Origin of the sequence: Paracraurococcus lichenis (genome assembly GCF_030657435.1) — a bacterium.
GTDB classification, from domain to species: domain Bacteria; phylum Pseudomonadota; class Alphaproteobacteria; order Acetobacterales; family Acetobacteraceae; genus Paracraurococcus; species Paracraurococcus lichenis.
The window spans coordinates 163240-219548 of record NZ_JAUTWS010000004.1; the positions used below are offsets into that span (position 1 = coordinate 163240).

The 56309-nt window shown below is 71.9% G+C and carries 49 protein-coding genes and 1 pseudogene (2 of these 50 only partly in view); 32 read left to right on the plus strand and 18 right to left on the minus strand.

From position 1 onward, the window contains the following. The 13 genes from Q7A36_RS05920 to Q7A36_RS05980 form a co-directional block, all read left to right on the plus strand. Window positions 1–525, plus strand: partial view of an NADH-quinone oxidoreductase subunit J gene (locus Q7A36_RS05920; protein ID WP_305102734.1) — the 3' portion only. 168 nt of this gene lie to the left of the window's left edge; only the last 525 of its 693 coding nucleotides appear in the window; the start codon falls outside the window, past its left edge; the stop codon is at window positions 523–525. After that, on the plus strand, window positions 509–835 hold the full coding sequence (nuoK, locus tag Q7A36_RS05925) for an NADH-quinone oxidoreductase subunit NuoK (protein ID WP_456306779.1): 327 nt from the start codon (window positions 509–511) through the stop codon (window positions 833–835). The genes Q7A36_RS05920 and nuoK overlap by 17 nt, the downstream gene beginning before the upstream one ends. 4 nt (window positions 836–839) lie before the next feature. After that, entirely contained in the window at window positions 840–2828 is a 1989-nt protein-coding gene (gene nuoL / locus Q7A36_RS05930) for an NADH-quinone oxidoreductase subunit L (protein WP_305102735.1), read from the plus strand. 2 nt (window positions 2829–2830) lie between these two features. Next, a complete protein-coding gene (locus Q7A36_RS05935) occupies window positions 2831–4345 on the plus strand; it encodes an NADH-quinone oxidoreductase subunit M (protein ID WP_305102736.1) in 1515 nt (504 codons plus the stop codon). Between the two features lie 2 nt (window positions 4346–4347). Continuing rightward, a complete protein-coding gene (gene nuoN, locus Q7A36_RS05940; protein WP_305102737.1) occupies window positions 4348–5769 on the plus strand; it encodes an NADH-quinone oxidoreductase subunit NuoN in 1422 nt (473 codons plus the stop codon). Continuing rightward, window positions 5766–6542, plus strand: coding sequence for a biotin--[acetyl-CoA-carboxylase] ligase (locus Q7A36_RS05945; protein ID WP_305102738.1), 777 nt, complete (start codon window positions 5766–5768; stop codon window positions 6540–6542). The genes nuoN and Q7A36_RS05945 overlap by 4 nt, the downstream gene beginning before the upstream one ends. Window positions 6543–6546: 4 nt before the next feature. Beyond that, window positions 6547–7347, plus strand: coding sequence for a type III pantothenate kinase (locus Q7A36_RS05950; RefSeq protein WP_305102739.1), 801 nt, complete (start codon window positions 6547–6549; stop codon window positions 7345–7347). 108 nt (window positions 7348–7455) lie between these two features. Further along, window positions 7456–9126 (plus strand): ribonuclease J, encoded by a 1671-nt coding sequence (locus Q7A36_RS05955; RefSeq protein ID WP_305102740.1) that lies wholly within the window; start codon window positions 7456–7458, stop codon window positions 9124–9126. 81 nt (window positions 9127–9207) lie between these two features. Beyond that, complete coding sequence (locus Q7A36_RS05960) at window positions 9208–9468, plus strand: DUF1467 family protein (protein ID WP_305102741.1); 261 nt, start codon at window positions 9208–9210, stop codon at window positions 9466–9468. A 416-nt stretch (window positions 9469–9884) separates the two neighbouring features. Next, window positions 9885–11195, plus strand: coding sequence for a proline--tRNA ligase (proS, locus tag Q7A36_RS05965; protein ID WP_305102742.1), 1311 nt, complete (start codon window positions 9885–9887; stop codon window positions 11193–11195). Between the two features lie 63 nt (window positions 11196–11258). After that, window positions 11259–12512, plus strand: a complete 1254-nt coding sequence (locus tag Q7A36_RS05970) for a lipoprotein-releasing ABC transporter permease subunit (RefSeq protein ID WP_305102743.1) — start codon at window positions 11259–11261, stop codon at window positions 12510–12512. Next, window positions 12505–13770 (plus strand): lipoprotein-releasing ABC transporter permease subunit, encoded by a 1266-nt coding sequence (locus Q7A36_RS05975; RefSeq protein WP_305102744.1) that lies wholly within the window; start codon window positions 12505–12507, stop codon window positions 13768–13770. Before Q7A36_RS05970 ends, Q7A36_RS05975 begins: the two co-directional genes overlap by 8 nt. After that, window positions 13763–14443 (plus strand): ABC transporter ATP-binding protein, encoded by a 681-nt coding sequence (locus Q7A36_RS05980; protein WP_305102745.1) that lies wholly within the window; start codon window positions 13763–13765, stop codon window positions 14441–14443. The genes Q7A36_RS05975 and Q7A36_RS05980 overlap by 8 nt, the downstream gene beginning before the upstream one ends. Window positions 14444–14446: 3 nt before the next feature. Here Q7A36_RS05980 and Q7A36_RS05985 read toward each other — a convergent pair whose 3' ends face one another. After that, window positions 14447–14863 (minus strand): hypothetical protein, encoded by a 417-nt coding sequence (locus Q7A36_RS05985; protein ID WP_305102746.1) that lies wholly within the window; start codon window positions 14861–14863, stop codon window positions 14447–14449. A 262-nt stretch (window positions 14864–15125) separates the two neighbouring features. On the opposite strand from Q7A36_RS05985, the gene dnaE reads away from it, so the two are divergent. Continuing rightward, entirely contained in the window at window positions 15126–18566 is a 3441-nt protein-coding gene (gene dnaE, locus Q7A36_RS05990; RefSeq protein ID WP_305102747.1) for a DNA polymerase III subunit alpha, read from the plus strand. Window positions 18567–18663: 97 nt separating this feature from the next. Here dnaE and Q7A36_RS05995 read toward each other — a convergent pair whose 3' ends face one another. Both Q7A36_RS05995 and Q7A36_RS06000 read right to left on the minus strand, forming a co-directional pair. After that, window positions 18664–18918 carry an Lrp/AsnC family transcriptional regulator gene (locus Q7A36_RS05995; RefSeq protein ID WP_305102748.1) on the minus strand — a complete coding sequence of 85 codons (255 nt, stop codon included), beginning with the start codon at window positions 18916–18918 and terminating at the stop codon, window positions 18664–18666. A gap of 907 nt (window positions 18919–19825) precedes the next feature. Then, the gene (locus Q7A36_RS06000) at window positions 19826–20743 is read right to left on the minus strand and encodes a LysR family transcriptional regulator (RefSeq protein WP_305102749.1); all 918 of its coding nucleotides are present in this window, start codon (window positions 20741–20743) and stop codon (window positions 19826–19828) included. Window positions 20744–20893: 150 nt separating this feature from the next. Here Q7A36_RS06000 and Q7A36_RS06005 point away from each other — a divergent pair, with 150 nt between their 5' ends. Together Q7A36_RS06005 and arsC are read left to right on the plus strand one after the other, a co-directional pair. Then, a complete protein-coding gene (locus tag Q7A36_RS06005) occupies window positions 20894–21916 on the plus strand; it encodes a zinc-binding alcohol dehydrogenase family protein (RefSeq protein ID WP_305102750.1) in 1023 nt (340 codons plus the stop codon). A gap of 558 nt (window positions 21917–22474) precedes the next feature. After that, complete coding sequence (gene arsC, locus Q7A36_RS06010; RefSeq protein WP_305102751.1) at window positions 22475–22873, plus strand: arsenate reductase (glutaredoxin); 399 nt, start codon at window positions 22475–22477, stop codon at window positions 22871–22873. Window positions 22874–23001: 128 nt separating this feature from the next. Here the strand turns inward: arsC and Q7A36_RS06015 are convergent, their stop codons facing one another. From Q7A36_RS06015 to Q7A36_RS06025, 3 genes are all read right to left on the minus strand, one after another. Beyond that, window positions 23002–23367: a Lin0512 family protein gene (locus Q7A36_RS06015; protein ID WP_305102752.1), complete on the minus strand. Its 366-nt coding sequence runs from the start codon at window positions 23365–23367 to the stop codon at window positions 23002–23004. Continuing rightward, window positions 23364–23720: a Lin0512 family protein gene (locus Q7A36_RS06020; RefSeq protein ID WP_305102753.1), complete on the minus strand. Its 357-nt coding sequence runs from the start codon at window positions 23718–23720 to the stop codon at window positions 23364–23366. The genes Q7A36_RS06015 and Q7A36_RS06020 overlap by 4 nt, the downstream gene beginning before the upstream one ends. 88 nt (window positions 23721–23808) lie before the next feature. Then, window positions 23809–25989, minus strand: a complete 2181-nt coding sequence (locus Q7A36_RS06025) for an HWE histidine kinase domain-containing protein (RefSeq protein ID WP_305102754.1) — start codon at window positions 25987–25989, stop codon at window positions 23809–23811. A 215-nt stretch (window positions 25990–26204) separates the two neighbouring features. Between Q7A36_RS06025 and msrA the strand changes: the two genes are divergently transcribed. The 7 genes from msrA (at window position 26205) to Q7A36_RS06060 (ending at window position 31754) form a co-directional block, all read left to right on the plus strand. Then, on the plus strand, window positions 26205–26777 hold the full coding sequence (msrA, locus tag Q7A36_RS06030) for a peptide-methionine (S)-S-oxide reductase MsrA (RefSeq protein WP_305102755.1): 573 nt from the start codon (window positions 26205–26207) through the stop codon (window positions 26775–26777). Window positions 26778–26793: 16 nt separating this feature from the next. Further along, window positions 26794–27222, plus strand: coding sequence for a peptide-methionine (R)-S-oxide reductase MsrB (gene msrB / locus Q7A36_RS06035; RefSeq protein ID WP_305102756.1), 429 nt, complete (start codon window positions 26794–26796; stop codon window positions 27220–27222). An 87-nt stretch (window positions 27223–27309) separates the two neighbouring features. Next, window positions 27310–28374 (plus strand): YVTN family beta-propeller repeat protein, encoded by a 1065-nt coding sequence (locus Q7A36_RS06040; RefSeq protein WP_305102757.1) that lies wholly within the window; start codon window positions 27310–27312, stop codon window positions 28372–28374. Continuing rightward, window positions 28371–29114: a polysaccharide deacetylase family protein gene (locus Q7A36_RS06045; protein WP_305102758.1), complete on the plus strand. Its 744-nt coding sequence runs from the start codon at window positions 28371–28373 to the stop codon at window positions 29112–29114. The genes Q7A36_RS06040 and Q7A36_RS06045 overlap by 4 nt, the downstream gene beginning before the upstream one ends. Then, window positions 29111–30052, plus strand: coding sequence for a sterol desaturase family protein (locus Q7A36_RS06050; RefSeq protein ID WP_305102759.1), 942 nt, complete (start codon window positions 29111–29113; stop codon window positions 30050–30052). The genes Q7A36_RS06045 and Q7A36_RS06050 overlap by 4 nt, the downstream gene beginning before the upstream one ends. Window positions 30053–30099: 47 nt before the next feature. Next, window positions 30100–30450, plus strand: a complete 351-nt coding sequence (locus Q7A36_RS06055) for a hypothetical protein (protein ID WP_305102760.1) — start codon at window positions 30100–30102, stop codon at window positions 30448–30450. 143 nt (window positions 30451–30593) lie between these two features. Further along, window positions 30594–31754: a BaiN/RdsA family NAD(P)/FAD-dependent oxidoreductase gene (locus tag Q7A36_RS06060; RefSeq protein WP_370655635.1), complete on the plus strand. Its 1161-nt coding sequence runs from the start codon at window positions 30594–30596 to the stop codon at window positions 31752–31754. A 140-nt stretch (window positions 31755–31894) separates the two neighbouring features. On the opposite strand, the gene mepA is transcribed toward Q7A36_RS06060, so the two are convergent. Both mepA and Q7A36_RS06070 read right to left on the minus strand, forming a co-directional pair. After that, window positions 31895–32716, minus strand: a complete 822-nt coding sequence (gene mepA / locus Q7A36_RS06065) for a penicillin-insensitive murein endopeptidase (RefSeq protein WP_305102761.1) — start codon at window positions 32714–32716, stop codon at window positions 31895–31897. A 35-nt stretch (window positions 32717–32751) separates the two neighbouring features. Continuing rightward, window positions 32752–33315, minus strand: a complete 564-nt coding sequence (locus Q7A36_RS06070) for a polysaccharide biosynthesis/export family protein (protein ID WP_305102762.1) — start codon at window positions 33313–33315, stop codon at window positions 32752–32754. A gap of 260 nt (window positions 33316–33575) precedes the next feature. Here Q7A36_RS06070 and Q7A36_RS06075 point away from each other — a divergent pair, with 260 nt between their 5' ends. Both Q7A36_RS06075 and galE read left to right on the plus strand, forming a co-directional pair. After that, complete coding sequence (locus Q7A36_RS06075) at window positions 33576–35840, plus strand: GumC family protein (protein WP_305102763.1); 2265 nt, start codon at window positions 33576–33578, stop codon at window positions 35838–35840. Between the two features lie 9 nt (window positions 35841–35849). Continuing rightward, window positions 35850–36848 carry a UDP-glucose 4-epimerase GalE gene (galE, locus tag Q7A36_RS06080; RefSeq protein WP_305102764.1) on the plus strand — a complete coding sequence of 333 codons (999 nt, stop codon included), beginning with the start codon at window positions 35850–35852 and terminating at the stop codon, window positions 36846–36848. Window positions 36849–37130: 282 nt separating this feature from the next. Here the strand turns inward: galE and Q7A36_RS06085 are convergent, their stop codons facing one another. Continuing rightward, the gene (locus tag Q7A36_RS06085; protein ID WP_305102765.1) at window positions 37131–38516 is read right to left on the minus strand and encodes an O-antigen ligase family protein; all 1386 of its coding nucleotides are present in this window, start codon (window positions 38514–38516) and stop codon (window positions 37131–37133) included. Window positions 38517–38587: 71 nt separating this feature from the next. Here Q7A36_RS06085 and Q7A36_RS06090 point away from each other — a divergent pair, with 71 nt between their 5' ends. After that, window positions 38588–39694 (plus strand): acyltransferase family protein, encoded by a 1107-nt coding sequence (locus Q7A36_RS06090; protein WP_305102766.1) that lies wholly within the window; start codon window positions 38588–38590, stop codon window positions 39692–39694. A 132-nt stretch (window positions 39695–39826) separates the two neighbouring features. Here Q7A36_RS06090 and Q7A36_RS06095 read toward each other — a convergent pair whose 3' ends face one another. After that, window positions 39827–41302 carry a helicase HerA domain-containing protein gene (locus Q7A36_RS06095; protein ID WP_305102767.1) on the minus strand — a complete coding sequence of 492 codons (1476 nt, stop codon included), beginning with the start codon at window positions 41300–41302 and terminating at the stop codon, window positions 39827–39829. A 135-nt stretch (window positions 41303–41437) separates the two neighbouring features. Between Q7A36_RS06095 and Q7A36_RS06100 the strand changes: the two genes are divergently transcribed. Then, entirely contained in the window at window positions 41438–42040 is a 603-nt protein-coding gene (locus tag Q7A36_RS06100) for a hypothetical protein (RefSeq protein ID WP_305102768.1), read from the plus strand. A 68-nt stretch (window positions 42041–42108) separates the two neighbouring features. Here the strand turns inward: Q7A36_RS06100 and Q7A36_RS06105 are convergent, their stop codons facing one another. The 3 genes and pseudogenes from Q7A36_RS06105 to otnI form a co-directional block, all read right to left on the minus strand. After that, window positions 42109–42999 carry a helix-turn-helix domain-containing protein gene (locus tag Q7A36_RS06105; protein ID WP_305102769.1) on the minus strand — a complete coding sequence of 297 codons (891 nt, stop codon included), beginning with the start codon at window positions 42997–42999 and terminating at the stop codon, window positions 42109–42111. Window positions 43000–43166: 167 nt separating this feature from the next. Next, a pseudogene (locus Q7A36_RS06110) lies at window positions 43167–44060 on the minus strand (2-hydroxy-3-oxopropionate reductase); the annotation flags it as partial. Between the two features lie 21 nt (window positions 44061–44081). Next, on the minus strand, window positions 44082–44861 hold the full coding sequence (otnI, locus tag Q7A36_RS06115) for a 2-oxo-tetronate isomerase (protein WP_305102770.1): 780 nt from the start codon (window positions 44859–44861) through the stop codon (window positions 44082–44084). Window positions 44862–45045: 184 nt separating this feature from the next. On the opposite strand from otnI, the gene Q7A36_RS06120 reads away from it, so the two are divergent. From Q7A36_RS06120 to Q7A36_RS06140, 5 genes are all read left to right on the plus strand, one after another. Next, window positions 45046–46113 carry an AI-2E family transporter gene (locus Q7A36_RS06120; protein WP_305102771.1) on the plus strand — a complete coding sequence of 356 codons (1068 nt, stop codon included), beginning with the start codon at window positions 45046–45048 and terminating at the stop codon, window positions 46111–46113. Window positions 46114–46313: 200 nt separating this feature from the next. After that, a complete protein-coding gene (locus tag Q7A36_RS06125) occupies window positions 46314–47303 on the plus strand; it encodes an ABC transporter permease (protein ID WP_305102772.1) in 990 nt (329 codons plus the stop codon). A gap of 4 nt (window positions 47304–47307) precedes the next feature. Further along, window positions 47308–48222: an ABC transporter permease gene (locus Q7A36_RS06130; RefSeq protein WP_305102773.1), complete on the plus strand. Its 915-nt coding sequence runs from the start codon at window positions 47308–47310 to the stop codon at window positions 48220–48222. Then, the gene (locus Q7A36_RS06135) at window positions 48222–49226 is read left to right on the plus strand and encodes an ABC transporter ATP-binding protein (protein ID WP_305102774.1); all 1005 of its coding nucleotides are present in this window, start codon (window positions 48222–48224) and stop codon (window positions 49224–49226) included. The genes Q7A36_RS06130 and Q7A36_RS06135 overlap by 1 nt, the downstream gene beginning before the upstream one ends. Then, a complete protein-coding gene (locus tag Q7A36_RS06140) occupies window positions 49219–50274 on the plus strand; it encodes an ABC transporter ATP-binding protein (RefSeq protein ID WP_305102775.1) in 1056 nt (351 codons plus the stop codon). Before Q7A36_RS06135 ends, Q7A36_RS06140 begins: the two co-directional genes overlap by 8 nt. Here the strand turns inward: Q7A36_RS06140 and Q7A36_RS06145 are convergent. The 5 genes from Q7A36_RS06145 to Q7A36_RS06165 form a co-directional block, all read right to left on the minus strand. Then, window positions 50241–50708, minus strand: a complete 468-nt coding sequence (locus tag Q7A36_RS06145) for a CreA family protein (RefSeq protein WP_305102776.1) — start codon at window positions 50706–50708, stop codon at window positions 50241–50243. The two genes, Q7A36_RS06140 and Q7A36_RS06145, sit on opposite strands and share 34 nt — an antisense overlap. Window positions 50709–50980: 272 nt before the next feature. Continuing rightward, window positions 50981–52660, minus strand: a complete 1680-nt coding sequence (gene ggt / locus Q7A36_RS06150; protein WP_305102777.1) for a gamma-glutamyltransferase — start codon at window positions 52658–52660, stop codon at window positions 50981–50983. A gap of 82 nt (window positions 52661–52742) precedes the next feature. Beyond that, window positions 52743–54269, minus strand: coding sequence for a YifB family Mg chelatase-like AAA ATPase (locus Q7A36_RS06155; RefSeq protein ID WP_305102778.1), 1527 nt, complete (start codon window positions 54267–54269; stop codon window positions 52743–52745). 72 nt (window positions 54270–54341) lie between these two features. Then, on the minus strand, window positions 54342–55349 hold the full coding sequence (locus Q7A36_RS06160; RefSeq protein WP_305102779.1) for a dipeptidase: 1008 nt from the start codon (window positions 55347–55349) through the stop codon (window positions 54342–54344). After that, window positions 55349–56309, minus strand: partial view of a histone deacetylase family protein gene (locus Q7A36_RS06165; RefSeq protein WP_370655637.1) — the 3' portion only. 98 nt of this gene lie beyond the right edge of the window; 961 of the gene's 1059 nt are visible here — the last part of the coding sequence; its start codon lies beyond the right edge, outside the window — the gene reads right to left on this strand; it ends in the stop codon at window positions 55349–55351. The genes Q7A36_RS06160 and Q7A36_RS06165 overlap by 1 nt, the downstream gene beginning before the upstream one ends.

Sequence of the window (56309 nt, forward strand, 5' to 3'; positions counted from 1 at the left end):
CTGGTCATCGTCTATGTCGGCGCGGTCGCGGTCCTGTTCCTCTTCGTCGTCATGATGCTGGACATCGACTTCGCGCGGCTGCGCGAGGGCTTCCAGCGCTACGCCCCCTTCGGCGCTGTCATCGGCGGCATCCTGTTCCTCGAACTGGTGATGGTCCTCGGCGGCTGGTCCTTTGCCGACCAGGCGGACGACCTGCGGCTCTCGCCGAACCCGGGCGCCGCCGTGACGAATGCCGAGGCGCTGGGGCGCATCATCTATACGGACTATGTCTACCTGTTCCAGGCGGCCGGCCTGATCCTGCTGGTCGCCATGATCGGCGCCATCGTCCTGACCCACCGCGACCGGCCCGGCACGCACCGGCAGAACGTCGCAGCGCAGGTCGCCCGCAGCGGGTCCATCAGCATGGAGAGCGTGCCGGTCGGCGCCGGCATCCGCGAGCTCGGCATCCGCCGGCCGCCGGAGCCGGAGGCCGAGACGCCGAAGGTCACGCACGACGCCGGGCACGGCCATGGGGGGCATCACTGAGATGGAGATCGGCCTCGCCCACTACCTGACCGTCGGCGCCATCCTGCTGGTACTCGGGGTCTTCGGCATCTTCCTCAACCGGAAGAACGTCATCGTCATCCTGATGAGCATCGAGCTCATCCTGCTCGCGGTGAACCTGAACTTCGCCGCCTTCTCGTCCTGGCTGGACGACCTGACCGGTCAGGTCTTCGCCATGTTCGTGCTGACCGTCGCGGCCGCCGAGGCGGCGATCGGCCTCGCCATCGTCGTCATCTACTTCCGCAACCGCGGAAGCATCGAGGTCGAGGATATCTCGACCCTGAAGGGCTGAGCCGATGTTCGTCGGTGCCATCTTCTTCCCCCTGCTCGGGGCCAGCATCAGCGGCTTTCTCGGCCGCTGGATCGGCGACAGGGCTGCGCAATGGTCCACCGTGATCTGCATGGTGCTGGCCGCCATCTGCGGCAGCGCCGCCTTCGTGCAGGTCGCGCTCGGCGGCCAGCCCACCGTGGTGCCCATCGTCACCTGGATGGATGTCGGCGGGCTCGAGGTCTCCTGGGCGCTGCGCTACGACACGCTCAGCGTCGTCATGGTGGCAATGGTCACCTTCATCTCGACCCTGATCCACCTCTATTCCGTCGGCTATATGTCGCATGACGCGACGCCGTCGCGGTTCTTCGCCTATCTCTCCCTCTTCACCTTCATGATGCTCATGCTGGTGACGGCGGACAACCTGGCCCAGCTCTTCTTCGGCTGGGAGGGCGTGGGCCTCGCGAGCTACCTGCTGATCGGCTACTGGTACGACCGCGAGAGCGCGAACCGCGCGGCGATGAAGGCCTTCATCGTCAACCGCGTCGGCGACGTGTTCTTCATGCTCGGCGTGGCACTGACCTTCCTCACCTTCAACAGCATCGAGTTCGCCACGATCTTCCCGGCGGTCGAGGCGCATGCGCACGACACCTTCCTGGGGGTGAACTCGATCGAGCTGATCGCCGTGCTGCTCTTCCTCGGCGCCTGCGGCAAGTCGGCGCAGCTCGGCCTGCACACCTGGCTGCCGGACGCGATGGAAGGGCCGACGCCGGTCTCCGCGCTGATCCATGCCGCCACCATGGTGACCGCCGGCGTCTTCCTGGTCTGCCGCATGTCGCCGATCTTTGAGGAAGCGCCGGTCGCGCTCTCCATCGTCACCCTGGTCGGCGCCAGCACCGCCTTCTTCGCCGCGACCATCGGCTGCGTGCAGAACGACATCAAGCGGGTCATCGCCTATTCGACCTGCTCGCAGCTCGGCTACATGTTCTTCGCGGCCGGCGTGGGCGCCTATCAGGTGGCGATGTTCCACCTCTTCACCCATGCCTTCTTCAAGGCCCTGCTCTTCCTCGGCGCCGGCAGCGTGATCCACGCCATGTCGGACGAGCAGGACATCCGCCGCATGGGCGGCATCTGGACCAAGATCCCGGTGACCTATGCGGTGATGTGGATCGGCAATCTGGCGCTGGCCGGCATTCCCTTCTTCGCCGGTTACTACTCCAAGGACGCGATCCTGGAGGCCGCCTTCGCGGCAGGAAGCGGCGTCGGCGCCTATGCCTGGGTGCTCGGCATGGCGGCGGCCTTCCTGACGGCCTTCTATTCCTGGCGCCTGCTGATCCTGACCTTCCACGGCGAGCCCCGGGCGGATCACCACACCATGGAGCATGTGCACGAGAGCCCGGCGGTCATGCTCATCCCGCTCATCCTGCTTGCCGTGGGCGCGGTGCTGACCGGCTACATCTTCGCCCCGCTCTTCATCGGCGAGCACGAGCACGACTTCTGGCACGGCGCCATCGTGAACGGCGCGCACAACCACATCATGCACGCCATGCACGAGGTGCCGGAATGGGTGCCGCTGGCGCCGACCGTGATGGGCATCGGCGGCATCGCGCTCGCCTATGTGCTCTACATGGTGATGCCCGGCGTCCCGGCGCGCCTCGCCCAGCTCTTCAGCGCCCGGCCGCAGGTCGTCCGCAGCCTGCCTCTCATCCCGGCCGAGGGCGCGGAGCAGCGGACCGAGCCGAATCCCGGCGGCCTCTACGGCTTCCTGTTGAAGAAGTGGTATTTCGACGAGCTCTACGACCGCATCTTCGTCCAGCCGGCCCGTCGCCTCGCGGCGGTGTTCTGGAAGGTCGGCGATGCGCAGATCATCGACGGCATGCCGAACGGTGCCGCCGACCTGGCCGTCGAGGTGTCGCGCGGCGCGGTCCGCATCCAGACCGGCCGCGTGGCGAACTATGCCTTCGCCATGATCATCGGCCTCGTCGTCTTCGTCTCTCTCTTCCTGATCGGGCGCTGATCATGAACGCCGCCGGCTTTCCGCTGCTCTCGCTCGTCACCTTCCTGCCCCTGGCGGGGGCGGCCATCATCATGTCGGTGCGCGGCGATGACGCGGTCATCGCCCGCAACGCCCGCTGGACCGCGCTCTGGACCAGCCTGATCGTCTTCCTGCTCAGCCTGATCCTCTGGTTCCGCTTCGACCGTTCCTCCGCCGGCTTCCAGTTCGAGGAGAAGCTCGCCTGGCTGCCGGAATTCGGCGTCGGCTACCACATGGGCGTGGACGGCATCTCCGTCCTCTTCGTCCTGCTCTCCACCGCCCTGACGCCGATCTGCATCCTGGCCTCCTGGGAGGCGATCGAGACCCGCGTCCGCGAGTACATGATCGCCTTCCTGATCCTCGAGACGATGATGGTGGGCATGTTCTGCGCCCTCGACTTCATCGTCTTCTACGTCTTCTTCGAGGCGGTGCTGATCCCGATGTTCCTCATCATCGGGGTCTGGGGCGGGCCGCGGCGGGTCTATGCCGCCTTCAAGTTCTTCCTCTACACCCTGCTCGGCAGCGTGCTGATGCTGCTGGCCATCCTCTATCTCTGGTACAATGCCGGCACCACCGACATCCCGGAGCTCTTCGAGCAGACCGTGCCGCGCGCCGCGCAGGCCTGGATCTTCTTCGCCTTCCTCGCCAGCTTCGCGGTGAAGGTGCCGATGTGGCCGGTGCATACCTGGCTGCCGGACGCACACGTGGAAGCGCCCACGGCCGGCTCGGTCATCCTGGCCGGCGTGCTGCTGAAGATGGGCGCCTACGGCTTCCTCCGCTTCACCCTGCCGCTGCTGCCGGAGGCCTCGGCCGAGTTCGCGCCGCTCATCTTCGTCCTCTCGGTCGTCGCCGTCGTCTACACCTCGCTGGTGGCGCTGGCGCAGGAGGACATGAAGAAGCTGATCGCCTATTCCTCGGTCGCCCATATGGGCATCGTCACGATCGGCATCTTCGCCCTGAACCACCAGGGCCTCTCGGGCGCGCTCTTCACCATGCTCGCCCATGGCGTCGTCTCGGGCGCGCTCTTCCTCTGCGTCGGCGTGCTCTATGACCGCGTCCATAGCCGCGAGATCGCGCGCTATGGCGGCATGGCGAACGTCATGCCCTCCTACGGCCTGGTGTTCCTCTTCTTCACCATGGCCTCGGTCGGCCTTCCGGGCCTGGCCAATTTCGTCGGCGAGTTCCTGGTGATCGTCGGCGCCTGGCGGGTGAACCCCTGGGTCGCCTTCGGCGCCGCCCTCGGCATGATCCTGGGCGCGGCCTACATGCTCTACCTCTACAAGCGCGTCGGCTTCGGCAAGGTGACGCGGCAGGACCTGCGGGCGCTGCTCGACCTCAGCCCGCGGGAATACACGGTCTTCGCGCCGCTGATCCTGCTGACGCTGTGGATGGGCGTCTATCCGCAGTCCTTCCTCTCCTTCTTCGAGGCCTCGGTGGCCAACCTCGTCGCGCGGCATGAGGCGGCGCTCGGCGCCGCCCGCCTGGCCGGGATTCACTGACCATGATCTGGACCCTCGCCCTGCCGGAGCTCGCCCTCGCGGTCGCCGGCCTGGTCATCCTCGCCGCCGGGGTCATCCCGAAGCAGGACACCTTCTTCCCGGTCTCCATGGCCTGCGTCGGCGCCCTGCTGCTGGCGGCCGTCCTGGTCCTCGGCCAGGGGGAAGGCACGGCGCTCAGCGGCCACTACGTGGCCGATGCCTTCAGCGGCTTCATGAAGGTGCTGACGCTCGCCGCCGCCGCGGTCGGCATCCTCCTCTCGCTCGACTTCAATGAGCGCGAGGGGCTGGCGCGCTTCGAGTTCCCGATCCTCATGCTCTTCGCCACGCTCGGCATGATGGTCATGATCTCGGCCAACGACCTGCTCTCCCTCTACCTGGGGCTCGAGCTGCTCTCGCTGCCGCTCTACGTCATCGCCGCCTTCAACCGCGACAGCGGCCGCTCGGCCGAGGCGGGGCTGAAGTACTTCGTGCTCGGCGCCCTTGCCTCCGGCCTGCTGCTCTATGGCAGCTCGCTGGTCTACGGCTTCGCCGGCACGACGAATTTCGACCGTCTGGGCGAGGCCTTCTCCGAGCCGGCGGGCGTCTCGCCGGGCGTGATCGTCGGCGTCGTCTTCGTCATCACCGGCCTCGCCTTCAAGGTTTCGGCGGTGCCCTTCCACATGTGGACGCCCGACGTCTACGAGGGCGCGCCGACCCCGGTGACGGCCTTCTTCGCCTCGGCGCCGAAGGTCGCGGCCATCGCGCTGCTGGCCCGCGTGCTGCTCGGCCCCTTCGGCGACCTGGTGGCGCAGTGGAGCCAGGTCATCACCCTGGTCTCGCTGGGATCCATGATCCTCGGCAGCTTCGCCGCGATCGGGCAACGCAACCTGAAGCGGCTGATGGCCTATTCCTCCATCGGCCATGTTGGCTATGCGCTCATGGGCCTGGCGGTCGGCACCGATATCGGGCTGCGCGGCCTGCTGATCTACATGGCGATCTACGTCTTCATGAACCTCGGCACCTTCGCCGTGCTGGTGGCCATGCGCCGCCAGGGCCGGTCGGTCGAGGGGATCGAGGACCTCGCGGGCCTCGGCCGCACCGATCCGGTGACCGCGATGTGGATGGCCGTGTTCATGTTCAGCATGGCCGGCATCCCGCCGCTCGCCGGTTTCTTCGGCAAGCTCTACGTCTTCCTCGCGGCCGTGCAGGCGGGCTTCTGGACCCTCGCGGTGGTCGGCGTGCTGACCAGCGTCGTCTCCGCCTACTACTACCTGCGCATCGTCAAGGTGATGTATTTCGACGCGCCGGTGGGCAGCCTCGATCGCGCCCCGGCCAGCCTGACGGTGGTGATGGCCGGCACCGGCCTCTTCACCGCGCTCTTCGCGCTCTGGCCGGCGCCGATCCTGGCCGCTGCGCAGGCGGCGGCCTCGGCGCTGCTGGGGTGACGGGCTCCGGCCAGGGCGGGGCCGCCCCGGGCGGGGAGGCGCCGGCCCTGCCGGAAGGCTGGCGCCTCGAGGTGCACGAGGCGCTGCCCAGCACCTCCGACCTCCTCTTCCGCCGGGCGGAGGCGGGCGAGCCCGAAGGGCTCGCCATCCTCGCGCGGCAGCAGACCGCGGGGCGCGGCCGTGCCGGCCGCGCCTGGGCCTCGCCGCCCGGCAACCTCTACCTCTCCGTGCTGCTGCGTCCTCCGGGGCCGGCGCGCGAGGCGCCGCAATGGAGCCTGCTGGCCGGCGTCGCACTGGCCGAGGCGGCGGCCGAGGTGGTGCCGGAGGCCGGCGCCCTCCGCCTGAAATGGCCGAACGACCTGCTGCGGGACGGCGCGAAATGCGCCGGCATCCTGGCCGAGAGCGCGCTGACCCCGGCCGGTGGCCTCGCCTGGATCAGCCTCGGCATCGGGGTGAACCTGGCGCATGCGCCCGCCGTGGCTGATCGCCCGACCGCGACCCTCGGCGCCTCCACCGCACCGGAGGCCTTCGCCGCCCGCCTGCTCCGGCGCCTCGATCACTGGCGGGCGGTGCAGCGCGCCGCCGGCTTCGGCCCGGTGCGGGCCGCCTGGCTGCGCTTCGGGCCAAGGCCGGGGGAGGCGGTCACGCTCCGCGGCCTCGATGGCGCGGGCGCTTTCGCGGGCCTCGCCGAGGATGGCAGCCTGCTCATCGAGACCGACGGGACGCGGCGGGCCATCCCCGCCGGCGAGGTCCTGTCCCAGGGAGACGCCTAGTGTCATGCTGCTCGCGATCGATGCGGGAAACACCAATGTCGTCTTCGCCGTGCATGACGGCACGGAATGGCGTGGGCGCTGGCGCATCGCGACCCGCGCCGACCGGACCTCGGACGAATATGCCGTCTGGCTGCTGGCGCTGTTCCAGCACTGCGGCCTGAAGCCGGCCGAGATCGACCGCTGCGCCATCGGCACCGTGGTGCCGGCCGCCCTCTACAACCTCCGCCGCCTCTCCCGCGAGTGGTTCAACGTGGAGCCGCTGGTGGCCCGGGCCTCGGTGAACTGGGGCTTCGAGATCCGGGTCGACCGGCCGCAGGAGGTGGGCGCCGACCGGCTCCTGAACTCCCTCGCCTCGCACCACCACTACCAGGGGCCGCTGGTCGTGATCGACTTCGGCACGGCGACGACCTTCGACGTGGTCGATTCCGATGGCGCCTATCTGGGAGGTGTCATCGCGCCCGGGATCAATCTCTCGATCGAGGCGTTGCACAAGGCGGCGGCGCGGCTGCCCCGGATCGGCATAGGCCGGCCGCAGGCGGTGATCGGGCGGGATACGGTGGCGGCGATGCAGTCGGGCATCTACTGGGGCTATGTCGGTTTGATCGAGGGTATCGTCGGCCGCATCCAGGCCGAGCACGAGGCTCATCTGAAGGTGGTCGCGACCGGCGGCCTGGCGCCGCTCTTCGCCGAGGGGACCACCGTCATCGAGACGATCGACGCGGATATCACCCTGGAGGGCCTCCGCCTGTTGGCGGAGCGCAATCCGGTGCCCATCTTGCAGAAATCGGTGCGCGACACGCCGTGAGCGCGAACCGGCATCCGGTCCCCCGACAGCCGGGGCGGCCGGATACCGCATCGCGTTTGCAACGACAAGGCTGGCCCGGGCTGCTGAAACCCCGGTCCAGGATGAGGTATGGACGATTTCATGGCGACGGCCGGACCCGATCCGGCCGGTGATCTGGCATTCATTCCGCTCGGCGGGACCGGCGAGATCGGGATGAACCTCAATGTGTACCGCTGCGATGGCCGGTTGCTGGCCATCGATTGCGGCATCGGCTTCGGCGGGCCGGAGAACCCCGAGGTCGACGTCATGGTGCCCGACCCGACCTGGCTGGCGGAACGGCGCGACCGGCTGGTCGGCCTCGTCGTCACCCATGCGCATGAGGACCATGTGGGCGCCGTCGCGCATCTCTGGCCGCAATTGCGCTGCCCCGTCTATGCCGGGCCCTTCGTCTCGGCCGTGCTGCGGCGGAAGCTCGGCGAGGCGGGGCTGCTGGGCGAGGCGAAGATCGTCACCGTGCCGCTCGGCGGCAAGCTGTCGCTGGCGCCCTTCGACCTGGAATTCCTCCGCGTCGCTCATTCGGTGCCGGAGGCGCAGGCGGTCGCCATCCGCACCCGGCACGGCACGGTGCTGCATACCGGCGACTGGAAGCTCGACCCCGACCCGCTGATAGGCGAGCCGACCGACGAGGCGGCCTTCGGCCGCCTCGGCGGGGAGGGGGTGCTGGCCATGGTCTGCGACTCGACCAATGCGCTGGTCGAGGGGCATTCGGGCTCCGAGGCCGAGGTGCGGCGGAACCTCACCGCCATCATCCGCAGCCTGACCGGGCGCGTCGCCGTCTCCTGCTTCGCCACGAACGTCGCGCGGGTCGAGAGCATCACCAAGGCCGCCATGGCCGCCGGGCGGCAGGTCGCGCTCTTCGGCCGGTCCTTGCGCAATGCCGAGGCCGCGGCGCGGGAATGCGGCTATCTCACCGACATCCCGCCCTATGTGCCGGAGGAGGAGGCCGGGTATATCCCGGACGACAACCTCCTCATCATCTGCACCGGCAGCCAGGGCGAGCCGCGCTCGGCCCTGTCGAAGATCGCGGCCGATACCCATCCCAACATCGCGCTCGGGGAGGGCGACACCGTCATCTTCTCCTCCCGCATGATTCCGGGGAACGAGCGGGGGATCCTGCAGCTCCAGGACCAGTTGGCGCGGCGCGGGTGCAAGGTCATGACGGCCGACGACCACATGGTCCATGTCTCCGGCCACCCCGCGCGGGACGAGCTGAAGCGGCTCTACCAGCTCGTGAAGCCGAAATACGCCGTGCCGGTGCATGGCGAGTGGCGCCACCTCTCAGAGCATGCGGCGCTGGCGCGCGAGCTCCAGACCATCCCGATCCTGGTCGAGGATGGCGACGTCCTCCAGCTCGGCCCCGGGCGGCCGGAGGTGGTGGAGGGCGTGCCGACCGGGCGCCTCGCCGTCGACAATGGCCGGTTGCTGCCGTTGCAGGGCGGGGTGCTGGCCGCGCGCAAGCGCATGCTGTTCAACGGCGTGGTCATGGCCTCGCTCGCCGTGGACGGCGCCGGGCGGGTGCTGGGCACGCCGCAGATCTCCGCGCCCGGGCTGCTCGACGGCGACGAGGGCATCGGGCCGCAGCTCGCGGCCGAGCTGGCGCGGGCGGTCACCGACCTGCCGAGCGGGCTGCGGCGCGAGGACGACGCGCTGCGCGAGGCGGCGCGGACCGTGCTGCGCAAGGCGGTCGGCCGGCGGCTGCGCAAGCGGCCCAATGTCGAGGTCCATCTGCTGCGGGTCTGACGGCCCGCGGCTGCGCCCGAACCACCATGGCCGGGTCCGACCCGGCCATCCCCTCCACGCGCGCGCTGCAAGGAGCGGCCCATGGGCTGGGTCAGCGGAATCGTCGTCTTCTTCCTGATCTGGTGGGTCGCGCTCTTCGCCGTCCTGCCGATCGGCACTGCCCCGAATCCGGACGGTGATCCCGATACCGGCTGGCGCGGGGTCCCCGTGCGCCCGCGACTCCTCCGGAAGGTGCTGCTCACCACCCTGGTCGCGGCCGTGATCTGGCTGGGGGTCTATGCGCTCATCGAGAGCGACTGGCTCAGCTTTCGCAGCGGTTGGCTGGCTTTGCCGGAAAAATGAGCGACTTTCCAGCCTTTAGGCTGGTGTCGCCTTCGTGTTGGGCATTTCCGGTGTGAGAGCCTTTTTTTTCGCCGATTTCGGCAGCCTTTGCCGTTGTCCGACGTTGGGTCTCCGCGTCACCATGCATGCAGAGAGAGGGTTGGTCCTCTCTCTGCCGTGTGACTGGCGTTTCCTCCCTAAACTCGGGCCGTACCCAGTGGGTGCGGCCCTTTTTTTCGTCTAGCGCAGGAATGACCGGCTGCCAAGCCTGTCTGAACGAATCCGGCCCGGATTCTTGCCCCTTTTTGCGTGGTGCGCTGCAGCAAAGAAAGAAAATTGCGAAGCCGCCGGTTTTGCGCGGAGCGCACCAGCCCATCCCCCCGGCGGCCGATCCGGGCTAAAGGAAGCGCCGGAATCGCTTGCCCCAGGAGTTTGCCTTGCGCCTCTCCCGCGCCTTCCTGCCGACGCTGAAGGAAACCCCGGCCGAGGCGCAGATCGCCTCCCACCGCCTCATGCTGCGCGCCGGCATGATCCGGCAGACCAGCGCCGGCATCTATGCCTGGCTGCCGCTGGGCTGGCGGGTGCTGCAGAAGGTCGAGCAGATCGTTCGGGAGGAGCAGGACGCCGCCGGCGCGCAGGAGATCCTGATGCCGACGATCCAGACCGCCGATCTCTGGCGCCAGTCCGGCCGCTACGACGCCTATGGGCCGGAGATGCTGCGGCTGAAGGACCGGCATGACCGGGACATGCTCTATGGCCCGACCAACGAGGAGATGGTCACCGAGATCTTCCGGACCTATGCGAAGAGCTACCGGGACCTGCCGCGCAACCTCTATCACATCCAGTGGAAGTTCCGCGACGAGGTCCGCCCGCGCTTCGGCGTCATGCGCGGCCGCGAGTTCCTGATGAAGGATGCCTATTCCTTCGACCTCGACCATGCCGGCGCGGTGCGCAGCTACCGGCAGATGTTCGTCGCCTATCTCCGTACCTTCGCCCGGATGGGGCTGAAGGCCATCCCGATGCAGGCCGATACCGGCCCGATCGGCGGCAACCTCTCGCACGAGTTCCTCATCCTCGCCGAGACCGGCGAGAGCCAGGTCTTCCTGCACAAGGACCTGCTCGACTTCGACGTGCTGTCGCAGGCGGTGGACTATGACGGCGACCTCTCGCCCATCGTCGATTTCTGGACCAGCCGCTACGCCGCGACCGACGAGAAGCATGACGAGGCCGCCTGGAACGCGATCCCGGAGGCCGACCGCGTCTCGGCGCGCGGCATCGAGATCGGCCACATCTTCTATTTCGGCACCAAGTACAGCGCGCCCATGGGCCTCCAGGTCAGCGGCCCGGACGGGAAGATGGTCACGCCGGAGATGGGCAGCTACGGCATCGGCGTCTCCCGCCTGGTCGGCGCGATCATCGAGGCGAACCACGACGAGAACGGCATCCGCTGGCCGGAGGCGGTGGCGCCCTTCAAGGCCGTCGTGATCAACCTGAAGACCGGCGACGCCGCGACCGATGCGATGGCCGAGAAGATCTACGGCGTGTTCGGCCAGGATGCCGTCTATGACGACCGCGACGACCGCGCCGGCGTGAAGTTCGCCGATGCCGACCTGATGGGCTATCCCTGGCAGGCGATCATCGGCCCGCGCGGCGCCGCCGCCGGCAAGGTGGAACTGAAGCGCCGCGCGACCGGCGAGCGGGTGGAACTCTCGCTCGAGGACGCGATCGCGCGGATCAAGGGCGGCTGAGCGCGATCCGATCGTGCAGCGACGCAGCGAGGAGCGGAGCGTGAATCGGCTCGCCAAACTCTGATGTTCGGGCCCTTCGAGCGCATGGTCGCCTGGCGCTACCTGCGCGCCCGCAAGGGGGAGCGCTTCGTCTCCATCACCGCGGCCTTCTCTCTGCTCGGCATCGCGCTCGGCGTCGCCGCGCTGATCATCGTGCTGGCCGTGATGAACGGCTTCCGGCAGGACCTGATCGGCCGGATCATCGGCCTCAACGGCCACCTGGCCGTGCAGCCCGCCAGCGGCCGCAGCCTGCCGGACTATGCCGCGCTGGCGGAGCGGCTGCGCGGGCTGCCGGGCGTGGAGCAGGTGGCGCCCACCGTCGAAGGCCAGGTGCTGCTGACCGGCGAGGGCGGCGGCGCCTCCGGCGGCCTGGTCCGCGGCATCGCGCCGGAGCAGTTGCGCGAGCGCGCCGTCATCGCGCGGGGGATCCGCCGCGGCAGCCTCGAGGAGTTCCAGGGCGAGGACACCGTCGTGGTCGGAATGCGCCTCGCCGCCCGCATGGGCCTTCGCCTGCAGGACCGGCTGACCCTGGTCCTGCCGCAGGCCAAGGGCGGCGACTTCAGCGCGGCGCCCCGCCAGCGCGCCTTCCGCGTGGTGGCGATGTACGAGGTCGGCATGCCCGAATATGACGGCCGGCACATCTTCATCCCGCTCGCCGCCGCGCAGGCGCTCTTCGGGCTGGAGGGGGCCGTCAGCCAGATCGAGCTCTTCGTCGCCGACCCCGCCCAGGTCGCGCCCGTCACCGCCGAGGTCCGCCAGGCGCTGGCCGGCCGGCCGCTGCGCATCGCCGACTGGCAGGGCGCCAACAGCAGCGTCTATGCCGCGGTCGTGGTGGAGCGGAACGTGATGTTCCTGATCCTGACCCTGATCGTGCTGGTGGCCGCCTTCAACATCATCTCCTCGCTCACCATGCTGGTGAAGGACAAGGGGCGGGACATCGCCATCCTGCGCACCATGGGCGCCGGCAGCGGCGCCATCCTCCGCATCTTCCTGCTCTGCGGCGCGACGGTCGGCTGCGGCGGGACGCTGATCGGCTTCGCGCTCGGCCTCGGCATCGCGCTGAACTTCGACGCGCTGCGCACCGGCATGCTGGCGCTGGAGGGCACGCCGCTCTTCCGGCCGGAACTGCTCTACCTCACCCAGCTCCCGGCCGTGGTGGACCCACGGGAGGTCGCGCAGGTCGTTGCCATGGGCCTTATCCTCTCCCTGGCCGCCACCCTCTACCCGAGCTGGCGGGCGGCGCGCATCGACCCGGCCCAGGCGCTGCGGCATGGCTGAGGCCGCCGCCTTCGGGCCCTTCGAGCGGGCGGTCGCCGCACGCTACCTGCTGGCGCGCAGGGGGGAGCGCTTCGTCTCGGTCATCGCCGGCTTCTCGCTGGTCGGCATCGCCCTCGGCGTCGCCACGCTGATCGTGGTGTTGAGCGTGATGGGCGGCTTCCGGCAGGAATTGCTGGGACGCATCCTCGGGCTCAACGGCCATCTCGGCATCACCGCGGTGCAGGGACCGCTGACCGACTATGACGCGGCGGCCGAGCGCATCCGCGCCATCCCGGCGGTGGCGCAGGCCGCGCCGGTCGTGGAGGGGCAGGTCCTGCTCACCACCGATGCCGGCGCCTCGGCCGGCGGGCTGGTGCGCGGCATCGCGCCGGCGGACCTGCGGGCCCGCGCCATCATCGCCGGCAACATCAAGGCGGGCAGCCTGGAGCAGTTCGAGGGGCAGGACGCCATCGTCATCGGCACCGGCCTTGCCCGCACGCTGGACGTCAAGGTCGGGGATCGCGTCACCCTCGTCTCGCCCCAGGGCCGCGTGACGGTCTTCGGCACCGTGCCGCGGCTGCGCGCCTATCGCGTGGTCGCGCTGTTCGAGGTCGGGATGCAGGAATACGATGCCGGCTTCGTCTTCCTGCCGCTCGCCGCCGCGCAGCTCTTCTTCCAGATGCCGAAGGCGGTCAGCCAGATCGAGGTCCATCTGCGCAACCCCGACGACTCCGCCGCCGCGGCCCGGGCCATCCGCCAGACCCTGGTCGAGCGGCCCATCCGCATCGCCGACTGGCAGGACGCGAACAGCGGCTTCTTCGCGCTGGTGCAGGTGCAGCGGAACGTGATGTTCCTGATCCTGACCCTCATCATCCTGGTGGCCGCCTTCAACATCGTCTCCTCGCTGACGATGCTGGTGAAGGACAAAGGCCGCGACATCGCCATCCTGCGCACCATGGGGGCGGGGCGGGGGGCGATCCTCCGCATCTTCCTGCTCTGCGGCGCGGCGGTGGGCGGCGTCGGGACGCTCGCCGGCTTCGGCCTCGGCCTGCTCTTCTGCGCGAACATCGAATCCATCCGGCAGGCGCTGATGCGGATCACCGGCACCACGGTCTTCGACCCGGAGATCTACTTCCTCACGCAGATCCCGGCTGTCGTGAACCCCTGGGAGGTGGCGCAGGTGGTCGGCCTTGCCCTGCTGCTCTCCCTGCTGGCGACGCTGCTGCCGAGCTGGCGCGCGGCGCGGCTCGACCCGGTGGAGGCGCTGCGCGATGAGTGAGGCCGTGCTGCGCCTGGCTGCCGTCGAGCGGCGCTACCGCACCGAAGCCGGCGAGCTGCCGGTCCTGCGCGGCGCCGAGCTCGCCTTGCAGGCCGGCGAGATCGTGGCGCTGGTCGCGCCCTCCGGCACCGGCAAGTCCACGCTGCTGCACCTGGCGGGGCTGCTGGAACGGCCGGACGGCGGCGAGGTCCTCGTCGAGGGCCGCGCCGCCGGCACGCTGGCCGACCAGGCGCGCACCGCCATCCGGCGGACCACCATCGGCTTCGTCTACCAGTTCCACCACCTGCTGCCGGAATTCACCGCGGAGGAGAACGTGGTGCTGCCGCAACTCGCCGCCGGCACGGCGCGCGGCCCGGCGCGGGAGAGGGCGCGGGCCTTGCTGGCGAGCTTCGGCCTGCGCGGGCGGGAGCACCATCGTCCCGGACGCCTCTCGGGCGGCGAGCAGCAGCGCGTCGCCATCGCCCGTGCGCTGGCCAACCGCCCGCGCATCCTGCTGGCGGATGAGCCGACCGGGAACCTCGATGTCGGCACCGCCGGCCTGGTCTTCGACGAGTTGCTGCAGGCGGTGCGCGGCCAGGGCCTGGCGGCGCTGATCGCCACGCACAACCCGGAGCTCGCGGCGCGGATGGACCGCACCGTGACGCTGCGGGATGGGCGGGTGGTCGAGGCCTGACCCCTACTCCGCCGGCGCCAGCATCGGCGCGGGCCGCACGGCGGGCGCGCCGCGCAGCATCAGCAGCACCAGCCGCGCGAGGAAGAGCAGCGCGCCGGCCATCCAGACCATCGCCGCACCGATGGCCAGGCCCGGCTGGTGGTGCTCGATCGACAGGTAGATGCCGAAGGGGAAGGCGAAGGCGGCGGTCGCCGAGAGCACATATTGCGCGATGGCCGGGACCCGTCGCTCCGCCAGTTCCGGCCAGGCCCGGTAGGTCAGCCCCATCAGCGCCAGGGAGGTCCAGCCGAGCAGGTTGAGATGCGCATGCACCGGCGCGAAGTGGAAGTCATGGGCGATGCCCATGGCAATGCCCATCCCGACGCCGATGACGAGGCAGAGCGCGGCCGAGGCGAGGAAGAGCAGGGGCAGGCGGGGCATCCTGGTGTCTCCGTATCTTGGATGCCGCCCGCTTAGGCTTGACCCCGCATCGAGTCTGTGCGCCGGCGCACGGTTCGCGGCCGCCGGGGTGTGGCGCACGACATCCACGCGGCGGCGCGCGCCATGCCGCACACCTGGCTCGCCGCCGCGGCTCCCGCCTGCCGCGGCGAGGCCTGGAGGACACGGCCGCCATGGCCATCGTGCGGCGGTCCTCCGGCCCGCCCGCGCCGTGCTATCCTGCCGGCCACCCCGGGAGTCGCGCATGGCCGAGAGCTTCGTCCACCTTCATGTCCATTCCAGCTATTCGCTGAGCGAGGGCGCCATCAAGGCGGAGAAGCTGGCGACGCTGGCGAAGGAGGCGGGCATGCCGGCGGTGGCGCTGACCGACAGCGCCAACCTCTTCGGCGGGCTGGAATTCGCCCAAGGCTGCTCCGGCAAGGGCGTGCAGCCGATCATGGGCTGCCAGCTCTTCCTCTCCCGCACCGCCTCCGACGACCGGCCGGAGGCGGAGCGCCTGCCGCCGGACCCGATCGTCGCGCTGGCGATGGATGCGCGCGGCCTCGACAACCTGCAGCGCCTCTCCTCCAAGGCCTATCTCGCCGGCGATCCGTCCGGCCGGCCCTGCCTCCGGCTCTCGACGCTGGAGGAGCATGCGGAGGGCCTCTTCCTTCTCACCGGCGGCACCTTCGGGCCGATCGGGCGGCTGCTGGCGGAAGGCCGCCGCGCTCCGGCCGAGATGCTGCTGCAGCGCCTCGCCACTGCCTTCCCGGACCGGCTGGCGGTGGAGCTGAACCGCCATGGGCTCGAGGTCGAGAAGGCGATCGAGCCGGCGACCCTGGCGCTCGCCGACGAGCTCGGCCTGCCCATCGTCGCGGCCAACGACGTCTACTTCGCCACGCCGGCGATGCACGAGGCGCATGACGCGCTGCTCTGCATCGCCGAGGGCCGGACGATGGCCGAGGAGGACCGCCGCCGCGTCACCGCGGAGCACTGGTTCAAGCCGGCCGATGCCATGCGCGCGCTCTTCGCCGACCTGCCGGAGGCCTGCGACAACACGCTCGCCATCGCCCGCCGCTGCGCCGTCATGGTGGAGACGCGGAAGCCCGAGCTGCCGGTCTGCCCCAAGGTCCAGCCGGGAATGACCGAGGCCGAGACGGTCCGCGACATGGCGACGCGCGGGCTCGAGGCGCGGCTGGACGCCGCCGGCAGGCCGGAGGCGGAGCGCGAGCCCTATCGCACGCGGCTGGCCTATGAGCTCGGCGTCATCGAGCAGATGGGCTTCTCCGGCTATTTCCTCATCGTCGCCGACTTCATCCAGTGGGCGAAGTCGCAGGGCATCCCGGTCGGGCCGGGCCGCGGCTCGGGCGCGGGCTCGGTCGCGGCCTGGGCGCTGACCGTCACCGATCTCGACCCGATGCGCTTCGGCCTGCTCTTCGAGCGCTTCCTGAACCCGGAGCGCGTGTCGATGCCCGACTTCGACATCGACTTCTGCCAGGACCGGCGCGACGAGGTGATCAACTATGTCCGCCGGGAATACGGCGCCGACCGCGTCGCGCAGATCATCACCTTTGGCAAGCTGCAGGCCAAGGCCGCGGTGCGCGATGTCGGCCGCGTGCTGGGCATGCCCTATGGCCAGGTGGACCGCATCGCGTCGCTGATCCCCTTCAATCCTGCGAAGCCCGTGACGCTGGCCCAGGCGATCGAGGGCGAGCCGCGGCTGCAGCAGATGCGCGACGCGGACGAGCAGGTGGCGCGGCTGCTGGAGATCGCCAACCAGCTCGAGGGGCTCTACCGCAACGCCAGCACGCATGCCGCCGGCGTCGTCATCGGCCGCAAGCCGCTGATCGAGATCGTGCCGCTCTACCGCGACCCGCGCTCCGACATGCTCATCACCCAGTACTCGATGAAGTATGTCGAGCAGGCCAGCCTGGTGAAGTTCGACTTCCTCGGCCTGAAGACGCTGACGGTGATCGAGAAGGCGCTGGCGATCCTGAAGGGGCAGGGGATCGAGGTCGACATCAACGCCATCCCGCTCGACGACCGCAGGACCTACGAGATGCTCTGCCGCGGCGATGCCGCCGGGGTGTTCCAGTTCGAAGGCGCGGGCATGCGGGACTGCCTCCGGCAGATGCGCGTCGACCGCTTCGAGGACCTGATCGCCGCCGTCTCGCTCTACCGCCCCGGCCCGATGGCGAACATCCCGGCCTATTGCCAGCGCAAGCACGGCGAGGCCTGGGAGAGCCCGCATCCGAAGATCCACCACATCCTGGAGGAGACCTTCGGCATCATGGTCTACCAGGAGCAGGTGATGCAGATCAGCCAGGAGCTGGCGGGCTATTCGCTCGGCGGCGCCGACCTGCTGCGCCGCGCCATGGGCAAGAAGATCGCCAAGGAGATGGAGCAGCAGCGCGCCATCTTCACCGAGGGCGCCGTGAAGAACGGCATCGAGCCTGCCAAGGCGACCGAGATCTTCGACATGATGGCGAAGTTTGCGGAATACGGCTTCAACAAGTCGCATGCCGCGGCCTATGCGCTGGTCAGCTACCAGACCGCCTGGCTGAAGGCGAACCACGCGGTCGCCTTCCTCGCGGCCTCCATGACGCTCGACATGGACAAGACGGAGAAGCTGGCGAGCCACATGCAGGAGGCCTCGCGCCTCGGCATTCCCGTGCTGCCGCCGGACGTGAACCGCTCGGGCGCCGAGTTCCTGGTGGAGACGACGGAGGAGGGCAAGGCGGCGATCCGCTTCGCGCTTGCTGCCGTCAAGCGCGTCGGCGCGCAGGCGATGCAGGACTTGGTGCGGGCGCGCGACGCCAAGGGACCCTTCGGCTCGGTCGCCGAGTTCGCGCATCGGGTCGACCCGAAGCTGCTGAACAAGATGCAGATCGAGAACCTGGCCAAGGCCGGGGCCTTCGACAGCCTGGAGAAGAACCGCGCCAAGCTGGTGACCGGCGCCGAGGTGATCCTCCGCCGCGCCCAGGCCGCGGCGGAGGAGCGGGAGAGTTCGCAGATCGCCCTCTTCGGCGGCGCGGATTCGAAGCCCGAGCCGCTGCGCATGCCGGAGATCACGGACTGGCCGCAGCTCGAGCGGCTGTCCTACGAGGCGGAGGCGGTCGGCTTCCACCTCTCGGCGCATCCGCTCGACACCTACAAGTCCGTCCTGCAGCGGCTCGGCGTCACGCTCTCCTCCCGGATCGAGGAACGCGCCAAGGCCGGCGCGGCGCGGCTCAAGCTGGCCGGCACGGTCGTCGCCACCAAGGAACGGCCGACCCGCACTGGCAGCCGCATGTGCTGGGTGACGCTGTCGGACGCCGCGGGCAGCTACGAGGTGACGCTGTTCTCCGAGGTGCTGAGCCGTTCCCGCGAACTGCTCGCCGAGGGCACGGCCGTGCTGGTGACGGCCGAGGCGCGGCTGGATGGCGAGATGCTGCGCCTGACCGCGCAGGACCTGGAAGGGCTGGAAAAGGCCGCGCAACAGGTGGGGCAGGGGATCCGGCTGTGGCTGGAGGGCGAGGCCGGCATCCCGAAGATCCACGAGCTGCTCGGCCGCGAGGGCCGCGGCCGCGGCCGCATCGTGGTGGTGGCGCGGACCGGGCAGGGGCAGGAGGTGGAGATGGCCCTGCCCGGCGGCTTCAACGTCTCCCCGCGGCTGATGCAGCAGATGAAGGTGCTGCCCGGCGTCGCCGGGGTCGAGGCGGTCTGACGCCCGGCGGGGCGGGGCGGCCGCTTCGGACCGCCTCGTAAGTTGGGCGAGCCAATTAGACCTCCGGACCATCCGGCGCTTCGGTCATCGGCACGCCTCAGCCCTTCGCCGCCGAGAAGGCGTTGAAGGTCTGCAGCGTATAGGTGTCCTTCACGCCGGGGACCGTTTGCAGCGTCTCGACCACGAACATGCCGATATCCTGGTCGGCCTCGAGGTAGAATTTCCCCATCAGGTCATACTGGCCGGAGATGGAGTGCATCTCCGACAACTGCTCGATGGTGTCCGCCATCTGGCGTGCCACGCGATAGGCCTGGCCCATCTCGCATTTGATCATGACGAAGATCGCCCGCATGTTTTTCGATCCTTCAACTGCCGTTTTCCCGTCGGCCGGTTCCCGGGCGGACGATGGGGCTCGCGCCATCGCCTCCTGGCTCGCCGTCCGAGTGAAGTGCTGGACCGTCTCTGTCGGCCCATTCCGGGCTCCGCTGCCATGCCTCCGGCCTCGCACCGACCGACCCAGGCATGATCCGCGGGGCCGGCTTTCCCATGGCCTTGGAGGCGGCGGGGTACCGGTATTCCTTCACCGTCCCCTCCGCCAGTCCCGGGCGGACGAACTTCGTCCTGCCGCCGGCCCCGGCGGATGTCTTCGACCACACCCTGCAGCGCCTCCTCGGGCGTCAGCTCGCGGACGGAGGCTACCTGCGCCGTGAACATCGCGTCCACCTGCCGCAGGTCCCATCGCGGCGAGCGTGGGCCCAGATGCAGTCGCGGCGCCCACAGCAGCCCGGCCCGCGCCATCTTCCGCAACCGGTCGACCCGCACGGCACTGCACCGTGCCAGGGCATCCCTGTCGGCCCAGCGGGTCAGCATGCCAGCGTCCGGCATGACCAGGCGCCCAGGCTCCGCAGTGGAGCCTTGGCGAGTTCCAGCCGCATATCCGCGCGGCAGGCCTGGTTGGTGCCTGTAGAGGTCGGCACTCGATCCATCGGACAGCGTCCGATCCGAGCGGATGTGCGGCCCTCACTGGTCCATTCCGGCCGAGGAGCGCGGCCCTCAAGCCCGGCGCCGTCGCCGCCTCCATGCTCACCGCCCTCCGGCACCTGCTGCGCAATGGCACCCTCCTGCGCGAACTCGGCCCGGACCACCTCGACAGCCGCTCACCGGAGCAGCAGGCCGGGCACCTCGCCCAGCAGATCGCCAGGCTCGGCTTCGCCCGCGTCCTGGTGCGCGACTTCCGGCGCTCCGGTCATCGGACCGCGTCACCCTTCCCAGGGCGGCACCGGGCCGAGGCGCCGGACGAGCAGCTCGGTCAGCGCCCGCACCCGCGCGGGCGCGACGGCGCTGCCCGGCAGGACCAGCCAGATCCCGAGCTGCTCGGGCTGGCCGAGGGCGGGCGGCAGCGCCACCAGCTCGCCGCGCCGCAGGTGCCCGCCGATGTCCCAGGTGGAGTGCAGCCCGATGCCGAGGCCGGCGAGGCAGGCCTCGCGCAGCGCCTCGTTGCTGTTGCCGGTGACGCGCGGGGCGAGGCGCGCGCGCTGCGCCGGGCCGCCGCCCTCGGGCACCAGCATCCAGGCATCGACCCCCTGCAGCACCAGCGTGTCGTGCCGCGCCAGGTCCTCGCGGCGCGCCGGAACGCCGCGGCGGGCGAGGTAGTCCGGCGCGGCGCAGAGGACGCGGCGGTTGTCGGCGAGGCGGCGGGCGACCAGCGTCTGGCCGGAGAGGGGCGCGATGCGCACCGCGGCGTCGCAGCCCGTCGCCACCAGGTCGAGCAGCGAATCGGTCAGCAGCAGGTCGAGCCGCAGCGCCGGATGCGCCGCCAGCAGCTCCGCCAGGATCGGCGCGAGGATCTTGCGGCCGAAGGTCGCGGGCGCGGTCAGCCGCAGCGTGCCGGCGAGCGCGGCGGTGCCGCCGGGCAGCGCCGCCTCGGCCTCGGCGGCGGCGGCGAGGACGCGGTCGGCCTGGGGCAGAAAGGCCTCGCCCTCCGGCGTCGGGCGCAGGCGGCGGGTGGTGCGGGCGAAGAGCCGGACGCCGATCCGCTCCTCCAGCACCGCGAGCCGCCGGCTGGCCGCCGCCGGGGTCAGGCCGAGCGTGCCGGCCGCGGCGGAGAGGCTGCCGGCCTGCGCCACCCGCTGGACGAGGCGGAGATCGAGCAGGTCGAAGGGCGGATTGCTGAGCATGCGTTGAAAGTGTTTCGCGCCGGGGCGGGATTTTCAATGCCGGCGGCAAGGACCTATCTGGCCGCCTAAGGGCAGGGGGGCGCCGCCGCCGATGCCGCCGCACCGGCAGGGCCGCCGGCCGTTGCTCGCCCTGTCCCGAAGGAGATCCCGATGAGAGCCGTCGCCTATACAAGCAGCCTGCCCATCGCCGAGCCGGACTCGCTGCAGGACGTCACGCTGCCCGACCCGCCGGCGCCGACCGGCCGCGACCTGCTGGTCGAGGTGCGCGCCGTCTCGGTGAACCCGGTGGATGCCAAGGTCCGGATGCGCACGGACCCCGGCGGCACGCCCAAGGTGCTGGGCTACGACGCCGCCGGCCTGGTGCGCGCCGTGGGGCCGGAGGCGCGGCTCTTCCGCCCGGGCGACGCGGTCTTCTATGCCGGCGACATCACCCGGCCCGGCACGAACAGCGAACTGCACCTGGTGGACGAGCGGATCGTCGGGCCGAAGCCCGCGCGCCTGTCCTTCGCCGAGGCCGCCGCCGTGCCGCTGACCGCTATCACCGCCTGGGAGGCGCTGTTCGACCGGCTTCGCATCCCGCGCGACCCGGCGCCGCGGCAGGAGGCGGTGCTGATCATCGGCGGCGCCGGCGGCGTCGGCTCGATCGCCGTGCAGCTCGCGCGGCAGCTCACCGGGCTGCGCGTGGTGGCGACGGCGAGCCGGCCGGAGACGATGGACTGGGCCCGCGGCATGGGCGCGCATGACGTCCTCGACCACAGCGGCGACTTGGCGGCGCAGGCGAAGGCGCTGGGCGTGCCGGTGCCCTACATCTTCGTCACCACCCATACCGAGGCGCATTGGCCCGCGGTCTGCGAGATCGTCGCGCCGCAGGGCGCGATCTGCCTGATCGACGATCCGAAGCAGGCGCCGGATGTCCGCATGCTGAAGTCGAAGGCGGCGGCGCTGCACTGGGAGCTGATGTTCGCCCGGCCCATGCACCGCACGCCGGACATGGAGGAGCAGCACCGGCTGCTGGCCGAGGTGAGCCGCATGCTGGAGGCGGGGACGCTGCGGACCACGCTCGCCGAGACGATGGGGCGCATCGATGCGGCCGGCCTTCGCCGCGCGCATGCGGCGATCGAGAGCAACACGGCGCGCGGCAAGATCGTGCTGGAGGGCTTCGGCGCCGGCTGAGCGCGGGTCTCCGGCCTGCGTGGCGGCGTTGCGGGCTTCCGTGGCGCCGCCGGGCGGGCCGGCGATGCGGGCTGCGGGGGAGGGGCCTCGGCGGCGCCCGCGGGCTGCGTCGTCGCGGCACGGGGACCCCGGCGGGGGCGAGGCGTCCGGAGGCGCCGCCGCGGCCGGAGGCAGGGACCGGCCGCGGCGGGAGATGTCACCCGGACTGAAGCGCGACCCCTGGCGCAACTGCCGGGAATCGCGGGCTGAAATGCCAGATCGGAGACGAAGGGGAAGTCCGCCTCCGATGTGAGTTATGACCGGAAACTTACTCTCGCGCTGTGCGCTGGCGCACAGCATCGCGAGTTCGTTGCAACCTCGACTGATATCGGCGCCTTGCCGCCGGCGATCCTGTCAGGGACCGGACATCCGCCCCATCCCGGCTTGCGCCGGCCACGATGGTTCGATTATTCCCGAACCATGGATGAGGCCGGTGCCGTCGGCGCCCTTGGCGCGCTCGCCCAGGAGACCCGCCTGACGGTCTTCCGCCTGCCGCCCGCCGGCGAAGGAGACCGCGGCATGAGCGAGGTGACCATCTGGCACAATCCGGCCTGCGGCACCTCCCGCACCACGCTGGGCATGATCCGCGAGGCGGGGATCGAGCCGCGGGTGGTCGAGTACCTCAAGGCCCCGCCGGACCGGGCGAGGCTGGCCGCGACCATCGCCGCGGCGGGGCTGACCGTCCGGCAGGCGATCCGGGAGAAGGGGACACCCTATGCCGAGCTCGGCCTCGGCGATCCCGCGCTGTCCGATGACGCGCTGCTCGACGCCATGCTGGCGCATCCGATCCTGATCAACCGGCCCTTCGTCATCGCGCCCGGCGGCACGCGGCTCTGCCGGCCAAGCGAGCTTGTGCTGGAGATCCTGCCGGCGCAGGGCGTGCCCGGAGTGGAGGCGGCGGAGAGGCAGGGGAGGTAAGCCACTACCTGTCGCGGCGCCTGGCGGAGCGGCGGTCGGGCGCAGTCCTCGCCTCCTCGCTCCGGCGCTGGTGCGAACGGACGACTCGGGGCGGGGTCCGGGGCCAAGCCTTGGCCCCGGTGGGGGTTTCAGGGGGCAAGGCCCCCTGACGGCAGCGGCAGGCTGACGGCGATCGCCGCGCTGGCGATCACTGCCGGGTCGTCGCGGTCCGGGTCGGGCACGTCCAGCCCGCCCCGCACGACGGAGACCGTTACCTGGCCATGCGGCAGGGAGGCGCGGACGCGCTCCGCATCCACCTTCTCCGGCCGCTGCACGCCGATCGTCACCTGCACCACCATGTCCCGCGGATCGACCTTCAGGGCCCGCAGCATGGCAAGCGAGGAGTGGTGCAGCGCGTCCTGCACCGCGCGGAGCGCCGCCTTGGTGTAGTCGCCGCCATGCAGGTCGTTGCCGGTCCCCATCTCGAGGATCACGCGGCGGAGCGAGGTGTTCATGCCGCGCGCTCCTCCGGCAGGTCGAGGAAGACCTCGGCTGCCGCCTGGGCGAGCAGCGTCTCGCCGCGCCCGTCCTCGGTCGGGATGGCAAGGCCGCCTTCCACCACCTCCACCGTGCCGGTGCCGTGCGGCAGCACCGCGAGCACCGCCGCCCGGTCCACCTGCTCCGGCCGGGGGACCCCGATGGTGACCTTCACCCGCATGGAATCGACATCGACCCCGAGCGCATGGGTGACGGTCAGGGAATTGTGCCAGAGCGCGTCGCGGAGCGCGCGGACCGCGGCCTTGGTCGGCTCCCCGCCGCGGATGTCGGTGCCCATGCCGATCTGCAGCACCATGCGCCTCTGCGCCATCCCGTCCTCCCCTGCCGTATCCTGGCCGGGAGTGTCCCGCGCGCGGCGGCGGCGGGCAATGGCACGGGGCGGGCGGCGTCCGGCGCCGCTACCCGACCGCCGCCCGGCATCGCTCCGCCGGGTCCGCGGCCTCGGCCGGCGCGTCCAGGATGCCGTGCCGGCCGGAGAGAGAGACCGGCCGGTCCCGCAGCGCCTCCGGCTCCTCCTCGGGCGGCGACATCAGCCGCTCGATCGGCACGGCGATGCGGCAGCGCAGCCCGTCGATGTCCCAGTCGTAGCGGACCTCGCCGCCGAGCTGCCGCTCCACGGTGGTGGAGACGACGCGGGAGCCGAAGCCGAAGCGCGTCGGCGCGGCGGCGACGCGCGGGCCGCCCGCTTCCTCCCAGCGCAGGCGGAGCCAGGGGGATTCGTCGGGCAGGCGGGCATCCACCTCCCAGGTCACCCGCACCGTGCCGCCGGGCAGGGAGAGCGCGCCATGCTTGGCCGAATTGGTCGCCAGCTCATGCACCACCATGGCGATCGGCTGCACCGCCTCCGGCCGCAGGTGCAGCGGCGGGCCCTGCAGCAGGAAGCGGCGGGCGCCGCGCGTGCGCTCCTTCGCGCCGGCGGCATAGGGCGCGAATTCCTCCCGCAGCAGCTCGATCAGGTCGGCGCCGCCCCAGCGGCTGCGGGAGAGGAGCTGGTGCGCCCGGGCGAGGGCCGCGACGCGCCCCTCGACCGCCTGGGTGAAGGCGCGCGGGCTGTCGGCCTTGGTCAGGCGCAGGATGGACTGCACCACGGTCAGCACGTTCTTGGCGCGGTGGTCCACCTCCCGCGCCAGCAGCGCCTGGCGCTCGGCCGCCTCGCGTTCCTCGGTCACGTCCGTGATCAGGCCCACCACGCGGCCGGTGGCCGAGCCCTGCACGGGGAAGCGCCGGTGGCGGACGCGGCGCACCGCGCCGTCGGGCCGCAGCACGCGGTACTCGGCATCGAAGGGCTGGTCCGGGGCATGGCTGATCAGCCCCCGCACCGTGGCCCGGTCCTCGGGGTGGACGGCGTCGAGGAAGGCCTCCGCCCGGTGCTGCAGCGGGTCGCCGGCGAGGCTGAAGAGGCGGGCGAAGGCCGGGCTGGCATAGAGCAGGCGGCGTCGCCGCGGCTCGACGATGACCAGCGCGTCGTCGAGCGCCTCGGCGATCTGGCGGAAGCGGGCCTCGCTCTCGCGCAGGGCCGCCTCGCGCGCCTCCACCGCCGCGGTCGCCTGGTCGAAGGCGGCGGCGATCCGGCCGAACTCGGTCCGGGCGCGCAGGCCGCGCAGGTGCGGGTCGGCGAGGGCGCGGACGGTGCGGTCGCCGGCGCGCCAGCGCTCCATCGCCGTCACCAGCGCCTCGACCGGCTGCTCCAGGAAGCGCCGCGCGGCAAAGGAGGCGAGCAGCAGGGCGGCGATGCCGCTCAGGACGATCAGCAGCAGGCCGCGACGGTTGGCGCGGGCCAGCGCGGCCTCGGCCGCGGCGGGGTCGATGCCGATGCCGACCTGCAGGCCCGGCGTCCGGCCGCCGAGCGGGCCGAAGGCATAGATCCGGCGCACGCCGTCGATGCCGGTGGTGGCGTCGACCCGGACGTCGTTGCTGCCGAGGTCCTGGAAGGAGGCAGGCGTGCCGAGGAAGCGCTCCGGGTCCGGCCAGCGTCCGAGGATGGTCCCGTTGCGGTCCACCACGACGGCGCTGCCGCCCGGCGGCAGCGGCACCTCGGCCAGGCGCTGCGCCAGCCAGGCCAGGTCGAGGGCGGCCACGACCATGCCGTCGCGGCCATGCCGGCTGGCCTTCAGCGGCAGCGCGACATGCAGGCTGTGCTTCCGCGTCGCCAAGCCGACGGCATAGTTGCCGATGGTGAACTCGCCGGAGGCCTGCGCCCGCTGCACCAGCGCGGTGTGGGACAGGTCCCAGCCCACCGCCTCCCGCACCACGCTGCAGTCGATGGTGCCGGCGGCGTCGAGGACGGAGAAGACGGTATAGCGCGGCACGTCCCGGCTCAGCCCTGCCAGCGTCCGGCCGCAGGCCTCGGCATCGCCGGTGGCGACGGCGTCGAGATTGGCGATGGCTGAGAGGAATTGCCGGGCGCCCTCGACCACGCTCTCGAGATCGGCGGCGACGAGGCGGACGAGGCGCAGCGCCTCCTCCCGCTGCGCGGCCTCGCGCGCCTGCCGCGCCTCCCGCTCGAAATCGATCTGCACCGCGAAGGCGGGGAGCAGGGCGGCCGTGATCAGGCAGAGCAGGCGGGCGCGCAGGCGCATGGGGCGGTCCCGTCAGACAGGGGGTACCGGCGCGGTGCCGTCCCGATCTGCAGTATACCGATACGGGAGTGCTTCGGAGCAATTCTCACTAACTTGTGAGTGATGGCCGATTCGTCCCGGGACCCCGCGGCAGGGCAGCGGGCATCCGGCCCGCCGCAGGCTGCACCGGGCGCGGTCCCACCCTATCTATGGGCGGAGCGAGGAGGAGTGACGCGATGAGCGCGACGGCCACGACGGAGACGGCCACGACCGAGACGGCGACCCTGGGCGGCGGCTGCTTCTGGTGCCTGGACGCGGTGTTCCGCGACCTGAAGGGGGTGACCTCGGTCCATTCCGGCTATGCCGGCGGCCATGTGCCGAACCCGAGCTACGAGATGGTCTGCGGCAAGAAGACCGGCCATGCCGAAGTCGTGCAGGTGACCTTCGACCCGCGCGAGATCGGCTATGCCGACCTGTTGCGGGTCTTCTTCGCCATCCACGACCCGACGACGAAGGACCGGCAGGGCAACGACATCGGCCCGCAATACCGCAGCATCATCCTCTACCACTCGCCGGAGCAGAAGGCGGTGGCCGAGCAGGTGATGGCCGAGGTGACGGAGGCCGGGATCTGGGGCAACCCGCTGGTCACCGAGCTCGTCCTCTTCGACCGCTACTGGCCCGGCGAGGCGGAGCACCAGGACTACTTCGCCCGCACGCCCTGGAGCGGCTATTGCCAGGTGGTGATCGCGCCCAAGGTGGCGAAGTTCAGGAAACTCCATGCCGACCGGCTGAAGCGCCCGGCGGCCTGACAGACGGGAGCCAGCCATGTCCCTGTTCCGCAAGGAAGCCCCGGCCGCGCACTACCCGGTCGAGAAGCCGGATGCCGAGTGGCGGCGCGAATTGCCGCCCGAGGCCTATCGCGTGCTGCGCCAGCACGGCACGGAACGCGCGGGCACCAGCCCCCTCAACAAGGAGAAGCGGCCGGGCACCTTCCTCTGCGCCGGCTGCGGCCAGCCGGTCTTCGATGCCGCGACGAAGTTCGAGAGCGGCACGGGCTGGCCGAGCTTCTGGCAGCCGCGGGAGGGGGCGGTCGGCACCACCACCGACCGCAGCTTCTTCATGGTGCGGACCGAGGTGCATTGCGCGAACTGCGGCGGTCACCTCGGCCATGTCTTCCCCGACGGGCCGCCGCCGACCGGCGAGCGCTACTGCATGAATGGCGTCGCCATGACGTTCAGACCCGAGGAAGATTGATCAACTATAACGCGCAGGGCGGAACGTCGCTTGCGTTTCCGCCCGGGCCGGCGAATGGTCCCGGCCCTGCTTCGGGATGCCTGTGACATGTGGCGCGCCCCTCTCGCGCTTTGCCTTGGGCTCGCGGGCCTGCTGCCCGCCGCCGCCCGTGCCGACCTCGTCTACGTGCTGAACAGCGCCGACGCCTCCATCTCCGTCCTCGAGAGCACGACGCGGGAGGAGGTGCGCCGCATCCCCGTGCTGCGGGAGGTGCATCACCTCATCCTCTCGCCCGACCGGACGGAGCTGATGGTCGGCGACAGCGCCGGCAACGAGATGCTCTACCTCGACCCCGACACGGCGGAGGTCAGGCGGCGGGAGAAGTTCAGCAACCCCTACCACATGGAGCTGAGCCCGGACGGCAAGCTGCTGGTCGTCACCAGCCTCCGCCGCGACCAGGTCGACATCTACGAGGCGGCGACGCGCACCCTGCTCGCCCGCCTGCGCGTGCCGGACAAGCCGAGCCACCTGGCCTATACGCCGGACAGCCGCATCGTCTTCGTCACCCTGCAGGGCGCGCGCGGGCTGATGGCGATCGACCTGGCGACCTACAAGCCGCTCTGGACCGCCGAGGTCGGGCCGCAGCCGGCCGGCGTCACCTGGCACAACGGCAAGCTGCTGGTCGGCGTCATGGGCTCGGACCACGTCGCCGTGGTCAATCCGGCCGACGGCAAGGTGGAGCGCATCATCCCCGCCGCCCGCGGCGCGCATACCGTCTTCCCCTCGCCGGATCGCAAGCTGCTCTACGTGAACAGCCGCGTCGACAGCCGCATCACCGTGCTGGACGGCGAGACGCTGGAGCAGCGCGCGAGCTGGCCGCTGCCGGGCGGGCCGGACTGCATCGCCTTCGACCCGCAGGGCCGGCTCTGGGTCACGCTGCGCTGGATCGCCCGCGTCGCCATCATCGACCCGGCGACGGGCGAGACCGATACGGTCCCGGTCGGCCGCTCGCCGCACGGGATCTGGGTGCAGCCGCGGGCGACGCCGCTGCCCGCGCTGCCGGTCGCCGAGGCCGCGCCGCCGCCGGCCGAGTCGGCCGTGGTGCCGGCGCGGGCCGAGCGGGCGGCGCCGGCGCAGCAGCCGGCGGTCTGGCGGCGCATGTTCGGCCGATGAGGCGCCGGGCGCTGCTCGGCGCCGCGGCCGCCCTGCCGCTCGCCGCCCAGGCCCAGCCCGCCTGCCGCGGCACGGTCCATCTCACGATCGATACCGGCTGGGGGCGGGAGGCGGAGCAGATCGCCGCCATCCTCCGCCGCCGCGGCGTGCGCGCGACGCTCTTCGTGGCGGACGAGCCGACGCATCGCGGCGACCGCACGCTGGACGAGGGCTGGGCGCCCTTCTGGCGCGCCCGCGCCGCCGAGGGCCATGCCTTCGGCAGCCATACCTGGCGGCACTGGTATTTTCGAAGTGACCCCGCGCCGGGCCGGGTGCGCTACGTCGCCTATGATCGTTCGGGCGAGGAGGTGCTGGACGCTGCCGCGCTCTGCGCCGAGCTGCGCCGGCCGGTTGAGCGGCTGCAGGCGCTCGCGCCCGAGGCCCGCGTGCTGCCGCTCTGGCGCGCGCCGGGCGGCATCACCACGCCGAACGCCCTTGCCATGGCCGCCGCTTGCGGCCTGCGGCACCAGGGCTGGACCGCCAACGGCTTCTGGGGCGACGAGCTCGACAGCGCGAAGCACCCGAATGCCGCGCTCGCCCGCCGCGCCATCGAGCGCACCCGCGACGGCGAGGTGGTGGTGATGCACTGGGGCGTCCGCAGCCGGCGGGAGCCCTTCGCCCTGGTGCTCGACCAGGTGATCGAGGGGCTGCAGGCCCGCGGCTTCTGCTTCGCCCCGCTGCCGCCCGAGGGAAAGGCATGAGCTGGTTCCAGGACGCCCATGCCGCGGTCGCCGGCTGGATCTTCGAGCACGCGCTGCTGCCGCTGCTCTACGCCGTCGGGCTGGTGGACTGGGACGAGGACATCTACGGCTGGCTGGATTTCGCGCTCTTCGGCCTGCTCGGCATCGCGTTGGCCTGGCTGGTCTGCCGGCCGCTCGAGGCCTGGCGGCCGGTCGAGCCGGTGACCGACCGCCGCGCCGTCCGCACCGACATGCTCTATACGGTGCTGACGCGACTCGGCGTGCTGCCGCTGGTCGCCTTCGCCGCCCTTGCTTCCGTCCAGGCGGCCTGGGAGGGCTGGCTGACCGAGCAGAATCTGCTGCCGCCGACGCTCGAGGACCTGCTGCCCTGGCTGCGCGACCATCCGCTGCTGGCCTTCGCCTGCTACGTCGTCATCCTCGACTTCGGCGAGTACTGGCGGCACCGGGCGCAGCATGCCTTCCGCTGGTGGTGGGCGCTGCATGCCATCCACCACGCGCAGCGGCAGATGACCTTCTGGACCGACGACCGCAACCACGTGCTGGACGACGTGCTGGCGGCGCTCTGGTTCGGCGGCATCGCGCTGCTGATCGGCGTGCCGCCTGGGCAGTTCCCGATCATCGTGCTGATCCTCCGCCTCGCCGAGAGCCTGTCGCACGCCAATGTCCGGCTGAGCTATGGCTGGCTTGGGGAGCGGCTGCTGGTCTCCCCGCGCTTCCACCGGCTGCATCACGGGCCGCTCTCGGCCGGGGCTTCGGGGCGGAATTTCGCCGTGCTGCTGCCGGTCTGGGACTGGGTCTTCGGCACCGCCGACTGGCACCGCGACGCCTTCCCGCCGACCGGCACGCCGGAGGAGCCGGAGGCGCTGGCGACCGGCGGCTGGCTGCGCCAGCAGGCGGTCGGGCTGCGCCGGATGGTGGGGGCGATCGCCGGACGGTAGCCTGACCCTGACCGGGTCGGATCGGGCCGGCCAGGGGGGGCCGCCGCATGAGATCGCTCGCCATCGCCACGCTGCTCGGCTGCGTCGCCCTCGGCGTGCTGGCCGGGGCCTACTACCTCGGCCGCAGCCGGCGGCCCTGGCTGGTGACGCTGCACCTCGCCCTCGGCGCACTCGGCGCCTGGCTGTTCTTCCTGCTGCTGCACGCGCCGCCCGCCGGCCTTGCACCGGCCTCGGGCCTGGCGGCCGGCATCCTGCTCGGCGCCGCCGTCCTCGGCGGGTTGCTGCCGCGCCTCCTCGCCCGGCGGGCGCGGCGGGCGGCCGAGTGGCTGCTGGCGGTCCATGTCTTCACCGGGCTCGCGGCCTTCCTCACCGTCCTCTCCTGGTCCGCCCGGTCCTGAGGGCGCGACAGGCCGGCCTCGGCGGCGGTTGACGCCGGTAGTGTCGGGCGGGGAGAAGGGAAGAACGGGGGGAAGGTATTCCCCCCGAGCCCCCCTTCTATGTCTGTGAGTCTGCCGCCCTGAGGCCGAACCTCGACTTTGACGTGATCGTGCTCGGCGCGGGGGCGGCGGGGTTGTTCGCGGCCATCGCCGCGGGGCAGCGCGGGCGGCGGGTGCTCGTGCTCGACCATGCCGAGGCGCCGGGGAAGAAGATCCTCATCTCCGGCGGCGGGCGCTGCAACTTCACCAACCTGCACTGCGTCCCGGACCGCTTCCTCTCGAACAACCCGCATTTCGTCCGCTCCGCCCTCGCGCGCTATACCCAGCACGACTTCATCGCGCTGGTGCGGAAACACGGCATCGCTTTCCACGAGAAGACGCTCGGCCAGCTCTTCTGCGACGGCTCGGCGCGGCAGATCCTGGCCATGCTGCTGGCCGAGGCGGGCGCGGCAGGGGTGGAACTCCGCCTCTCCCACCGCATCGCCGAGGTGACGCGGGCGGAGCGCTTCCGCGTCCGGACCGACCGTGGCGGTTTCGAGTCGCCCTCGCTCGTGCTGGCGACGGGCGGCCTCTCCATCCCGAAGCTCGGCGCCACGGGCCTCGCGCACGACATCGCCCGCCGCTTCGGCCTGCCGCTCGTGGCGCCGCGCCCTGGCCTGGTGCCGCTGACCTTCGGCGGGGGGATGCTGGAGCTCATGCGCCCGCTCTCGGGCGTCGCGCTCGAGACAGTCGCGCGCTGCGGCCGGGCGGGCTTCCGCGAGGCGATGCTCTTCACCCATCGCGGCCTCTCCGGCCCCGCCATCCTCCAGGCGAGTTCCTACTGGCGGGAGGGCGAGTCGCTGACGCTGGACCTGTTGCCGGAGCAGGACGCCGCGGCGCTGCTGCGCGCGGCCAAGCGTGCCCGGCCGCGGGCGGAGCCGCGCACCGTGCTCGGCGGGCTGCTGCCGCAGCGGCTGGCGGAAGCGCTTGCCACCCGCCACCTGCCGGCCCCGCGGATGGCCGACCTGCCCGACCGGGCGCTGGACGCGCTGGCGGCGCAACTCCGCGCCTGGCGGCTGCAGCCGGAGGAGACGGAGGGCTATGCCAAGGCGGAGGTGACGCTGGGCGGCGTCGACACCGCCGCGCTGTCCTCCCGCGACTGCCATGCGCGGGAGGTGCCCGGCCTCTTCGTGGTGGGGGAGGCGGTGGACGTGACGGGCTGGCTCGGCGGCTACAACTTCCAATGGGCCTGGAGCAGCGGCTGGATCGCGGGGCAGGCGGCCTAGCGGGATCCCGGCGCGGCAGGCGGCGCCGAGTCGCGCCATGGTGGCGCCGGCCAGGGCACCCTCGCGCTGACCGGGCGGCGTGAGGATGCTCCAGGCGGTCGATCCGCAGGGCCGATCCACGCCCGCCGGACGATTCCGCCTTACCGCGTCCCGGCCTCCAGCACCGCCCGGCAGGCCTCCGGCAGGCGGGGCGGCGGGCCGGGCGGCCGTGGGGAGGGCTGCCGCGCCTCCGGCGTCAGCCACCAGTCGAGCGAGGCGTCGCAGCCATCGCCCGGCGGTGGCGGCGCCTGGTCGCGGCAGGCAGGCTGGCCCTCCGGGCAGCGCAGCCGGATATGCATGTGGCTGTCATGCCCGCGCCAGGGTCGCACCCGCCGCAGCCAGGGTGCGCCGGCCTCGGTCCGGCACAGCGCGCGCTTGATGGCGTGGTGGACGAAGACCCGGTCCACCCCCGGCAACTCCGCCGCCAGCCGGATCAGCGCGGCATGCCCCGGCGTCCAGCGCGCCGGGTCCACCGCCGTCTCGTCCGGCAGGACGAGGGAAGCGACCTCGATCTGCTCCCGCTGCGCCGGCGGCAGCGGCGGCTTCGGCGAGAGGTCCAGCCAGATATCGGCATCGAGTCCGACCTGGTGGCTGGCATGGCCATAAGGCATCGGCCCGCCCCGGGGCTGGCCGAGATCGCCGATCCAGAGCACGGGCAGGCCCGAGGCGCGGGCATGCCCGGCGAGGTCGCGCAGCGTCTCGATCAGGGCCGTATGGCCCCAGTTGCGGTTGCGCGAGAGACGCACCGCCTGCCAGCCCGGCCCGTCCGGCGGCAGCGCGACGGCGCCGGCGATGCAGCCGAGGCCGGTGCCGCCGAGGATGCGCGGCAGCCCGGCCACGGCCCCGGGCACCGCCGCCCAGCGGGCGGCGGCCATCGCCGGGTCCGCCTGGGCCGCCCCCGCCGCCCGGGCGGCCAGGGGCATGGCCGCGAGCAGCAGGACGAGGGCGGCCCCGCGGATCAGAAGCGCCGCTCGAAGACGGTGATCACGTCGCCCGGCTGCACCAGCGCCTCCCGCCCCGCGCGATACTCCATCGGCCGGCCATCCGGGCCGATGCGGGTGATGGAAACATAATCCCGTATCGCCCGGTAGTTGAAGCCGCCCGCCACCGCCACGGCGGTCAGCGCCGTCATGCCGGGCTGGAAGGGGAACTGGCCCGGCTTCTCCGCCATGCCCAGCACGAAGATCGGCCGGTAGGTCGTGACCTGCACGGCGACGCTCGGGTCGCGGAAGAGGTTCTTGGTGCGCATCTCCGCCTCGATCGCGCGCTCGACCTCCTGCGTCGTGCGGCCGGAGGCCTGCACCGCGCCGACCAGCGGCAGCGCGATGGTGCCGGCATCGGAGACGCGGAAGTCGCCGGTAAGGCGCGGGTCGTTGAAGACCGTCACGCGCACCTGGTCCTCCGGCCCCAGCCGATAGGCGGATTGCGTCGCATCCGGCAGCGGCGGCAGGCCCGCCCCCTGCCCGCCGCAGGCGGCCACCGCCAGCACCGGCAATGTCCAGATCAGGCGCCGTGACATCATCGTCGCGCTTTCCTTCCCAGCATGATCACGCCGATCGCGCCGCAGCCCGCCCTTGCAACGGACCGGCGCGATCTCCCACCTGTTCTCTGTGCCAGAGCGCGCGCCGGGAGCACATTCGCGTTTCCTTGCGCAGGTGGTTCATCACGCCGTTGTTTGCGCCGCGCCGCGATGTTCGCCGTCCCGTTGATTGACCCTCGATCCGGCTGCCGCGTACTCCACAGGCCTGTTTTGCGCTGGCGCGAAGGGACGACGCAACCCGCATGCTCGACAGACCGGTTGAGTCCAGGCCACCTTCGGAGAAGAGGCCGCAGCTCCGAACCCCCGCCCCCGTCGCCTCGCCGATCGAGCCCGAGGGCATGACGGTGACGGCGCTGCTGGCGGCCCTCCGCCGGCGGCGCTGGGTGCTGATCCTCTGCGCCCTGCTGTTCCCGATCGCCGCCTTCGTCGCGGCCAAGCAGCTCACGCCGCGCTACACCGCGAGCGCGACCGTGATGTTCGAGCCGACGGATTATGCCGCGCGCGAACTGCAGAGCATCCTGCGCGACGAGACGACGACGGATGCCGTGCTGGCGAGCCAGATCGAGGTCATCCGCAGCCTCTCGGTCGCGCGCCGTGTCGTCCGGCAATTCAACCTGACGAACAACGAGGAATTCTTCTGGTGGGTCGGCGAGTCCAAGCGGGCCGAATCGCCGGTGTACCGCCTGCGGGATGCGCTGGCGCGGCGGCTGGGCGCGATCTCGCCGAGCCTCTCGGAGCTGGTGGCGCCCGAGCCGGTTGCGCCGCGCCCGCCCGAGGAGCGCGCCGAAATTGCCGCGGCCGAGGCGCTGCGGGACAAGATGAAGGTCGAGGTGGTGCGCAACTCCCGCGTGCTGAACCTGGGCTTCACCTCGGAGAATCCGCGGCTGGCCGCCGACATCGCCAACCTCACCGCCGAGCTCTACATCTCCGACCAGCTCGAGACGAAGTTCAACGCGGTGCGGCGGGCCAATGAATGGCTCGACAGCCGCGTGGCGCAGCTCCGCCAGGAGCTCGGCCAGACCGAGAACCGCATCGCCGAGCTGCGCACCACCTCCGGCCTGACCCGCGGCGTGAGCGCCGGGCTCTCGACCGAGCAGGTGAGCCGCATCAACACCGACCTGGTCGAGGCGCGCAACCAACTCGCCGCGGCCGAGGCGCGGCTGGCCGCGGCGCGCTCCGGCGGCGGCACCGACATGACGGCGATCGGCGCCTCGGGCCTTGTCCAGCAGCGGGCGGCGCTCTCGACGGCGCGGTCCGAGCTGGAGCGGCTCTCGGCCACGCTCGGCTCCAACCACCCCGACGTGCGCGCGGCGCGGTCGCGGGTGCAGGACCTCGAGCGCGGGGTCGGCGCCGAGAGCGGCCGCGTGGTCCAGGCGCTCGATGCCGAGGCGCGCGCCGCCCGCGCCCGCGTCGGCAGCCTCGAGACCGCGCTGAAGTCCACCGAGGCGCGGGTGAACCAGAGCCAGACCGCCGAGATCCAGGTGGCGGCGCTGGAGCGCGAGGCGGAGGCGAGCCGCACCCTGCTGCGCGCCGTCCTCGAGCGCTCGCAACAGACAGTGGCGCAGACCGCGATCGAGAAGCCGGATGCCCGCATCCTCTCGCCCGCGACCATCCCGGCCATGCCGAGCTTCCCCAAGACCATGCTGATGGTGGCCGCGGCCGGCATCCTCGGCGTGCTCTTCGGCCTGCTGATCATCTGGTTCCTCGAGCAGGCGGACAGCACGCTGCGCTCGGGCGAGGAGATCCGCGCCGGCCTCGGCCTGCCCTGCCTCGCGCTGGTGCCGATGCTGCGGCGTGGCCTGCTCGGGCGGCACCGGGTGGAGGACTACGTCGTCCGCAAGCCGCTCAGCCCCTTCGCCGAGAGCATGCGGACGCTCCGCGCCGCGCTCTGGCTGGGCTCGGAGCCGCCGCGGGTGGTCGTCATCACCGCGGCACGGCCGGGCGAGGGCAAGACCACCACCGCCGTCGCGCTGGCCCGGTCGGCGGCCATGAACGGCGAGCGCGTGCTGCTGATCGACTGCGACGTCCGCCAGCCCTCCCTCGGCCGCGTCTTCCGCTGCGAGGGCGCGCCGGGCGTCACCGACCTGCTGCTCGGCCAGGCGGTGCTGGAGCGGATCATCCGCCGCGACCATCTCAGCAGCCTCGACTACATCCCGGCCGGGGCGGCGGAGATCCATTCCCTCGGCCTCTTCATGTCGGAGGCGATGGCCGGGCTGCTGGATCGCGTCCGCCGCGATTACGACCTGATCGTCCTCGACGCCCCGCCGGCGCTGGCCATGGCGGATGCCCGGGTGGTGGCGCGGCTGGCCGACGCAACCTTGCTCTGCGTCCGCTGGCGCGATACCCCGCGTTCGGTTGTGCGCAACTCTCTCGGCCTACTCGAGGAAGCGCATGCCCGGGTGGTGGGCGCGGCCCTCACGCAGGTCGACGCCAAGGTGCATGGCCGGTCCGGCTATGCCGACGCGGAGGTCTATCACCCGCGGTATGGAGGCTATTTCAGGGAATAGGGGTTCGGCATGCAGGGTCGGCGATTTCTCGTCACGGGTGGCGCGGGATATGTGGGCAGCCACCTGGTTCTGACCCTGGTCGAACGAGGCGCGGAGGTCGTGGTGATCGACGACCTCCGGCAGGGGCACCGGGCCGCGGTGCCGCCCGGCGTCGAACTGATCCGGGAGGACATCGCCGACCGCCGGCGCCTGGCCGAGGTCTTCGCCGCCTGGAAATTCGAGGCGGTCTTCCATTTCGCCGCGCTCTCCCTGGTCGGCGAGAGCATGCGCGACCCGCTGCGCTACTGCAGCGAGAACCTCTCCAACAGCCTCGCCGTGGCCGATGCGGCGGTGAAGGCGGGGTGCCTGCGCTTCGTGCTCTCCTCCACCGCGGCGCTCTTCGGCAACCCGAAGCAGGTGCCGATCCCGGAGGAGGCCGAGCTCGCGCCGACCAACGCCTATGGCGACAGCAAGCTGATGGTGGAGAAGGCGCTGGGCTGGGCCGACCAGGTGCACGGGCTCCGTTCCGCCTGCCTGCGCTACTTCAACGCCGCCGGCGCGGATCCCGAGGGGCGGATCGGCGAGGACCATGAGCCCGAGAGCCACCTGATCCCGCTGGCGATCGGCGCGGCGCTAGGCACCCGGCCGCCGCTGACGGTCTTCGGCGCCGACTACCCGACGCCGGACGGCACCTGCATCCGCGACTATGTCCATGTCCTCGACCTGGCGGACGCGCATATCCGCGTGCTGGACCGGCTGGAGCAGGGGAGCTGCCGCTACAATGTCGGCAGCGGCACGGGCTATTCGGTAAAGCAGGTGATCGAGGCGGTGGGGCGGATCGGCGGGACGCCGGTGCCGCACGGCTTCGGGCCGCGGCGGGTTGGCGACCCGGCGGTGCTGGTCGCCTCCTCGGCGAAGCTCCGGCAGGAGACCGGCTGGTCCCCGCGCTACGGGGCGCTGGACGACATCGTGCGCACCGCCTGGGGCTGGCACGCGGCGCATCCGCGGGGCTACGGCGACCGCGGCTGACGCGGCGCATCGCCGCGGCGTCCTTCATTCTATCCGTAGCAGTCGGGCGCTTCCCTGCGCGCTCGACCGCGTCGAGCGCACCCTGAGCCCAGGCCATGGGGCGGTTGCCGGGTCAAGGGCGAAGCCGCGGTTCGCGCGGTCGGGCGGAGCCCGACCCTTGACCCGGCAACCGCCCCATGGCGTCCGGTAATGGTCGCCTTCGACGCGGTCGAAGGCGCCCGAGGGCGCCTCCGCATCGCGCAGGATGGCTGGCCGTACCCGTGGTCCGCGGCGGCGCCAGTCCTACCAGCGTCCCTGCCGGGCGAGGACCGCCGACATCGCGCCCTCCTCCAGCCGGGACTCGTGCCGCCGGCGGGACCGGCGCGAGGACGTCTCCCGCAGGTCGGCCTGGCCGCGCGCCATGGCGGCGGCGAAGAAGCTGAACTGCATCAGCGCGGTGCTGGCGATCAGCGTATTGTCGAAGCCGCTGTGCAGCAGCGCCGCCGCCAGCGCCGCCCGCAGCACCAGCCGGTCCGAGGAGGGGCATCGCCGCGAGCCGATCCAGACCCAGGCTGCAATGGAGAGGAAGATGGCGGCGCAGCCCAGGATGCCGGCATCCACCGACAGGCGCAGGTACTCGTTGTGCGCGGCACTGCTGCCGAGCAGGCGGATCGTCGGGTCCTCCGGATTGACGATCAGCTTGCCGGCGCCGAGGCCGAAGCCGAAGAGCGGCCGCGCCTCGATCGCATCGAGGAAATAGGGCCAGATGATGTCGCGGCCGGACATGTCGTTCGCCATGTCCCGGATGCGGTTCATCGCGTACCAGATCGCCGGCGAGAGCAGGATCAGCCCGGGGAGCACGCCGCCCATCACCAGGTCCACCTTGCGCCGCAGCGGCATGATCTCCCGCCCCGAGAGGAGGAAGACGAGGCCGAGGAAGAGCAGCACGGAGATCAGCGGCGCGCGCGCCTGCGTCAGCATCAGGATCGCGAGGTCGAGGCCCGCGACCACCAGCCAGAGGGCGCGGAAGCCGCGCAGGTATTCCAGCAGGCAGGCGAAGATCGCGGTCACGCAGAAGCCGGCGAGGAAGGGCGGCGAATGCATGCCCTGGAAGCGCCCGCCGATATCGAAGGGCGTCCAGAAGCCGATCGCCATGGCCGGGACGCTGCACACCGCGCTGATGATCGGCACGAGGGCGGCGCCGCGGATCAGCAGGGTCCAGAAGCGCCGCGGCGCGACCGCGAAGCCCAGCACGAAGGGCGCGGCGGATCCGATGTAGCTGCGCAGCATGTCCTCGTTGGTCGCGACATGGCCGATCGGCAGGATCGCCAGGCTAAGGCCGGCGATGGCGGTGAAGGTGAGAAAGGGCCAGTTGATCTCGCGCGAGGGCCCGTAGCGCAGCAGCAGCACCGCGGCGATACCGAAGGGCACCGACTTCACCAGGACGGCACCGATGCCGGTGTTCAGCGTCACGTCCATCTGGAAATCGAGCGCGAGGGCGCAGGTCATGACCAGCAGGACCGCGAGCGCACGCGGAAATTGGTAGAGCGCCAGGAGCAGGAGCCCTAGCACCAGGGCCGGCACGAGCAGCATCATCTTCATCGGCATCAGCACGGCGCCGAGGAGGAGGGTGGCCGCGCCGAGCAGGGCCATCATGCGCTGCGTCGCGGGCGAAAGGGCGATGTTCATGCAACGGTGTTGTCCCATGCGCGCGGCCATGGGGCCAAATCAGGGTTGTGTCAGGTAAGGGACCGGCGTGGATGCAGGCGAATGGCGCGGCGCAGAGGCTGGCGGGACTGACGCGGCTGCGCGTCTTCCTCATCGGCTGGGTGATCCTCTACCACCTCAACCTGCCGCTGCATGTGACCGATGCCTGGCCCTGGCTCGGCCCGTTGCTGTGGCACGGCTATCTCGGGGTGGACGGCTTCTTCCTGCTCTCGGGCTTTGCGCTCTGGCTGGGCTACGGGGCGCGGCCGCCGCGCGGGGCCGCCGGCATCGGCCGCTTCCTGCTGCGGCGCGTGGCGAAGATCTGGCCGCTGCACCTGGTCGCGCTGGTCGGGCTGGCGCTGCTGGTCGGCGCGCTGCTCGCGGCCGGCGTGACCATCCGCGATCCGGAGCGCTTCTCCGCCCGCGACTTCGTGCTGCAGCTTTTCCTCGTGCATGCCTGGGAGACGACGGAGCGGTTCAGTTGGAACTACCCCTCCTGGGCGTTGTCGGTGGAATGGGCGGGCTACCTGGTCTTCCCCGCGCTGCTGGCGGTGCTGCTGCGGCTGCCGCGGCCGGTGCTGGCGGCGGTGCCGGTCGCGGCACTCGCCGGGCTGCTCGCGATGACGCTGACGACCGTGAATTTCTCGCTGAACCACTCCCTGCATCTCGGCCTGGTGCGCTTCTTCCTCGAGTTCACCTTCGGCTTGGCGCTGGGACGGCTGGCGACGGAGGGGCTGCTGCCGCGCGCGCTGCCCTGGCTGGCGCTGCCGGCGCTGCCGCTCGGCCTGCTGCTGGGCCAGGATGCGGCGACGGCGCTCGGCCTCGCCGCGACGATCGTGGCGATCTGGCAGGCGGGCCAGGGGGAGGGCCAGCGGCAGGGACAGGCGGCCGCGGTCCGGCCGGGGCTGCTGCTCCGGCTAGGCGAGGCCTCCTTCGGCATCTATCTGAGCTGGGTCTTCGTCGAGGCCGTCCTGGTCGGCCTGCTGCGCGTGGTGGAGCCCGGTCCCTGGGGGCGGGCCGGCATCATGCTGGCCGCGCTCGCCGCCACCATGGCGCTCGGCTGGAGCGCCTGGCGCTGGGTGGAGGTGCCGGCGCAGCGCTGGGTCCTGGAGCGGCGTCGCCCGGCCCCGGTCGGCCTGGCCCGCCCGGCGGCGGAATAGGCCCGGCCGCAACGTCCTTCACCCCCGTCCTGCGCAGGCGAGGCGCCCGGGGGCGCCTTCGACCGCGTCGAAGGCCACCATTGCCGGGCGCCATGGCCGGGACCCGGGCGGCGCGCGGCGGACGCGGCCGCGCTATGCGACCGCCGCCTCCGGATCGCCCGGCGCGGTCTCCCAGCCCGGGCCGGGGATGGCGACGACCCGCCCGGCGCCGGCCTGCAGCAGGATGGCGATGCAGCCGCGCTCCTCCAGCCGCTTCAGGGCGGTGGTGAGCAGGGAGGTCGAGCTGGTGCCATAGACCGCCTTCAGCGCCTCGGTCCCGGGGCAGGGCGCGCCGGCCAGCGCCGCCTGGGCCAGCATCAGGAAGAGCGGCACCTCGCGCTCCAGCAGCGCCGCCGCCGAGTCGAGGGCGCGGGGCCAGTCGGGATGCGCCTCAGTCTCCTCGGTGATCCCGGCGCGGACGAGCGGCAGCAGCCGGCGGATCGCGGCGATGTCGGGCGGCGGGCCGGCCAGCCGCTCCAGCGACCACTGGTGGCGCACCAGGGGCAGCAGCTCCTCCGGCCGCTTGCGCACCGGCCCCTCGGTCCCCAGCACGGCGCCCAGCACGGCAAGCTGCGCCCGGCGGCGCGCGGCCGCCTCCTCCGGCGTCGGCGGCGGCAGGCTGGCCGGGGCGGCGGGCCGGGCGGCGGCGAGCTGGGCCAGGATGTCGGCGGGCGGCGGGGGCGGGGGCCGGCGCGGCCGGACCGGCTCGCCGGCCGGGGCGGGGGCGAGGATCAGCGCATGCGCGGCCTCGGGCGGCGTCTCCGGCAGCGGCATCAGGCCGGGGCCGGCGCCGCGGCTCTCGGTCTCGACCGCGCCGATGCGCATGGCCAGCGGCCGGCGGGCGAGGGCCGGGCCGAGCGCCATGAACCGCCCGCGCTCGAGGTCGCGGAACATCTCCGCCTGGCGCTTTTCCATGCCCAGCAGGTCGGCGGCGCGGGCCATGTCGATGTCGAGGAAGGTGCGCCCCATCAGGAAGTTGGAGGCCTCGGCGGCGACGTTCTTGGCGAGCTTGGCGAGCCGCTGGGTGGCGATGACGCCGGCCAGGCCGCGCTTGCGGCCGCGGCACATCAGGTCCGTCATGGCGCCGAGCGCGGCGCGGCGCGTCTCCTCGGCGACCTCGACGCCGCCCGAGGGGGCGAAGAGCTGCGCCTCGTCCACCACCACCAGCACCGGGGTCCAGTAGCGGCGCTCGGCGGCGAAGAGCCCGTCGAGGAAGGCGGCGGCGCGGCGCATCTGCCCCTCGATGTCCACCCCCTCGAGGTTCAGCACGACCGAGACGCGGTGTTGCCGCACCCGCTCCCCGGCATGGGCGAGGCTCGCCTCGGTATGCTCGGCGGCGTCGATGACGAGGTGGCCGAATCGCTCGGCGAGGGAGACGAAGTCGCCCTCCGGGTCGATCACCGCCTGCTGCACGAAGGGCGCGCTGCGCTCGAGCAGCCGGCGCAGCAGGTGCGACTTGCCGCAGCCCGAATTGCCCTGGACCAGCAGGCGCGTGGCCAGCAGCTCCTCCAGGTCCAGCAGCGCCGGCTGGCCATTGTCCGTCCGTCCCAGTTCGATGCTGACCGCCATCCCGCGCCCGTCCCGTCGAGGGATGGTGGTAGTGCAGCCGCCCCCGCCACTCAATCGAGTCCCGTCGATCCGGCCGACGCGATCGCCGCGCCCCTCTTCACCGGCGCGAAAGGAGCCCGGGCCTATGGGGAGGACATGCCGCCGACCCCGCCCCCCGCCCTCGCACCGTCCCCGGCCCCGGAGATCGCCGCGCAGTTCGAGTCGCTGCGGCAGTTCATCGACCGCCGGATCTGCGAGCTGAGCGCCGAGCTGCACGCGACCGTCCAGCTCGTCGACTACAGCGAGGCGAATCTCTCCGGCCAGCTCGCCCGCATCCATGAGCAGATCGCCAGCCTGGTGGCGATCCCGGCCGCGACCACCCGCAACAGCGGCGTCGAGCTGGAGGCCGTTGTGCAGGCGACGGAGGCGGCGGCCAATACCATCCTGGAGGCGGCCGAGGCGATCCAGGTCTGGATCGAGGGTGGGGCGCGGGACGGCGCCGCGCTGCAGGCGCTGTCGGACCGGGTGAACGCGATCTTCGAGGCCTGCAGCTTCCAGGACGTGACCGGCCAGCGCATCCGCCGCGCCATCCAGCATCTGCAGCAGGTGGAGACGATGCTGCAGGGCATGATCCCGGGGGCGGCGACCGAGGCCGCGCCGAGGCTCGAGGTGCGGACGCTGGTCAGCACGGTGGCCGAGCCGGCGAAGGCCGGCCCGGACTTGGCGCAGGCGGAGATCGACCGGCTGCTGAACGGCTGAGCGGGCGCCGGAGCGCGCCGCCACTCAGGACGGACGAGCCGACTCGGACCTCCGGTCCTCGGACCGGCTCAGGCCGCGGCCTCGGCCGGGCGGATGCTGCGGACCAGGGCGCGCACCCGCGTCGCCGCGGCGCTGCCCTTCAGCGCGTCGCGCCAGGCCGCTTCCGCCACCCGCTGGTGCAGCCCGACCGCCTCCTCCGCCGCGGTGATGGTGGCGACGCCGGCGCCGACCGCCGCGCCGCTGTCCGGCGGGAAAGGGCTGGTCACCACATGCGCGCGTTCCCGACCGCGCAGCACCATGAAGCTGCCGGTCGGCTCGGGCCCTTCCTTCAGGCCGATCTGCAGCCCGATCGGCACGGATTCCATCAAGTTCGCCAGGTTCTCGACCTCGGCCGCCGCCGCGGCGCGGCAGCGGGCGCGGGCGCGTTCGGAGACCGTGAGGCTCGGCGCCACCCCGTCCTGCAGCAATTGCCGCAGCGCGCCCTCGGAGAGGATGGCGATGATGCTCGGCCGGCGCTGCTGGTAGAGCTTGCGGCGGGCCGCGAGCGTGCTGAGCGCCTGCTCGGCCTGGCTGCGGCCCTGGATCAGGTCGGCGGCCGATTCGGCCGCCTCGGTCCAGGCCTCGGTCAGCGCCGCCTCATAGGCCTCGCCCGCGACCGGGAAGCAGACCGCGCCGCCGAAGAGGAGGACCTGGTCGGCCTCCTCCTCGATCTGCCGAAGCCGCTCGAGGAAGGCGAGCGGGCGGGAGAAGTAGTCGATCCCAATGCCGAGCAGCGAGAGCGGCGAGATCTTCAGCAACTCGGCGAGGCGCCGGATCGTGTCCAGCTTGATGACCTCGCCTTTTTCGTAGCGATACAGCGCAGCGCGCGAGACGCCGAGCCGGGCGGCAATCTCCTCCGCACGCAGACCGGATTCGAGCCGGTAGGCGCGAAGCTGCTGCCCGATATCCGCGAAACGCATCCTACACTCCGGCTCGTCCATCCTGGACGGTGCCGATCCGAATGGCCTGACGCCGCCTCCGTGACCAGCACCCGTCCAAAAACTGCGCGCATTTCACCAGGAAGGCAAGTATTCCCCGCCAGACACGCTGTCGGCGGCGTACATTATGCCGCCGCTCGCGCTATGCGTCAGCCCTTGTCGTCGGGTGCAACCGGGTGCGCGGCCATGGTTTCCAAGGCCTTGACCAGGCCGGAATGATCCAGCCCGCCATTGCCGGCGGCGACCGAGGCCGAGAAGAGCTGCTGCGTGGAGGCGGTATTGGGCAGCGCGACTCCGAGCTCCTTGGCCGATTGCAGCGCCAGGTTGAGGTCCTTCTGGTGCAGCACGATCCGGAAGCCGGGGTTGAAGGTCCGCTTGATCATCCGCTCCCCATGCAACTCCAGGATGCGGGAGGTGGCGAGGCCGCCCATCAGCGCCTGCCGCACCTTGGCAGGATCCGCCCCGGCCTTGCTGGCGAAGACCAGTGCCTCGCCCACCGCCTCGATGGTGAGGGCGACGATGATCTGGTTGGCGACCTTGGTGGTCTGCCCGGCGCCGTTCGGCCCGACGAGCGTGACGTTCTTGCCCATGGCCTCGAAGAGCGGCTTCGCCCTGGCGAAGGCTGCCTCCTCGCCGCCGATCATGATGGTGAGCGTCGCCTGCTTCGCGCCGACCTCGCCGCCCGAGACGGGCGCGTCGAGGTAGTCGCAGCCGAGCGCATTGACCTTCTGGGCGAAGGCCTTGGTGGCGGTCGGGCTGATCGAGGACATGTCGATCACCAGCTTGCCCTTCGACAGCCCCTCCGCGACGCCGGCCGGGCCGAACAGCACGGCCTCCACATCCGGGGTGTCGGGCACCATCAGGATGATGACCTCGGCGGCCGCGGCGACCGCCTTGGCATCGGCGACGACGGTGAAGGCGGCGCGCTGCTCCGCGCCCAGGCTCTTGCGGTCCGGCACGATGATCTCGTGCCCGGCGTCCTTCAGGTGCCCGGCCATGGGCTTGCCCATGATGCCGAGGCCGATGAAGCCGATCTTCATGTGCGGCGGTTCCTTTTCCGGGGTTCAGGACTTGTAGGGCGCGAACCAGCCGAGGCCGGCCTCGGTCTCGGCCGCGGGGCGGTACTCGCAGCCGATCCAGCCGCGGAAGCCGAGTTCGTCGATCCTGCGGAAGACGAAGGGCCAGTTGACCTCGCCGGTGCCGGGCTCGTTGCGTCCCGGGTTATCCGCCACCTGCATATGGGCGATGATGGGCAGGTGCTTCTCCACCCGCTTGACGATGTCGCCCTCGGTGATCTGGCAGTGGTAGAGGTCGAATTGCAGCCCGAGCTTCTCGGGCCCGATTGCCTCGATGATCGCCGCGCCCTGCGCCATGGTGTTGAGGAAGAAGCCCGGGATGTCGCGGTGGTTGATCGGCTCGATCACCGGCTTCACGCCCGCCTTGGCGCATTCCTCCGCCGCCCAGGCGAGGTTCGCGGCATAGACGCCGGTCAGCGTGTCGTGCGGCACCCCGGCGGGCGCGAGGCCGGCCATCAGGTGCAGCCGCGGGCAGGAGAGGGCGGCGGCATAGTCCAGCGCCTTCCTCACGCCGTCGCGGAACTCGGCCTGCCGGCCGGGCAGGGCCGCCTGGCCGCGCTCGCCCGCCGCCCAGTCGCCGGGCGGGGCATTGAAGAGCACCTGCTGCAGCCCGTTGTCCTTCAGGCGCCGCGCGATCTCGGCCGCCGGGTGCTCATAGGGGAAGAGGAACTCCACCGCCCCGAAGCCCGCCGCCCGGGCCCGGGCGAAGCGGTCGAGGAAGGGCACCTCGGTGAACATCATCGACAGGTTGGCGGCGAAGCGCGGCATGGCGCGAGGTCTCCCCCCGGTTTGGGCGGGCGAAGCTAACGGCGCCGCGCCGGACTGGCTACTGGCGCCGGCGACAGGTGCCCGCAACAGGTCCCCGCAACCGGCCCGGATGCGCCGCGCCGCGCCGGATGGTAGAGCAGCGCCGGCGGCGGCCGGGGCGTGCCGGGCCGCGTTCGGAGGGATGATGCAGCCTGAGACTGGCAACCCCGTCCGGATCCTCGGGCTGCTGGCCGCGCTCGCGCTCGCCGCCGGCTGCCTGCTGGTGCTGCGCCCTTTCCTCTCCGCGCTGCTCTGGGCCGCCATCCTGGTCTATTCCACCTGGCCGGCCTTCCGGATGCTGCGCGAGAGGCTGCGGCTCTCGGCCGGGGCGGCGGCGGGGCTGATGGTGCTGGCGGAGTTCCTGGTCATCGGCCTGCCGCTGGTCTTCGCCACGCCGACGAAGCGGGAGGACATCGACGGGCTGCGCAGCGGGGTCGAGGCCTTCCTGACCCAGGGCATGCCGGGCCTCGGCGACTGGCTGGGGCGGCTGCCGCTGGTCGGGCCGATGCTGCGGGACCACCTGGCGGGCCTCGATTTCGGCTTCTCCGGCCTCGCCGACCTCATCTCGCCCTATGCCGGGACGCTGGCGCAGGGCGCGCTCGGGATCCTGCTGGCGGTGCTCTCGGGCCTGGCCGAGGTGCTGCTGGCGATCTTCCTCGCCTTCTTCCTCTACCGCGACGGGCCGGCGATCGCGCAGCGGAGCGAGGCGGCGCTGTCGCGACTGGCCGGCGAGCGGACGCGGCACATCGTGGAGATCACCGGCGGCGTCACCCGCGGCGTGGTCTATGGCCTGCTCGGCACCGCCGTGGCGCAGGGGATCATGACCTGGTTCGGCCTCTGGATCGCCGGGGTGCCGCGGCCGGCGCTGCTCGGCGTCATCGCCGGCTGCATCTCCATCTTCCCGGTCGGCGCCCCGCTGGTCTGGATTCCCGCCACGCTCTGGCTCTTCGCCGACGGGCGCCTGGGCTGGGCCATCTTCCTCGGCCTCTATGGCGCCTTCGGCATCAGCAGCGCGGACAATGTCATCCGCCCCTGGCTGATCGCGCGCGGCGCCGACCTGCCGCTGCTGCTGACCCTGCTGGGCGCACTCGGCGGCGTCTTCGCCTTCGGCTTTCTCGGCCTCTTCATGGGGCCCGTGCTGCTCGCGGTCGGCTTCACATTGCTCAAGGATTGGGCCGAGGAGGGCGCCGGGGCGGCGAAAGGCGCGGGCTGAGACCTTTTCGCCGGCGGCGCCCGGGCCCTATAGGGCGGGCGTGAGACCCGGACCTACCGGGCCTGGGAGATCGAGGGCGATGCGAAGCAGGGCAGGGGCGGTCCGCCGGGCCGCCGGCATGCTGGCGGCGGGACGCGATCCTGCGCGGCCGGACCCGCGGCGCCGGCAGGGCGGCAGCCTCCGCTGATGGTCGCCTTCATATGATCGCCTTCATCCTGTCGCGGCTGCTGCAGGCCATCCCGGTGATGCTGGTCGTGGCGCTGATCAGCTACGCCATGTTCGCCTTCGTCGGCGATCCCGTCGCGATCATGCTCGGCCAGGACTTCACCGAGGCGCAGCGGCAGGCGCTGGTCCACGATCTCGGCCTCGACCAGCCCTTCCCCGTGCAATTCGCCACCTTCGTCGGCCATGCCGCGCAGGGCGAGTTCGGCCTGTCCTACCGGCTGGCGCGGCCGGTCTCGGAACTCATCGCCGAACGCGCGCCGGCGACCCTCGAACTCGCCTTCTGCGCGGCGGCGCTCGCCATGCTCGTCGGCGTGCCGATGGGCGTCTATACCGGCCTCTACCGCAACTCCTGGCTCAGCCGCGCCTTCCTCACCTTCTCGCTCGTCGGCGTCTCCCTGCCCACCTTCCTGATCGGCATCCTGCTCATCCTCGTCTTCTCCGTCTGGCTCGGCTGGCTGCCGAGCTTCGGCCGCGGCGACACGGTGCAGATCGGCTGGTGGAGCACGGGGCTGCTGACCTGGTCGGGCCTGAAGGCGCTGGTGCTGCCCTCCGTCACGCTCGGCCTCTTCCAGCTCACGCTCATCATGCGGCTGGTGCGGGCGGAGATGCTGGAGGTGCTGCGCACCGACTACATCAAGTTCGCCCGCGCCCGGGGCCTGGCGAACCGCGCCGTGCATTTCGGGCATGCGCTGAAGAATACGCTGGTGCCGGTGATCACTATCGCGGGGTTGCAGCTCGGCGGCATCATCGCCTTCGCCATCGTCACCGAGACCGTGTTCCAGTGGCCGGGCATGGGGCTGCTCTTCATCCAGAGCGTCAATGCCGCCGACATCCCGGTCATGGCGGCCTACCTGCTGCTGATCGCGCTGGTCTTCGTCACCATCAACCTGGTGGTCGACCTGCTCTACTACCTCGTCGATCCGCGGCTGCGCTCCTCGCTCGGCACGGCCCGGGGAGGGCACTGACGCGATGGCCGCCCTCCTCGCCCGCGCCTTCGACAGCGACCTCTGGTGGTCCTTCCGGCGCTCGCCCGTCACCGTCGCCTCGGCCGTGGTGGCGCTGGTCTGCATCCTGGGCGCGACCTTCGCGCCGCTGCTCGCGCCGCACGACCCCTTCGACCTCGCCAGCCTCAACCTCGGCGACGCCTTCAAGCCGCCGGCCTGGAGCGGCGAGGGCGAGGCGCTTTACCCCCTCGGCACCGACGACCAGGGTCGGGACGTGCTGTCGGCCATCATGTACGGCGCGCGCATCTCGCTGCTGGTCGGCGTCTCCTCGGTGCTCTTCGCCACCCTGCTCGGCGTCGCGCTCGGGCTGCTGGCCGGCTATCTCGGCGGCACGCTGGACAGCCTGCTGATGCGCATCGCCGACATCCAGCTCACCTTCCCGCCGATCCTGATCGCGCTGCTGGTGGACGGCGTGGTCCGCGCCTCCCTGCCGCCGGAGGTGCATGACCGCATCGCGCTCCTCGTCGTCATCGTCGCCATCGGCATCAGCAACTGGCCGCAATATGCCCGCACCGTGCGCGGCTCGACCCTGGTCGAGCGCAACAAGGAATACGTGCTCGCCGCGCGGGTCATCGGCATCTCCCAGGTGCGGATCATGCTGACCCATGTGCTGCCGAACGTGGTGGGGCCGGTGCTGGTCATCGCCACCCTCGGCCTGTCCAATGCCATCATCACCGAGGCGACGCTCTCCTTCCTCGGCGTCGGCGTGCCGCCGACCGAGCCCTCGCTCGGCACCCTCATCCGCGTCGGCAACGACTTCCTGTTCAGCGGCGAGTGGTGGATCACGATCTTCCCCGGCATCGCGCTGATCGCGATGGTGCTGTCGGTGAACCTGCTGGGCGACTGGCTGCGCGACGCCCTGAACCCGAGGCTCCGCTAATGCCGGCTCCGATCCTTGAAGTCCGCGACCTGCGCGTCGAATTCCCGACGCGGCGCGGCCGGCTGACGGCGCTCGACGGCGTCTCCTTCGACATCGCGCCGGGCGAGGTGCTGGGCGTGGTGGGCGAATCCGGCGCCGGCAAGTCCATGACGGGCGCGGCCATCATCGGCCTGCTCGAGCCGCCCGGCCGCATCGCCGGCGGCGAGATCCTCCTCAACGGCCGGCGCATCGACACCCTGCCCTACGAGCAGATGCGGCGGATCCGCGGCAAGGAGATCGGCGCGATCTTCCAGGATCCGCTGACCACGCTGAACCCGCTCTACACCATCGGCCGGCAGCTGGTGGAGACGATGCAGACGCATCTCGGCCTCTCCGACCGGGAGGCGCGGCAGCGCGCTATCGGCTGGCTGGAGATGGTGGGCATCCCCGCCGCGGCGCAGCGGGTGGACAGCTACCCGCACGAGTTCTCCGGCGGCATGCGCCAGCGCGTGGTCATCGCGCTCGCGCTCTGCGCCGAGCCGCGGCTGATCGTGGCGGACGAGCCGACCACGGCGCTCGACGTCTCCGTCCAGGCGCAGGTGATCGCCCTGCTGAAGTCGCTGGCGCGGGAGAAGGGGACGGCGATGATGCTGGTGACCCACGACATGGGCGTGATCGCCGAGACCGCCGACCGCGTCGCCGTCATGTATGCCGGCCGCATCGCCGAGATCGGCCCGGTGCGCGCCGTGGTGAAGGCGCCGAAGCACCCCTATTCGGTCGGGCTCATGTCCTCCATCCCGCCGCTCGACCGCAAGGTCGATCACCTCGCGGGGATCGAGGGCGCCATGCCAAGGCTCTCCGCCATCCCCCAGGGCTGCGCCTTCAACCCGCGCTGCCCGCATGTCTTCGGCCGCTGCCGGGTGGAGCGGCCGGAGCTGATCGGGACGGGCACGACGCGGGCCGCCTGCTGGCTCTACGACCCGGCCTCGGAGAAGCGCGCGGCGGAGGCGGTGCAGCATGGCTGAGACGCCCGTCCTGGTCGCCGAGGACCTGGCGAAGCATTTCGACGTCTCCCGCCCGCTGCTGCAGCGGCTGCTGGCCGGGGAGGGGAAGCGCACCCTGAAGGCGGTGGACGGCGTCTCCTTCGACATCCCGAAGGGCACGACGCTGTCGCTGGTGGGCGAGAGCGGCTGCGGCAAGTCCACGGTCGCGCGGCTGGTCGTCGGCCTCTATCGCCCGACCCGCGGCCGCGTGCTGTTCGAGGGGATCGAGCTGGAGACGGCGCGCGCCAATGCCGAGACGCGGCGGCGCATGCAGATGATCTTCCAGGACCCCTATGCCTCGCTGAACCCGCGCTGGCGCGTGCGCGACATCGTCGCCGAGCCGCTGCGCGCCTTCGGCCTGGCGGAGGGCGCGGCGGCGCTGCGCGATCGCGTCGGACAGCTCCTGACGCAGGTCGGCCTCTCGCCGCTGGATGGCGAGAAATATCCGCACGAGTTCAGCGGTGGGCAGCGGCAGCGCATCTCCATCGCCCGCGCGCTCTCCTCCAACCCCGACTTCCTGGTCTGCGACGAGCCGACCAGCGCGCTCGACGTCTCGGTGCAGGCGCAGATCCTGAACCTGATGAAGGACCTGCAGCAGCGGCTCGGCCTCACCTACCTCTTCATCAGCCACAACCTGGCTGTCGTGCGGCAGGTCAGCGACCGCATCGGCGTGATGTATCTGGGGCGGCTGGTGGAACTGGCGCCGGCCGAGACGCTCTTCACCGCGCCGCGGCACCCCTATACGCGGGCGCTGATGGAGGCGATCCCGGACCTCGAGATGACGGGCCGGAAGCGCATCCCGGTGGGCGGCGAGGTGCCGAGCCCGATCGACCCGCCCTCCGGCTGCCCCTTCCACCCGCGCTGCCCGCTGGCCGATGCGCGCTGCCGGGCGGAGATGCCGGCGCTGCGCCCGCCCGAGGCGCAGCCCGCGACGATGGTCGCCTGCCACGCGGTGGAGGAGCGGCGCGACCCGGCGCCCGCGCCGGCCGGCGCGGATCAGCGCATCGGCACGACGGCGACGGCGTTGTAGGGCGAGCCTTCCACCAGCTTGGTGGACCAGGCCATGTAGACGACGACGTTCCGCTCCTCGTCGAGGAAGCGGTGGACGCGCGTCTCCTTGAAGAAGAGGCTGGTCGCGCTCTCGTAGACCCGCTCGCCCTTCTCGCTGCGGCGGGCGGCCTCGCTGACCTTCACCGGGCCGGTCGCGGTGCAGGAGAGGGCGAAGCGCGCCGGGTCCTCGGCGACGCCGACCATGCCCTTCAGGCCGCCGGTGCGCGCCTGGGCGATGTAGCAGGAGACGCCCTCGATTTTCGGATCGTCGAAGCGCTCGATGACGATCTGGTGGCTGCGCGTCAGGCCCATATTGGTCAGCGCCGTGTTGACGTGGCCGATCTCCTTCGTCTCTTCGGCGAGGGCGGCGGCGGGCAGCAGCAACGCGGCGGCGAGCAGGGCGGGGCGAAGCATGGCGTGGTTCCTCTTCTCGGGCGGTGCGGAGGGACGTAATCGCCAGCGGCAGCGCGGACGAGGCGGATTGGTTCCCTTCCGTCAGGAAACGCACCGAAGGGGCGCTCGACCCCGTCGAGCGACCCCAAGCCCACGCCATGCCGGCCCGAGGCTGTCAAGGATGCGCCGCAGGCGCACCGCGCTCCGCGCGGCTCCGTCCTTGACAGCCTCGGGCCGGCATGGCCGCCAGCGATGGTCGCCTTCGACGGCGTCGAAGGCGCGGTTCCGCGCCTTCACTCACCCAGCGCGACGCCATCCCGCCGCGGGTCGGCCCCGCCCTGCAGCCGCACCCCCTCCGGCCCGCGCAGGATGCGGATGGCGTGCAGCCCGCTGGTCATGGCCCGCACCTCCACCGGGAAGCCGCGCGCCTGCAGCGCCGGGGCGAGCGCCGCGGCGGCGGTCCCGGCCTCGAGCTCCAGCGTCGCATTCGCCGCGCCGATGCGTGGCAGCGCCACCGCCGCCTGCGGCTCCATCCCCCAGTCCAGCATCGCCACCAGCGCCTGCGCGACATGGCCGATGATGCGCATGCCGCCGGCCGAGCCGAGCACGGCGACCGGCAGCCCCTCCGCATCGAAGACGATGGTGGGCGACATGGAGGAGCGCGGGCGCTTGGCCGGGCCGACGCGGTTCGCCACCGGCCGCCCCTCCAGCTCCGGCAGGAAGGAGAAGTCGGTCAGCTCGTTGTTCAGCAGCATGCCGCGCGCCATCAGCCGGGCGCCGAAGGCATCCTCGATGGTGGTGGTCATCGCGAGCGCATTGCCCGCGGCATCGACGATGGAGAGATGGCTCGTCCCGTGTTCCGGCTGCGGCGGCTGGCTGGCCAGCGGCGCGCCGCCGCCCCAGGGCGGGTTGCCGGGGCGCGGCGGGGTGGCGGCGCGGTCGCGGTCGATCAACTGCGCCCGAAGCATCAGGTAGGTGGGGTCCAGCAGCCCGCGCACCGGCACGGGGACCTGGTCGGCATCGGCGACGTAGCGGTTGCGGTCGGCGAAGGCCAGGCGCCCGGCCTCGCCCAGCAGATGCGCCGCATCCACCGCCCTGACCTCGGACGGCTCGCCGCGCGGGTCGAGCGAGGCCATGTCCTGGTGCGCCAGCAGCGCCATGATCTGCAGCACCGCGATCCCGCCGGAGGTGGGCGGCGGGACGCCGCAGAGCGTCCAGATGCGGTAGGGCGCGCAGACCGGCTCGCGCCGCCGCGGCTCGTAGCCCGCGAGGTCGTCGGTCGTCATGTACCCGGCATTGGGATGGCCGCGCACCGCGGCGGCGATGTCGGCGGCGATCGGGCCGCGATGCAGCGCATCCGCGCCCTGGTCGGCGATGGCGCGCAGCGTCGCGGCGAGCGCGGGGTTGCGCAGCACCGTGCCTTCGACCAGCGGCCGGCCATTGGGCAGGAAGAGCGCGCGGGCCTGCGGATCGCGGCCCAGCCGCTCCGCATCGCCGGCGATCGCGGCGGCGAGCCGCGCCGTGATGGGGAAGCCCTGCTCGGCCAGCGCGATGGCCGGGGCGAAGAGCTGCGGCCAGGGCAGGCGGCCCAGGTTGCGGTGCGCCGCCTCCAGCATGCGGATCGCGCCCGGCACGCCGACGGCGCGGCCGCCGACCGCGGCCTCGTAGAAGCCCATGGGCTGGCCGTCGCGCAGGAAGAGGGTCGGCGGCACTGCGGCCGGCGCGGCCTCCCGCCCGTCCCAGGCCGAGAGCTTCCGTGCGCCGGCATCCCAGTGCAGCAGCAGCGCGCCGCCGCCGAGGCCGCTCGCCTGCGGCTCCACCACCGCGAGCACCGCCTGGATGGCGACCGCCGCATCGACCGCATTGCCGCCGGCGCGCAACACCGCCAGCCCGGCCTCCGCCGCCAGCGGATGCGCCGCCGCGACCATCTGCCGCTGCGCCTGCGCCGGGAGGGCGAGGAGCAGGAGCAGCATCACCCACCGGATCATCCCGCCCCCGCCGCTTAGCCGTCACAACTCTTACGGTGCGGCGGGAGCGGCGGGAAGGGCGTGGCGGTTACGGTGGCGTGACCCGTGCGCCGCCGCGATGGCGGAAGGCCAAGGCCTCCGCGACATGCGCGCGCTGCACTGCGGCGCTGCCGGCGAGGTCGGCGATGGTGCGGGCGACGCGCAGCGTGCGGGTGAAGCCGCGGGCGGAGAGGCGAAGCTTCTCCGCCGCCTGCTCGGCAAGCTGCCGCGCCGCGGGCTCGGCCTGCAGGGTGCGTTCGAGCGCGCTGCCCTCGGCCGCGGCATTGCAGCGCGGGCCGTCGCCGCCATAGCGGGCGCGCTGGCGATCCCGCGCGGCGCGGATGCGGGCGGCGACCGCCTCGGTGGTCTCGCCGGACGGGGCGCGGGCGAGTTCCGCGGGCGGCACCGGCACGACCTCGATGGCGAGGTCCATGCGGTCGAGCAGCGGCCCGGAGAGGCGCATCTGGTAGTCCTCGCCGCAGCGCGGGGCGCGGCCGCATTCGCGCGGCGCATCGCCGAGATATCCGCAGCGGCAGGGGTTCATCGCCGCGATGCACTGGAAGCGCGCGGGATAGGTGACGTGGTGGTTGGCGCGGCTGATGCTGGCGCGGCCGGTCTCCATGGGCTGGCGCAGCGCCTCCAGTGCCGGGCGGGGGAATTCCGGCCATTCGTCGAGGAAGAGCACGCCGTGATGCGCCAGGCTGATCTCGCCGGGACGCGCGCGGTTGCCGCCGCCGATCAGCGCGGCTTGGCTGGCGCTGTGATGCGGCTCCCGGAAGGGCGGGCGCGTGACGAGGCGCCCGTCGCGCAGCAGCCCGGCGATGGAATGGACCAGGCTGACCTCCAGCGCCTCGGCCGGCGTCAGCTCCGGCAGCAGCCCGGGCAGGCGGGCCGCGAGCATGGACTTCCCCGCGCCGGGCGGGCCGATCATCAGCAGGTTGTGGCCGCCGGCCGCCGCAACCTCGAGCGCGCGCTTGGCGCTCTCCTGCCCCTTCACCTCCGAGAGGCACGGCCCGCGCCAGGCGGTGGCATCGGGCGGCGGCGGCTCGGGCGGCGTCAGCACCTGGGTGCCGCGGAAGTGGTTCATCAACGCGAGCAGGTCGGGCGCCGCCAGCACCTCGATCCGTCCGGCCCAGGCCGCCTCGCCGCCCTGCTGCGCCGGGCAGATCAGGCCGAGTTCGCGGGCCGAGGCGCCGAGCGCCGCCGGCAGCACGCCGGCGACCGGATGGATCGAGCCGTCCAGCGCCAGCTCGCCCAGTGCGGCATAGCCGGCGAGTTCCTCGCGCGGCAGCACCTCCATCGCGGCGAGCACGGCGAGCGCGATGGGCAGGTCGAGATGGCTGCCTTCCTTGGCGATGTCGGCCGGCGCCAGGTTCACCAGCACGCGCTTGGGCGGCAAGGAGAGCCCGAGGCCGGCGAGCGCGGCGCGCACCCGTTCCCGGCTCTCCCCCACCGCCTTGTCCGGCAGGCCGACGACGAGGAAGGCGGGCAGGCCGGCCGCGATCTGCACCTGCACCTCGACCGGCTGGGCCTCGATGCCGGCGAAGGCGAAGCTGGCGACTCGGGCGATCGTCATGGAGGCGGACGATGACGATCAGCCCGATTGCATGCAACAGGACAATGCTACCGAAAGGCGAAGTGTCCGCCGCTACTCCGCCTGTGATTCGGCTTGACGCATCAGCCGGATGAAGTTGCCGGACCAGAGCAGCCCGAGCTCCCGCGCGCCATAGCCGCGGCGCAGCAGCGCGGCGGAGAGGCCGCCGCTCTCGGCCGCAGTCTGCCAGCCCTCGACGCCGCCGCCGCCGTCGAAGTCGGAGGAGAGGCCGACATGCTCGATGCCGATGCGCGAGACGGCATGGTCCACATGGTCGGCCATGTCCTCGACGCTCGCGGCGTTCTTCACCCCCTCCGGCACGCGCTTGAGGAAGGCGGGCACGGCGGTGATCTGCGCCAGGCCGCCGACGGCGCGCAGCACCTCCAATTGCTCGTCATCGATGCCGCGGGGGTGGTCGGCCAGCGCCCGGCAGGCGGTGTGGGTGGCGACGATGGGGGAGCGCGAGACCTCCGCCGCCTGCATCATCCCCTTCTTCGAGACATGGCTGACATCCACCAGCATCCCCGCGCGGTTCAGCGCCTCGATGGCGGCGCGGCCGAGCGGGGAGAGGCCGCCATGCTCCTCCTCCGCATCGCCGAGCGGCTTGCGCGGCCGGGCGCTGTCCGAGAGGTCGTTGTGCCCGTCATGCGTCAGCGTGAGATAGCAGGCGCCGAGCGCCTTCCAGCGCCGCGGCGCGTCGAGGTCATGGCCCATGGCATAGCCGTTCTCGACCGCCGACATCACCGCCAGCGCGCCGGCGCCGAAGCAGGCCTCGAGCTCCGCGGCCGTGGCGCAAAAGCGGCGGGCGCTGCCGTCCGCCCGGTCGCGGATGTGGCGCAGCATCGCCTCGGCCCGCTCGGCCGCGGCAGCATGGCCCTCGGCGTCGCGCTTCCCCTGCGGCACATAGGCGATGAAGACAGCGGCATTCATCCCGCCGCGCGCCATCTTCGGGAAGTCCACCCGCATCGTGCCCTCGGCCAGCGGGTCCGGCGGCTCCGGCCAGCGGATATCGATATGGGTATCGAGGCAGAGCGTCGCCGCGTGGATCGCCTCCGCGTCCATCAGCGCGCGCCCCAGCCGGTCAGGAAGCGCTGCAGCAGCGTGCCGAGCAGATCGACGTTGTAGCCGCCTTCCTGGACGATGGCGCTCGGCAGGCCGAGGCCCCCGATCATCTCGCCCGCACGGGCGAAGCCATCGGCGGTGACGGAGAGGGCGTTCAGCGGCTCGTGCTCCGAGGCATCGAAGCCGAGCGAGACGACCAGCGCCTCCGCCCCGAAGTCGCGCACCGCCTGCACGCCGCGCGCGACCGCCTCCAGCCAGGGCCCGTCGCCGCTGCCGATGGCGAGCGGCATGTTGATGTTGCGGCCCTCGCCCGCGCCGGCGCCGCGCTCCCCGGCATGGCCGACGAACCAGGGATAGTAGCGGCTGGGATCGCCATGGACCGAGACGGTCAGCACATCGCCGCGCTCCCAGAAGATGCCCTGGGTGCCGTTGCCGTGGTGGCTGTCGATGTCGAGGGTGGCGACGCGCGTCGCCCCGGCGGCCCGCAGCGCCTCGACCGCCAGCGCGGCGTTGTTGACGTAGCAATGCCCGCCGGCGCGCGCGGCATAGGCATGGTGCCCGGGCGGACGGCAGAGCGCATAGGCGCTGCGCCCGGCAGCGGCCTCCGCCGCGGCGGCCAGCGCGACGCCGGCGGCGGAAAGCGAGGCTTCCCAGGTGCCGGGGCCGATCGGGCAGGCGACGTCGGCGGTGTACCAGCCGGCATTGCCCACGACATGGCCGCCCGGCCGCGCGCCATTGGCGAGCATGTCAGGCGTCGGATGGGTATTCGCCACCACCTCTGGCCCGGCATTCGGCAGCGCCGCCCAGGCCGCGGCCGCGGTCGAGAGGAACTCGATGTAATCAGCCGTGTGGACCCGCAGCAGCGCGGCGCGGTCGGGCACCGGCGCGACCTCCGGCGCGATGCCGAGCGCCTCGAGTCCGAGGAGCAGCGAGGCCGCGCGTTCCGGCACCTCGTAGTTC

Coding starts and splice junctions, on each gene's coding strand:
- nuoK (WP_456306779.1), top strand. CDS start 509: ATGGGGGGCATCACTGAGATGGAGATCGGCCTCGCCCACTACCTGACC.
- nuoL (WP_305102735.1), top strand. CDS start 840: ATGTTCGTCGGTGCCATCTTCTTCCCCCTGCTCGGGGCCAGCATCAGC.
- Q7A36_RS05935 (WP_305102736.1), top strand. CDS start 2,831: ATGAACGCCGCCGGCTTTCCGCTGCTCTCGCTCGTCACCTTCCTGCCC.
- nuoN (WP_305102737.1), top strand. CDS start 4,348: ATGATCTGGACCCTCGCCCTGCCGGAGCTCGCCCTCGCGGTCGCCGGC.
- Q7A36_RS05950 (WP_305102739.1), top strand. CDS start 6,547: ATGCTGCTCGCGATCGATGCGGGAAACACCAATGTCGTCTTCGCCGTG.
- Q7A36_RS05955 (WP_305102740.1), top strand. CDS start 7,456: ATGGACGATTTCATGGCGACGGCCGGACCCGATCCGGCCGGTGATCTG.
- Q7A36_RS05960 (WP_305102741.1), top strand. CDS start 9,208: ATGGGCTGGGTCAGCGGAATCGTCGTCTTCTTCCTGATCTGGTGGGTC.
- Q7A36_RS05970 (WP_305102743.1), top strand. CDS start 11,259: ATGTTCGGGCCCTTCGAGCGCATGGTCGCCTGGCGCTACCTGCGCGCC.
- Q7A36_RS05975 (WP_305102744.1), top strand. CDS start 12,505: ATGGCTGAGGCCGCCGCCTTCGGGCCCTTCGAGCGGGCGGTCGCCGCA.
- Q7A36_RS05980 (WP_305102745.1), top strand. CDS start 13,763: ATGAGTGAGGCCGTGCTGCGCCTGGCTGCCGTCGAGCGGCGCTACCGC.
- Q7A36_RS05985 (WP_305102746.1), bottom strand. CDS start 14,863: ATGCCCCGCCTGCCCCTGCTCTTCCTCGCCTCGGCCGCGCTCTGCCTC.
- dnaE (WP_305102747.1), top strand. CDS start 15,126: ATGGCCGAGAGCTTCGTCCACCTTCATGTCCATTCCAGCTATTCGCTG.
- Q7A36_RS05995 (WP_305102748.1), bottom strand. CDS start 18,918: ATGCGGGCGATCTTCGTCATGATCAAATGCGAGATGGGCCAGGCCTAT.
- Q7A36_RS06000 (WP_305102749.1), bottom strand. CDS start 20,743: ATGCTCAGCAATCCGCCCTTCGACCTGCTCGATCTCCGCCTCGTCCAG.
- Q7A36_RS06005 (WP_305102750.1), top strand. CDS start 20,894: ATGAGAGCCGTCGCCTATACAAGCAGCCTGCCCATCGCCGAGCCGGAC.
- arsC (WP_305102751.1), top strand. CDS start 22,475: ATGAGCGAGGTGACCATCTGGCACAATCCGGCCTGCGGCACCTCCCGC.
- Q7A36_RS06015 (WP_305102752.1), bottom strand. CDS start 23,367: ATGAACACCTCGCTCCGCCGCGTGATCCTCGAGATGGGGACCGGCAAC.
- Q7A36_RS06020 (WP_305102753.1), bottom strand. CDS start 23,720: ATGGCGCAGAGGCGCATGGTGCTGCAGATCGGCATGGGCACCGACATC.
- Q7A36_RS06025 (WP_305102754.1), bottom strand. CDS start 25,989: ATGCGCCTGCGCGCCCGCCTGCTCTGCCTGATCACGGCCGCCCTGCTC.
- msrA (WP_305102755.1), top strand. CDS start 26,205: ATGAGCGCGACGGCCACGACGGAGACGGCCACGACCGAGACGGCGACC.
- msrB (WP_305102756.1), top strand. CDS start 26,794: ATGTCCCTGTTCCGCAAGGAAGCCCCGGCCGCGCACTACCCGGTCGAG.
- Q7A36_RS06040 (WP_305102757.1), top strand. CDS start 27,310: ATGTGGCGCGCCCCTCTCGCGCTTTGCCTTGGGCTCGCGGGCCTGCTG.
- Q7A36_RS06045 (WP_305102758.1), top strand. CDS start 28,371: ATGAGGCGCCGGGCGCTGCTCGGCGCCGCGGCCGCCCTGCCGCTCGCC.
- Q7A36_RS06050 (WP_305102759.1), top strand. CDS start 29,111: ATGAGCTGGTTCCAGGACGCCCATGCCGCGGTCGCCGGCTGGATCTTC.
- Q7A36_RS06055 (WP_305102760.1), top strand. CDS start 30,100: ATGAGATCGCTCGCCATCGCCACGCTGCTCGGCTGCGTCGCCCTCGGC.
- mepA (WP_305102761.1), bottom strand. CDS start 32,716: ATGCCCCTGGCCGCCCGGGCGGCGGGGGCGGCCCAGGCGGACCCGGCG.
- Q7A36_RS06070 (WP_305102762.1), bottom strand. CDS start 33,315: ATGATGTCACGGCGCCTGATCTGGACATTGCCGGTGCTGGCGGTGGCC.
- Q7A36_RS06075 (WP_305102763.1), top strand. CDS start 33,576: ATGCTCGACAGACCGGTTGAGTCCAGGCCACCTTCGGAGAAGAGGCCG.
- galE (WP_305102764.1), top strand. CDS start 35,850: ATGCAGGGTCGGCGATTTCTCGTCACGGGTGGCGCGGGATATGTGGGC.
- Q7A36_RS06085 (WP_305102765.1), bottom strand. CDS start 38,516: ATGAACATCGCCCTTTCGCCCGCGACGCAGCGCATGATGGCCCTGCTC.
- Q7A36_RS06090 (WP_305102766.1), top strand. CDS start 38,588: ATGCAGGCGAATGGCGCGGCGCAGAGGCTGGCGGGACTGACGCGGCTG.
- Q7A36_RS06095 (WP_305102767.1), bottom strand. CDS start 41,302: ATGGCGGTCAGCATCGAACTGGGACGGACGGACAATGGCCAGCCGGCG.
- Q7A36_RS06100 (WP_305102768.1), top strand. CDS start 41,438: ATGCCGCCGACCCCGCCCCCCGCCCTCGCACCGTCCCCGGCCCCGGAG.
- Q7A36_RS06105 (WP_305102769.1), bottom strand. CDS start 42,999: ATGCGTTTCGCGGATATCGGGCAGCAGCTTCGCGCCTACCGGCTCGAA.
- otnI (WP_305102770.1), bottom strand. CDS start 44,861: ATGCCGCGCTTCGCCGCCAACCTGTCGATGATGTTCACCGAGGTGCCC.
- Q7A36_RS06120 (WP_305102771.1), top strand. CDS start 45,046: ATGCAGCCTGAGACTGGCAACCCCGTCCGGATCCTCGGGCTGCTGGCC.
- Q7A36_RS06125 (WP_305102772.1), top strand. CDS start 46,314: ATGATCGCCTTCATCCTGTCGCGGCTGCTGCAGGCCATCCCGGTGATG.
- Q7A36_RS06130 (WP_305102773.1), top strand. CDS start 47,308: ATGGCCGCCCTCCTCGCCCGCGCCTTCGACAGCGACCTCTGGTGGTCC.
- Q7A36_RS06135 (WP_305102774.1), top strand. CDS start 48,222: ATGCCGGCTCCGATCCTTGAAGTCCGCGACCTGCGCGTCGAATTCCCG.
- Q7A36_RS06140 (WP_305102775.1), top strand. CDS start 49,219: ATGGCTGAGACGCCCGTCCTGGTCGCCGAGGACCTGGCGAAGCATTTC.
- Q7A36_RS06145 (WP_305102776.1), bottom strand. CDS start 50,708: ATGCTTCGCCCCGCCCTGCTCGCCGCCGCGTTGCTGCTGCCCGCCGCC.
- ggt (WP_305102777.1), bottom strand. CDS start 52,660: ATGCTGCTCCTGCTCCTCGCCCTCCCGGCGCAGGCGCAGCGGCAGATG.
- Q7A36_RS06155 (WP_305102778.1), bottom strand. CDS start 54,269: ATGACGATCGCCCGAGTCGCCAGCTTCGCCTTCGCCGGCATCGAGGCC.
- Q7A36_RS06160 (WP_305102779.1), bottom strand. CDS start 55,349: ATGGACGCGGAGGCGATCCACGCGGCGACGCTCTGCCTCGATACCCAT.